The following is a 51745-nucleotide window of genomic DNA, read 5'->3' as shown; positions in this document are numbered from 1 at the left end:
ACACCGAAGCTGCGGATGTGCACTTAGTGCACGTGGTAGGGGAGCGTTCTGTAGGCTGATGAAGGTGCATTGAGAAGTGTGCTGGAGGTATCAGAAGTGCGAATGCTGACATGAGTAACGATAAAGAGGGTGAAAAACCCTCTCGCCGGAAGTCCCAGGTTTCCTGCACGACGTTAATCGGAGCAGGGTGAGTCGGCCCCTAAGGCGAGGCTGAAGAGCGTAGTCGATGGGAACCAGGTTAATATTCCTGGACTTTTTATAAGTGGTGAAGTGGGGACGAAGAAGGCTAGGTGAGCCGGGCGTTGGTTGTCCCGGTACTGGCATGTAGGCGGAGAGACTTGGCAAATCCGGTTTCTCGTTAACGCTGAGGTGCCGAGTGGTCCTGACCCTTCGGGGTGCAGGGAAGTCATTGATGCCAAGCTTCCAGGAAAAGCTGCTAGCCATAACTTATAGAGAACCGTACCGCAAACCGACACAGGTGGACAAGTAGAGAATACTAAGGCGCTTGAGAGAACTCGGGTGAAGGAACTAGGCAAAATGGTACCGTAACTTCGGGAGAAGGTACGCCCTTGCTGGTTAGTTTCCATGCGAAATGAAGCTGGTGAGGGCCGCAGAGACCAGGTGGCTGCGACTGTTTATTAAAAACACAGCACTCTGCCAATTCGAAAGAAGACGTATAGGGTGTGACGCCTGCCCGGTGCCGGAAGGTTAATTGATGGGGTTATCTTCGGAGAAGCTCTTGATCGAAGCCCCGGTAAACGGCGGCCGTAACTATAACGGTCCTAAGGTAGCGAAATTCCTTGTCGGGTAAGTTCCGACCTGCACGAATGGCGTAACGATGGCCACGCTGTCTCCACCCGAGACTCAGTGAAATTGAAATCGCTGTGAAGATGCAGTGTACCCGCGGCTAGACGGAAAGACCCCGTGAACCTTTACTACAGCTTTGCACTGGACTTTGATGATGACTGTGTAGGATAGGTGGGAGGCTATGAAGTGCGGACGCCAGTTCGCATGGAGCCGACCTTGAAATACCACCCTGTCATTATTGAGGTTCTAACTTGGACCAGTAATCCTGGTTGAGGACAGTGTATGGTGGGTAGTTTGACTGGGGCGGTCTCCTCCCAAAGAGTAACGGAGGAGCACAAAGGTACCCTCGGTACGGTCGGACATCGTACCAAGAGTGTAAAGGCAAAAGGGTGCTTGACTGCGAGAGTGACGGCTCGAGCAGGTACGAAAGTAGGTCTTAGTGATCCGGTGGTTCTGTATGGAAGGGCCATCGCTCAACGGATAAAAGGTACTCCGGGGATAACAGGCTGATACCGCCCAAGAGTTCATATCGACGGCGGTGTTTGGCACCTCGATGTCGGCTCATCACATCCTGGGGCTGAAGCAGGTCCCAAGGGTATGGCTGTTCGCCATTTAAAGTGGTACGCGAGCTGGGTTTAGAACGTCGTGAGACAGTTCGGTCCCTATCTGCCGTGGGCGTAGGAAAATTGAGAGGAGCTGCTCCTAGTACGAGAGGACCGGAGTGGACGAACCTCTGGTGTACCGGTTGTGACGCCAGTTGCATTGCCGGGTAGCTAAGTTCGGACGGGATAACCGCTGAAAGCATCTAAGCGGGAAGCCTCCCTCAAGATGAGTTTTCCCATGAAGCCCGTTGAAGACTACGACGTTGATAGGCGAGGTGTGGAAGCGCAGTAATGTGTGAAGCTAACTCGTACTAATTGGCTGATTGTCTTGACCATATAACCTGAATGGCTTTTATGTGGCAAGTCAAAGACAAGGCTTGGCAAGCTTGTGTTGCCCTAATATTTATCTTTACCAGCCTGATGAATGAATATCCCCTAACATGGGTATTTGCTCAGCAGGACAACGTTTTTCCTGGCGACCATAGCGGTTTGGAACCACCTGACTCCATCTCGAACTCAGAAGTGAAACAGACCAGCGCCGATGATAGTGTGAGGCTTCCTCATGTGAAAGTAGGTCATCGCCAGGGCTTTATTCCTAAAGCGGCTATTAAGCCGCTTTTTTTTTACCCATTTTTCTCGCCTGGCATGCTGATTTTGCACTCTCATTCGCATTCATTTCATCAAAAAGCCTCGTGGTTTTGTACTCCACGTTGAGGTGCTTACATTCACTAAGCCAACAACCAGCCCGGATTATTTTTACGATTCTTAGCCACTTAAAAAACCGATAGGACAAGGCTTTAACAATGGCATTAAAAATTCTTAGACATTGCTCATCTTCTAGCAAATGTTTTAAAGAAAAACCATTACTGATAAAAGGTAATTGGCAGCTAGATAAAAATAATTAAAATTAGTATTTTTCACATTCGTTTTGCACCATCAAAAATAAACGTAAACGAGTTAAATCAAAATTTTATGTTGTTATTACACTCGTATCTTTTTTTTAGATGCAGTAAAATTAATTACCATTACAGGATGTAGAGCAGTATGCTAATAAGTCAGATTCACGAATTTATCAGCGCCTTGCTAAACATAGAACGGCAACTAGGAGTGGTCGACAAAGAAATATTAGCTTCATTTCAAAAAAAATACCCCTTACCATCAACCATAACTCCCGAACATGACGGTTTAAACAGCACTTGCAGCAGAGCATTAAATGAAGATGAACTAAACTGGCTGCAGGAATGCTTTGCATTCCGGTGGAGAGCGATCGCTGATACTCCTCAAGACTATACATTTGACCCGCAAGGCCAAAATGTTTTGTGGATAAATTTGGCTAAAGCTTTGGCGCTATCTCTTAAAAAACATTATTTGGAGTTGTTAATCCCTCCACTTGCCAAAAACAAGTCAGAACCCGATGGTTTTTCTCGTTTAGATGAAGAGATTGATCCTCGTGATATTTATTTATCGAATGATGGCAGTTGGCGTCGAATAAAAAGCTTGTATGAAAAATTTCAGCAACCTTCTGCAATTTTCCAGACGTATGATCAGAAAAAAATTAATCCTCGTGCTCTAACTTTAAAAGAAATGTTTCGTATTCGTGCGAAGCGAGGTGAGGAATTAATAAAGCAAATTGAAGACGAAACTTACGCCAACTTCTGGGATTATCTAATTCGAAGAATAGCACCAACCTGGCAAAAAAAAGGAAAATGTCCGGATCATATTCTTCCCTCTTTATTAGAACTTATTGAAATATATTTCAACGTCATAAATCAGGAAAGCAATAAACCTGAGTTTAATAAAAAATTAGCAGCATTAATTTCTGAATTAGAGACTTGTTCTGTTGAGGACATTAACCATTTTTATGGAATTGAGATCTATGGTGATCAGCGGAACTATTATCTCGTTGATATTTTGTTAGATTGCCTAGCAGGAACAGAGGATTTGGAAGAAAAGCTGGCAAATATTGCCAGGTGGCTTTGCCGTTATGACCCAACTTTGGTAAGTAAATGTAAAAATCTGACCCGAGTTTATGAAAATCAAAGAGTAGGCAAATATTTTGATGCAGGGCACTTACGCGAACTGATTTTAAAATTGGATCAAACCACTGAGCTGGTCAAACCAGGGATTCAGCAGATTTTAAGACTTCTTGAACATGAGAAACAAATTACAGCTGAGGTTATTCTTAAGATAAAGGCAGTTTATGAACTGCGTTGGCGACAAATCATTGATACGCCAAGTGACTATCTGCGCAAGCAAGCCGAGAATAATCGAGGCTGGATCCGATTAGCTCAATATTTGGCGGGGGCTGGCTATATTGAGGAAAATTATTATCAATTACTCATTCCAACTATCAAGTTCCATATTGACCCGGTAACCAAGGAAAAAATTACAAATTATCCTTTATCGCATTTTATTCTATCGGAGGATGGAGAAGAGTTAATTTATATTCCTAACTGTATCGCTAACCATCAAGCAAATGGCACCTTTTACTGTTTTACAGCTAGTAGGCCAAGAATGTTAACGGCAAAAGAATTGGAGCGGTTAAAATACGTTGAGCATCAATTCTATGCTTATTATTTGCAGGTTTTGGCAGATGAAAAAATCGATTTGCCTGTTAGTCGGCGTACCATCATGGCAGTTAGGGATTTGGTAAATGCAACATTAAACCCCAAAGCTCTTCGACTGGGTTATTCCATCTCCGAAAGTCAGGAAAAAGCAGCTCTTCTTGCTTATGGGAAGTTCAGTGAATTTTTAAGCCAATTGCCTTCTGATGAATACGCACGCTTATATGCTCATTCTGTAATCTGGCGTCATGAAAAGATGACAGTTGGTGAGCTGTTGGAGGAAGTTCAATCTCCCTATGAGCAGTTGTCTGAAGCATTAGCTATGCAACCGAAATTGGCTGCTGAAACAGCAATAACCCCTAACAAAATTAAAAAACCCATCAAAGAGAGAGAGTGCGCCGCTTTAGTTGCACAAAAGTTAGCAAAATTGGTTATGGATTATGATCCAGACGTGGAATTTAATTTAACAATACGTTCAGAATCCATATCTGCTCTTGCAGAAATGCGTTTGTGTTCGGCAAAGCGGGTATTTCGAGATTGGGATCATATCGATGACAAGGAAGCCACAAGGCGTGTGTCGATCATTATGGTTTCTTTGATGACTCATAGCTTTAGCTATTTATGGTTTACCGGTGTGCAGCTTGAAATTGCCGGATACAGCAACACCACCACTGAAACTGGCAAGGAGCTGTTTAAAACAGTGGAACTGGCGCTAGAGCTTGGTGATTTTAGTAAAATAAGATTCATTTACACTTATCTAATAAGGAAAATAGTTCAACGGGCTATGAATCAAACGGACTTTAAAACCATATGCACCCGTTATGAAGACACTTTAAAATGGCTACAATCCATCGAGGAAGAAACGATGTTTAAGCCAGAGAATTGCACTTGTTTTGAACCTAAGCAAATATTTGTAACTCTTGTACCTTTTCTTAATCAAGTCAGAACGCGCAGCATCCTTGATAATTTTCTTCAAAAGCTAATACATTGTTTAAGTCAGCCGCAAAACGAATACATCAAGTGGATTCAGGTTAACATTGAATTTAATCGGCTACTCAATAAAGCCGCATTCTCTTTTAAACAAAGAGAAGAAGTATTAAGTCAGTTGCGACAAGGGCCACAGGTTAGCGAAAAAGACTTTTTACAGCAACTTAGCGTTTATTTAGTCCACAAATTGTCGATCATTAATTTGCAAATGGGACATAAATCGCAAGGCTTATTTGGGGTTGACCCGGGACAATACAATCAACAAATTAAAGAAGTTAAGAAGTCCCTGCAAGAGCATCTTCCAACTTCAGAGTCGATAGCCACGCAGGGTGAAAAAAATACCCTAAATGAAATTTTCAAAGGTTTAAAGCAAAGTATGCAGCATACGAAAAGCGGAGCTTCTCATGCCGTAATTGATTATCTGGATACATTAGAAAATTGGATTTTAGCAAAAGACGAGTCATGCGATGTGGCCGTACAACCTGTGGTGTCCTAGGGTTTGGTTGGAGCAAATTGTGAAATTAATTTAATGAAATTATTATAGCGCCTCTGAGAGATGGAATTATCCCTTAAAGCGGCTGTGATGGCGCATCCTGGATTGTCCTTGTGATCACAATTGCGAAATTTGCATTGACCTATGAGTTGGCGAAATTCGCGATAGCCTTGAGCTATTTCCTGAGACGCCATATGCCATAGACCTAACTCTCTAACGCCGGGCGAATCAATGAGTGCTCCGCCCGTGGGTATGTGATAAAAGCGAGAATTACTCGTGGTATGACATCCCAGCTCTGAACTCTCAGAGATGGTGCCTGTTTGGATTCCTTGTTCATGAGGAAGAACTGACGCAATCAGTGAAGATTTTCCTACGCCTGATTGCCCCACGAAAACACTGACCTCATGGTTTAAAGCATTTATCAATGGTTTTGAAGTCTCCGGAAAATTAGCACTGCTCATTAAAACGGGGTAACCCAGTGGAAAATAGCAATCAAGGAGCTCTTTTTTTAACGGATCGCAAGGAATATCAATTTTGTTCAGAACAATGGATGCTTTCAAATTTAGGTTTTCGGCCATAACAAGATAACTGTCCAGCAATAACCAGGATAATTCCGGCTTTGGTGCCACAACGATTAAAATTTGGCTAATGTTTGCTGCGGCAGGCTTGAATAAACCACGTTTATCATGACGGCCTAAAGTTGATTTGCGAGGGAAGCGGCTAACAACGACCCCTTGGCCAACAGCGGCAGCCTGCCAAATCACCTTATCGCCAGCGACTAAAGAATCGATGTTGGGGCGGACTGAGCAATGGATGCGGTTGCCGGCTTCATCTTCAATTTCGGCGTGTCGACCGAAACGACTAAGCACCAAGCCAATAAATGAAGACGAGTCGTCATCTATCGAGTGACGGTACTCTTCTTGAATTTTATTGATGCGCGCTGTCTGCTGTTTGTTAACCCGCCTTTTACTCATTATTAAAAAATAGTCTATAATCGCCAATTCAATAATTGGCCAAATGAATTTCTTTTGATAATTTTATCATATATCTTAGCTTTCTTAGCTTATTGCTTAGGTAAATCTCAGCCTTATATCAAAAAAGGAAGAATTAAGTATTATTTTTGTAGAATGCAAGCATGGGGTAGGCAAATCCAGCAATGAAAATTTATTTAGTAGGCGGAGCTGTACGCGATAAGTTATTGGGCTACCCCGTTCAGGAGCGCGACTGGGTAGTAGTTGGTGCAACAGCCGAAGAACTGCAAGCCTTAGGTTATCAACAAGTGGGCCGTGATTTTCCCGTTTTCCTTCATCCAAAAACTAAAGAGGAATATGCTCTTGCCAGGACAGAACGAAAGTCTGGTAGTGGGTATTACGGTTTTCAATGTGACTTTAGACCAAATGTAAGTTTGAAAGAAGACCTGTTGCGTCGGGATTTAACCATTAATGCGATGGCGATGGATGAAGAAGGAAAAATCATTGATCCCTATCAGGGGCAAAAAGATTTGAAGGAAAAAATTTTAAGGCATGTGTCTCCTGCTTTTATGGAAGATCCAGTGCGAGTACTTCGACTGGCTCGTTTTGCCGCACGCTATTATCACCTGGGTTTTAAAGTCGCTGATGAAACACGGGCTTTAATGTATGCGATGGTAAAACGTGGTGAATTGGCTCACCTCATCGCCGAGCGCGTGTGGCAGGAATGGTATCGTAGTTTGCAAGAGAGAAACCCAGAAATATTTATTACAACCTTAAGAAGTTGTGGCGCCCTTAAGATTGTTTTTCCAGAAATCGATGCACTGTTTGGAGTGCCCAATCCCGCAAAACATCACGCTGAAATCGACAGTGGTGTCCATAGTCTGATGGTACTTAAAGTTGCAGCTCGTTTATCTGAAGATCCAATAGTGCGTTTTGCGGCTCTAGTGCATGACTTAGGGAAGGCGGCAACTCCTGTGAGTGAATGGCCAAGCCAAATTCAACACGAAATGCGGGGAATACCCATCATTAAAGCCCTCTGTGAACGCTTGCGCATTCCCGCTGACTATCGCAAATTTGCGGAAATGGCTTCGCGTTTTCACTTGAATATTCACCGTTTATTTGAACTGAAAGCAAGTACTAAAATTAAAATACTCGAAAAAGCAGATGCTTTTAGACGCCCCAATTTATTCGAAAAATTGCTTGTGGTTTGTGAAGCTGATGCGAAAGGGCGAGGATTTAAGGAAAAGGACTACAAACAAGCAGAGGCTTGGCGCCGCTTATTAACGGAATGTCTCAAAATCTCGGTGCAAGAAATCATTGCTCAAGGTTATAAGGGTGAGGCCATTAAACAGGTCCTTCACCAGCAAAGGGTTTATTGTGCGGAACAATTTGGAAATAATGAATGAAACATAATGATAATTTAATTTGGATTGATCTTGAAATGACTGGTCTGGACCCGGAAAGAGATCATATCATTGAGATTGCAACCATAGTCACCGATGCCCATCTTAATGTGTTGGCTGAAGGTCCAGTCTTGGCCATTCACCAGGATGATGCCTTGTTGAACGCCATGGATGACTGGAACACGAGGCAACACAATCTGTCAGGCTTAGTCAAGAGGGTGCAGGAATCAACCATAGATGAGGCGGAAGCAGAACGCCAGACTATTAATTTCCTAAAACAATACGTTGATAAAGCCAAATCTCCAATGTGTGGCAATAGTATTTGTCAGGACCGACGATTCTTATACAAATATATGCCGGAATTAGCCGCATTTTTTCATTATCGTAATCTTGATGTCAGTACTTTGAAAGAGTTAGTAAAACGTTGGCGGCCCAAATTATGCAGTGGCCTTACAAAAGAATCCAAGCATTTGGCGCTGGATGACATCAAAGACTCCATTGCAGAACTGATATACTATCGAGAACATTTTATCAAATTAGCGGATTCATGATTATGATTGAACGAGAACTTTTGGTTTTACCCAACGGTGCGGATAAATTATTGTTGCATTCTTGCTGCGCCCCTTGCTCTGGCGAAGTGATGGAGGCTTTGTTGTTTTCAAACATTAATTTCTCCATTTTTTTTTACAACCCCAATATACATCCCGTGCAAGAATATGAGATTCGTAAGCAGGAGAATATTGCTTTTGCTAAAAAACACGATATTCCTTTTATTGATGCGGATTACGATAAAGATAACTGGTTTGCACGCGTAAAGGGCCTGGAGTGGGAGCCTGAGCGTGGAAAGCGCTGCACAGCCTGTTTTGACATGCGCTTTGAAAGAACAGCCCTGTACGCGCATGAGCATGGCTTTCCTGTGATTAGCAGTTCTCTTGGCATCTCACGCTGGAAAGATATGAATCAAATCAATGAGGCTGGTATACGGGCAGCAAGCCGTTATCCTGCTATCGAGTACTGGACTTATAATTGGCGAAAGAACGGTGGTTCCGAGAGGATGTATCAAATTGCCAAGAGGGAAAATTTTTATAAACAGGAATATTGTGGATGCGTGTATTCTTTAAGAGATACCAATCAATGGCGTAAACAAAATGAACGAGAGCGTATCAAAATTGGTATCAATTATTATGCCGAAGAAAATCCTTCCAATGATGTCAAGGATTCAGGTCTTTCGGAGGAAAGGTCATGATTTTTGGCCTTGGAGAGAACGAACATTCAGGGCATTCTCACGATCATTCCCATACCCATGCGCATGGACCAACGGAATTCAATCGAGCTTTTCTGATAGCTATTATCGCCAATGGTTTATTTGTCGTCTGTCAGGTTATTTTTGCCTATTTGGCTAATTCCACAAGCTTACTGGCAGATGCTATGCATAACTTCGGTGATGTTTTAAGCCTCATATTAGCCTGGATTGCCAATAACTTATTAAAGCGTATTCCAACCAGCCGCAAAACCTATGGGATGAAAAAAACATCGATCCTGGCGGCTATGACGAATGGCCTCCTACTGGTATTCACTTGCGGCATCATTGCCACTGAGGCGACTTACAAGCTATTTTCACCCACTGAAATACATGCTTTTTCAGTCATCATTGTGGCCAGCATCGGTATCGTTGTGAACGGATTGACCGCTGCATTATTTTTACGCGGCTCTGATGATTTAAACATTCGCGGCGCTTTTTTGCACTTGCTTTATGACGCGCTCATATCTTTTGGTGTAGTCATTTCAGCCGTTATTCTATATTTTACAAATTGGCTGTGGATTGACCCAATCGTTGGCCTTTTAATAGCGGTAATAATCGTAAAGGCCACTTGGTCGCTATTTGCAGACAGTTTTTATTTACTGATAGATGCTGTTCCGAGAAATATTTCCTGGAGTGCTGTGAGGGAGGAGTTTCTTGCATTTCCTGGGGTAAAGGAGGTTCATGATCTGCACATTTGGGCTTTAAGTACGAAAGAAAATGCCCTTTCTGTACATCTATTTATGCCAGATTCTCCTTTGGCAGATGAAGATAGGGTTTCAATGGTTAACAGGTTGCGGGAGAAGCACAAAATTCATCATGCAACCATCCAGGTCGAGCGTGATTTAAAATTCTGTGAGGATGCTTGCAAGCCTATTCTGCGTTAGTGAATAGGCTTGCACAACAGCATTAGAGCAAAGGAGTGTTATCACTTGCCAACTCGAATGCTTCAACTGCTGAAGTAGTCAATAGATAACTGTTGTTCAGCAAGGCACGATAAAATTCCCGTGTACTTTCTTTTTGCCCTCGTCTTGGCTGGTCCAAAGCCTCTTTCGCTTTAGTTTGAAGGCTTCGATACAATTGAAAGAGATCTTCAGCATTGGGGTCTTCTAGTTGTTCGAATCCCTCAACTAGATTAGCTATTTCTGCGACCCGATGAGGTACTTTTAAGGTCTTGCCCTCCAAAACCAGGTTTACACCACCCTTTAAAAATCCAATCCCGGCCACTTCCCAGTGATTATTCAGGATAAGCGATTTTATGGTTGTAATGGCATTTAAATGAGCAACCTCTTTTTGCTCTTGTAGTTCAGAGTAGATTTCTGCTATCAATTCCGTATCTGGCGTTGTATCTTGCAGTTTCTCATTAAAATATTGCTGAAGCATCTCAGGCTGTTTACTAAATTGCTGTAATTTTCCTGGAAGGAAAAATTGCTTTTGATATTGAGAGGGATTTGAGCTATCTATAGGCGCCAATGAGTCAATGACCAGCCGGCCAAAAACTTTAATAAAAATATTACTGGCTAAATGATTGATATAGCTTAAATCAGCTCGACTCTTGGCAAATCGTTGTGCTATATCCTGGATAATGGCAAGTATATTTTTGAACGCTTCTGAAAACTCATAGTTTTGAGGTAAAACTTCTGAGTTGTGTTCAAGTATATAAGCGAAAGTTTCTGTTTTTTCTTTGGATTCATTTCTACGGAGCAATTCGCATAGAACATCTGCCAAAAAATCAGAAGAGCCTTTGCGAATGAATTCACTGCCATTTTTGCGAAAACACAGATCAGCCAATTTAATTATAATTCTCTGGTAATTGTCGCTTGCCAAAATTTCAATGGCCAGTTCCTGTCTTGTTTCCTTGTCAAGTTTACCCAATTCTTCGTAGAACTGTTCATCAAGGAAGTTTTCTAATAAAAATGCAGTCTTATCTTTACACTCCTTGAATTGATTAATAGTTGTCATGAGCGTTCCATAAAATTCAAAGTGCTCATAGTTTAAACTAAAATGCTTAAATTAATCTTAGTGAATTTTTCCTGATCTTCGTTTTATAATTTCGATTGTTGATTCAGCATAAGCCATAAACCTTGCCTGTAAGCTTCACATGCGCCACTTTGATCGCCTAATTTATCAAGCAATCTGCCGAGTTCAGCATAAGCTTCGGAACTGGGTTTTAAGCTAATGCTCTTTTCAAAGTAACCTTTGGCCTTACCCCAAAGATTATCGTTCATACTTAAACGGCCCAGGCAAAGGTAAAGCTCAGATGACTCTGGCTGTTTTTTTACAAGAGATTCTGCAAATGCAAGAGGTTTGTCATTTATTTTTAATCGCCCGTAAATTGCAATCAATTGATTGTTGAATTCCTTCTTCAAAGCTTGCCGCAGGATTGGTTCGGCTTTATCGTCCTTGTTTTGCTGCAGTAGAAATCCACAATAAATGACCATGAGCTCTGGGTCATAAGTTAGTTCTTTAGGCAAATTGTCAACCAATTTCAACATGGCCTGAGTATTGTTCGAACGTTTAAGCTCGAGTAAAGCTTCCTTGTAGGCTTCATGACGAAGTTTTTCAAAACCAGCGGCGGAAAGAACATGATATTTCTTTAATTCTGGTAGTAAGGCAATCAGCTGCGGCCAATCCTTTACTTCCCGGTAAAGATGCATCAATAATTTTAAAACATAGGGATGGTGCGGGGCTAAATCCTGCAAATGCCTCAACGTAGCCAGAGCCTGCTCCCATTGCTTATTGGCCAGTTGCAATTGGGCCTGAGTTAATTCGACCGCTATTTTAGCATCTGGCATGGATTGCTGAGCTTCACGCAGGTAGTCATCACGCAATTTGCTGTCTCCCATTTCCTGGGCAGCTCGTGCTGCCGTGAGGTAATTTAAGAGCGGAGAATCGGAATCGGGTAAGGCTTTAATCAAATTATTTTTAGCCTGCGCCCAATAGCCCTCACTGAATTCAATCAAACCCCTTTGTGTTTTAGCTTGAGCTTTTTGCGCTCGACGTCTGGCCTGCCACCTGCGAAAGGCCGATGGACTTTTGCTAATGCCTGCCAAAATAAGCAATAAGCAGTGTAATAGAAAAAAAACGAGAGCTAAGATGAGAATGGCAAACCATAAAGTGGTTTCCAAAGTCCAGTGATTTAAAGCCAGGAGAACATAGCCTGGATCATGGTTGAGTTGCACGCCAAGCCATACAGAGCCAAGCAGGACAAGAACAATGAGTAGTATTCGTATCATTGTAATGGTTCTCCTTCCTTGGTCTGAGGATTTGCAAAGGATGAGGCTTTATCTTCTATATATTGGTTTAGCAAGGGCAGTGCTTTATCCAGTTTGGCTTTAGAAACAAACAATTGCTTTTGTTTTAAATGCTGCAGTTGCTGCAGCAACGCTTGGGTAGCTGCTGCTTGCTCGTCAAAACCTCGCTTGATGTTTTTTATCGCTTGCTCGAGAGCAAATTGATAGATTTCATTATTATTCTGCAACACGGCCCATTGTGCTTCTTCCAAATACAAGCGAATGCTTTCCTGAAGCAGCGAAAGTTGGATAGGAGATAGCAAAGGCTGGATGTTCTCGTCATGCCGTCTGATCACAATCAATTGTTCGAGGGAGTTTAGGCTTTCTCGCAATTGTTCTCGCCAAGCCGATGAAGAGTTCTTTGTTTGATTAGCCTTCATTGGCTGATTTAAAGGTTGTTTTAAAGGCAAATTTGCTAAACTGTCCTCGGCAGCATCTAATTGGCTCAATAAACCAGTAACATCTACTCTAGGCAAAGCTTTTAATTGAGCAACTTCTTGTGCAATGGCTTGCCTTATGGTGAAAAGCGGTTGATCATTCAAATTACTTAATAAAGTATCAGCCCCCTGCAACATGGCAATGCTTACCTGATGGTCACCACTCCAGTGGCTGTTTATTTGTGCCAATTCCAAGTAGTATCGTGCCTTTAGCAATAGCCAGTCTTCTTTTTGGTTGGACGCTTGCCTGAGAGCTGTTTGAGCATTGTCCTGCACCATTTTCAAGCGATTTTCCAGTTGGCTAAAGCTTTGTTTTAATTCCTGCAACTGGTTAAGAGTGTCGCTGCTACCCTGTTGCTGACGCTTTAAATTATCCAGTTCGGTGTTCACATGAGCTAGTTCTTGCTGGGTACTTGTTTTTTGCTCATGAATAAGTTTCAGGGCATAAAATGCAAACCCCAAGGCAAGCAGTAGCAAGGCTATAGCAATGACGGAAAAGGGACTTATTGTGTAGCTTGGCGGAGTTGTTTTGCCCTTTCTTTGCGGAGGAACCGAATTGCTGTTAAAAGTGGTATCTGGCTCGGCTGGCGAAGTTTTTTTCTTTAATTTTGCTTCATTGCTGTTTGCCATGAATTAATCCTTGGTTAAATTGATGCAATGTTTCCAAAATGGCTTCTGGTTTACTGATTATAATTCTCTGCATACCTAATGAAGAGGCTGCCTTTGCCAATCGTTGGCTAAGTACGATACAAGGAGTATTGCATAACCAGCTGTGTGCCGATGGGCCAAACATTTGAAAAATGTTGTACATGGCCTGTTCACTGGTAAACAGTATAATATCGACTGCCTTATCTTGCCATAAAGTTTGCAGATATTGGCTGTCATATCCGGGCATAACCCGTTTGTACACATCCAGGCTAATTAACTCGGCCCTGCGGTTAACGAGTGTTTCTGCGATGAGCGTGCGCCCACCTTCTCCCTTGACCAACAAAATTTTTTTCTCTTTCACTTGTTGCAACAGTTCTATGGCCAATAGGGATTCGCTGTTGCACTCCTTAGGGATATTAGAGGACCTAAGGTTATAATGCAAAAGGGCATTGGCCGTGGCATGGCCGACTGCGACAATCGCAATGGACGAAGGCCATGGAATGTTCTGCGAGCGGAGGGATTTAAAAAAATAATGGACTGCGTTAGAACTTACGAAAATAGCGATTTCCAGGGAATTAAGATCGGGTGTTTGGAACGAGAGCTCCTGAATTGCCAACGCAGGGCAATCAAGGGCAACACCACCTTCCGCCTCAATTGCTTTTTTTAAATCTTTAGCTTGTGCTTTGGGTCTGGTATTAAGAATGCGTAAATTGTTTAATGTCTTAGTCATTGTAATTCAGAAGCAATGTGCCCGCACCCTTAGCCAAAAGCGCATGCGTGCAGTCGTCAGCCATCTGCATGGCTTGTGAATAGGAACCTTGTCGTTGATCTGCAATGACTGTTTTACCGTCGGCGCTTAAAACGCGGGCGCGAAGAAGTAAGTGATCATTATTTTGAGGTTGACAATACACAGCAAGAGGGACGTTGCAATTTCCCCCCAATAGCGCATTGACATGGCGTTCAGCGTGCACGCAAAGCGCAGACAAGGGATCATTAAGAGGGGCCAGTAAGTCCTTGAGCGTTTCATCTTCGTTTCGACACTCAATACCCAGTGCTCCTTGGCCGCAGGCAGGCAGCATAATTTCTTCATCGATGATTTCAGTAATCAGCGACCCCTGTCCTAAGCGCTCAAGACCTGCTACAGCCAGAATAATGGCGTCGTATTCTCCTGTTCGAAGTTTTTCTAGTCGGGTATTCACATTGCCCCTTAAAGGCTTAACATTTAGATCTGGACGCAGGGCTAATAATTGCGATTGTCTTCTTAAACTCGTGGTTCCTATCACTGAACCTTTTGGCAAATCCTCAAGAGCTTGCTTTGTTCTGCTGATCAAAGCATCCAGGGGTTTGTGCCGGTGGCTAATGACGGACAAGCCTAAACCATCTGGAAAGGTGGTTGGTACATCTTTCATTGAATGAACAGCAATGTCAGCTCGTTTATCGAGCAGTGCTTCTTCAAGTTCTTTAACAAATAATCCCTTGCCGCCGGCTGCTTGTAACTTGTCCTTCAGAAATTTATCACCGGAAGTGACCATAGGGACTAATTCAACTCTTAGCTCTGGATGCAGTTGTTTTAGTTGATCTGCAATAAAATGAGCTTGCCAGAGCGCTAAGGGACTCTGTCTTGTGGCTATTTTTATGAGTTCCATAAATCGAGTTGTTTTATTTGAATAATGTTTGCCAAATCATAACATTAATTGGGATGAGAGGTTAGCTCTGATGCATTATCTTTATCTCGTTCGAATAGGTAGTTTTACCCATAGCGGCTTATGTGCGAAAAGCAATAAAATACATCAATGAGCAAATTTTTACCTATTAGATTAATATGCCGGCATTAAAAATTTCACCGCACCTAAAAGACTCCATCAATTTTATTGTGTTTCGTGCAGAAGTTGAAGATATTCAGCACAATCTTCAACTGCAATTAGCTAACAAAAGAGACGACAAGCTGTACGCAGTAAGATATTTCGACTTTCGAATTCGAGAAATTCAAGGAGCAATAACGCATCTCGACTTGCTAGTGGCCAAAAGGCAAAGGCAAGCTGAAGAGCGAAGAAAGAGCAAAGACCCCTTGGTGCAATTCCAAAATTCACTGGATGCCTTGGCAGAAGCGCAGGGACGGCAGTTAAATAAGCTTGCTCGTCAGCTCTCTGCACAAGGAGAGCCCATTTATCGCAGTGGGGACGAAATCTTTGCTGAGCAAGTTCATGATGAAAAGACAAAATTAAAGGGTATGCTTTTACGCTATCAAGTAGCTCGCCAAGGAGTCGAACTTTCACCTGAGGAGCAAAGGGTTCTGTATACAACGATTGATGAGCTGTACCGTGAGCAGGTCAATAATCGCAGCTGGTATCAACATGGTCTTTTTGTAGTTTTAATCAGTATCCTGTTATTGCCTCTTGCCCCGCTCTTTAGGTATCTCTGGAAAGCTGAACGAGAAAAAGAAATGATTCAACCAAGCATAAAATCTATTTTAAAACCAGAGGAACGTGAACAAATCAAGCTCAAGCGGCGGATGTTTAAGGAAACTGCAAACCAATATGGAGTGCATTTTCATGAAAAAGAAACCAAAACCAGTTTGGCCTCTGATTCAATCCCCCGTTATGCAACAAAGCAGCAAAATGCCCGTTATCAATTTTTCTCTACGATTCAGTTTGCCTCCGAGCCCACTATTGATTGGGTAAAGCAAAGCAAAAATGAAGACAGGGAATACCGTTTATTAGTGGGTTTGAAATAACATTGTCCCAAAACCTTTAAGACCAGTGCATGGCAATGGCTGCTGTGTCTATTTGCTGGTATTTACGGTTTTGCTTATGCAAGATATTGCATGTTTTTGGGTATAGCAGTGTTTTAGTGAAAGCCAAATCCGGATTTTAATCGTTGCAATGAATACTTGGCCTTTTCAATATCCTCATCTTGTAAGGCCAATTCTAATTCTTCAATGTTAATCTTTACTGCGGCAATATTGACCCTCATTAAACCTCTTAAGAGGAAACCTATCGCGACAAAAACAAGCATTGTAAAATAAGGATGGTTAAACACCAATTGTTCAAATGATCCCATACGGTCCTCATGCCAATTTTTAGTAGTCAACAAATTATTGTTGAGCATTTAAGCGTCAGTTCTCTAACAGTATAGAATATTGCTGCTCTTTCTGCCCTAGGTGCTGCCAAGTTGCTCTTTTTTAAACAAGTTTAATAAAAGATAATATTTCTCTCTTGATTTTGGAGAATAAGATGAAATATAAAACAACTGCGGAAATAAGAAATGAAGCATTAATTCTAACGGATGGAAAACTCGAAGAACTTGGCGATTTCATTTTCAGTTACCAAGCCTTATTGTTGCTCATTGAACTGCATAATTACAAAAGAACTTTGACTTTCATGTCAGGCATTAGGCCACTTTCTGGATTGTCGCTACCAGATTGTTTTCAGCCCGGAGGTGACCCCTAAAATAATTCCTTCTCTTGAGAAGGCCTATCCAAATTTAATGATTAAAGAGGTTGTGGTACTTGAGGCTCGTATAGCCTCCTTTAAACCATTTTAAGCCGTAGTTTTGAACCTGGAAATTCAGGGGAATACTTTAAATTGAGAGCCCCAATGCCAGTAATTTTTTTTATGGGATTGAGGGGCGATTCAACAAGGATGTTTCCAATGAACAATTTAAAAAAAATTGCAAATTACTTAAATAATTCCATGCAGCGCAGTCTGTCCCATGCTGCCCATCAATTGGTGGCGGTCGGGGCCATTGCATTCTTGGGCTTCCCCTTATTTTATTGGATTTGGACAGAATGCTTCCCACAGCCATACGAAACTCTGTCTTTGCGCTTAATTGGCAGCCTATTGGGTTTAGGTTTGATGTTGACCCCGTATTGGCCACTTTCAGCGAAACGTTATTTGCCTGGTTATTGGTTTTTAACCATTTTGTACACGCTCTCCTTTTTCTTTGCTTTCTCTTTTTTGATGAATCAGGCAAGTGTTATTTCGGCTATGTCTTTGTTGTGCAGCGTATTTTTATTGGTCTTACTGGTGGACTTGCCAAGCCTTATTGTTTTACTTCTGTTGGGATGGGGGTTGGCACTTATAAGTTACTACATGATTGCCCCACACTATTATTTTGGCGAAGAACATTTGGAATTGGCTTTGGTGTTACTGTTTGTGATTGTCGCCGGTTCAACTGTGAATTACAAAACGGCGATGCTCCAACAACAGCGTTTGGCTGGAATGGCTGCGGCTGCTGGTATGATTGCACACGAACTACGTACGCCATTATTGGGCATTAAAAGCGGGGCTCGGGCAATGGCCCTTTATTCGCCACAATTGTTTCGGGCCTATGATTTAGCAAAGGAACATGGATTATTAAAATCGGCTATACGAGATAATCGTTTACAACAACTTAAAGAAATCAGTGACCGCATTATTTCCGAAATTGATTACGCCAATACCATCATTGACATGTTATTGATAAAAGCCGCGCGGGAAAATTCATTGCAAAATTGTATTCTGGAAACTTGCTCCATAGCGGAATGTTTGGAAGAGGCAATGGCACGATATCCTTTCAAGTCCCAACAGGAACGATCTTTGGTGGAATGGGAAGGAGACTTTAACTTTATCGGCTCAAAGCTGCTGATGCAGCATGTTCTGTTTAATCTGTTAAAAAATGCATTATACGTGATTGCTACTGCTCAAAAAGGCCAGATTAAAATCTGGACCAAAGGGGGGGATAAATTTAATAGCCTTTACTTTAGGGATTCGGCAAAAGGGATGTCTTATCAGCAATTATCTAAGTTGTTCAACCATTTTTACAGTACGACTTTTATGGGAACGGGAATCGGCTTGTCTTTCTGCAAATTGGTTATGAACCGTTTCGGAGGCGATATTCGTTGTGAAGCAGAGGAAGGTCTTTACACTCAATTTACCCTGATGTTTCCGGTGACTAGCACCATTTAAGAAGACAGTCTGGTCTTTATAAATTAATTTTGGAAAAAAAATGAGTCATGTTATTTTATTAGCAGTTTTGTACATTTAACTTAATGGATTCACTCAGACACGGTCTGGTGTCTGTTTTGATTTAGGAGTGCTCAGGAGGAGCTATGAACCATTTTTCCATACCCACTTGTTATTTTCCGAGTACGGCTTTGTTTGTGGATGATAGCCGGGATTTTCTACTTAATTTCGTGTTGCAATTGGATGAAGGATTATCATTTAGAGTATTCGATGTTCCCTTTGAAGCGCTAGACTATATCCATCAAAAACGTTGTGAATTGGATATGCTCAGCCAGCGCTGTCTCAGTGAATACACTGAGACAAAAAATTGCCCTTTAACCAATCACACTGTAAATTTGGATTTAGCGGCCATTCATGCGGAAATTTATAATCCTCGACGATTTTCTGAAATCTCGGTTGTTGTTGTGGACTATGCAATGCCCAGTATGGATGGCATTGAGTTTTGTCGGCGTATAGGCAACAAAAATATAAAAAAAATCCTTCTGACTGGCCAGGCTGATGAAAAATTAGCGATTGAAGCCTTTAATGAGGGACTTATTCATCGTTATATTCAAAAAAGTGATCCGAATGTGGCTGAATTGATCACAAAAAGCATCTCAGATCTTCAGTTGCAGTATTTTCAATCCATGTCGGAAATGATCGTTCGTATGTTATCGGTCAGTTCACCCAGTTGCCTTCATGATAGGAAATTTGCTGAATTTTTTTGGAAATTGCGCCAAGAAAAAGGAATTGTCGAGTATTACTTGGCTGATAATTCAGGCAGCTTTTTATTATTGGATGAAGATGCCAATGCCCATTTTCTTATTGTCAAAAATGAGGCGGATATGCGCTTGCATTATGATTTGGCTTTAGATAATGGGGCTAGTGAAGAAGTACTGGATCAATTAGCGAGCGGTGAAAAAATTCCCTGCGTATGGCAAGCTCATAGTCAATCGAAAGACTGGGGAGATTGGTCAAGCCATTTAATTCCTGCAAAACGCCTGATTTCTGCGGAAACTTATTTTTATGCCTATGCCAAGGGTCCAGTTTTATTTGATATTCACACAAATAAAATTCTTTCCTACCATCATCACTTGGAAGAATTGGATGCACAAGAGTTGCTTTTGGAAGCTTAAGCGATCTAGCAATTTTGGCCAAGCTTCTTCTTGGCCATACAGAAATTTAGCAGCCAGACAAGTGAAAGTTGATGGGTTCTCACTTGGAGAGGACGCGACTGAGCTCCTGGCAAGATCATAGTTTGGTAAGTTAAGTGTAAGAGGTAAATAAAGGAAGTGAAAGATCGCTTCTTCTAATTTGCAACAGGCAATCCACTACGTAAGAAAGTTGCTCATATTCGTGTTGGCTGTTTATGGATAAGCGAATCAAGCTATTATTTTTGGGAGTCGCTGGTGAGCAAAATACAGCCCCATGAATGTCTTTCTTTTCCAACTCATTTCGAAGCCATATGGTATTAGCCTCGCTACCGGCAATGAGAGGAATAATTTGGGATTGGCTTCCTCGCAGATTAAAGCCTTCTGCCAATAATGCTTCACGTAAAAAGCGGGCATTACTATGCAACTTTTGCCGTCGCCATTCTTCCGTGGCAATGATGGCTAAAGCACTGCGAAATCCTGCTAAATCATGGGGGAGTAATGTCGAACTAAATATGCTCGGCAAGGCGGTATAACGAATTAATTCAATTAAATAATCCTGACCAAGAATTAATCCTCCTCGTCCGGAGATTGCTTTCGCAAGACTGGCAGTGATGATATCGACCTCTTGCGTTAAACCCAATTCTGCTACCAGGCCACTACCGTTTGAACCATGAGTTCCCAAAGAATGGGACTCATCAACTATCAGCAAGCAATTGTATTCCTTGGCTAGTCTTACAAATTCTCTCAAAGGGGAAATGGTTCCAGTGGTGCTGTAAACCGAATCTACGGCAATAATTCCAGAGCCATAGCGTTCTAACCGTTTCCTCAATGAGCTTACTGAATTATGCTGAAAGGGGATGGGTTTTGCGCGTGCTGCTTTTACCCCTTCCCAAAAGGACATATGGGCATAAAAATCCAGATATACCGGCAACTCACGCGGCGCTAATGCCTGTATTAAACCTATATTGGCGCACCATCCAGATTGAGCTAGCAAACATGCGGGGAAGCCAGTGAAATCTGCAAACTGCTGTTCACAATCGGCTAAAAGACTGTCATCGGTTAAAAAAACAGGGGACTGCATTTGCCCATTTCCATGTTTTTGCATGACTTCTATTTGAGCTTGAATCAAGTTAGGATGTCTGCTGATGTGCAAATAATCATTGCTGGTAAATAGCAAAGCCTTATTGGAGGGCTTTTTTCCTTTTAAAATATGATGTCCTTGCCAAGATTCTTGGACCCTGACCTCAAAATAGTTCTGGAGGGCAGAATGAATGAATGAAGGGACGCTGCATTTTGCGGCTGAATTGGTTTTTGCTTCGCAAGAGTTTAGGGGATGATTTTTGTAACTCAACATCTACTTCCTTGAGTATGGATGCTTATCCAATGAATTAGCTGGCTCATTAAGGTTATAACAAGGGTAAGGGATAACGTCAATTTTGTTCTCTTTGTTTGAGGATTTAACTTTAGTTAAAGCATTAAAGCAAAGAACAGCTGGAAATAGCTTTGTCTTGTCGGTATGATTTTTTAAGTTAGGATATCAAGGGTGCTTCGTCATGTATTTTTCCTTTTTTTTGATGTTACTGTTGAGCACGTCAACTCTTTATGCGAGTGAAGATTTTGATCGGCAGCAAATTGAGCAAAGGATAAAACCAGTTGGGCAGGTTAATATTGAAGGGGGGCAGAAGAGTTCCGCTAAACAGCAAACCGCCCCTGCAGAACAGAAAAAAACCGCAGCCAACGAACCACCAGGCAAAGCCACTTATGAAAAATATTGCAGTACATGTCATCGGGATGGCATAGCTGGTGCACCTAAATTGCAATCGGCTGACTGGAAGCCACGCCTTGATGCTAAGAAAATGGATGGGCTTATCGCTTCGGCAACAAAAGGGTTGAATGCTATGCCACCTAAGGGTACCTGTGCTGAATGCAGTGAGGAAGATCTTAAACAAGCTATTGAATATATGCTGCCTAAATCATGATTAAATTGAAATACAAATACTGGCAAATTTTGCTGAGCATAGTGACCTTTTTTGTTTTGTCATCTTCTTTTTATTTCCAGTATGTCAAGGGATTGCAACCTTGTCCTTTGTGCTTGATGCAACGATTTTGTGTTATTTTGCTAATGCTCGTCACCCTAAGTGCACTGGGCATTCATTCACTAAAATTATCAAAAATTTTAACTTCGCTGCAAATAGTATTGGCTTTGAGTGGGTTATTTTTCGCATCAAGACAACTCTGGTTGCAATCTTTGCCTAGTCAGGAGGTCCCAGCTTGCATGCCGCAACTGGATATACTCATTCGTTATTTTCCCTGGAATGATGTACTTCATGCGCTTTTTTGGGGAGCTGGTGATTGTGCAGAAATCAGTTGGAAATGGTTAGGCTTGTCCATGGCGGGGTGGTCGAGTCTTTATTTCTTATTTATGCTGTTAACTGGGATTATGTTGATTGTTCAGTTAAATAAAGGAAAATTTCATCCAGATTGCGCTTTATTTGTATAAAATTCCCCCTCTCTCCAATGTAGGGGTTGATCTATCTGGAATCAAATGCCTATGATCCCCTTCCTCTTTGAATTAGCTATCGTATGAATAAGCCATTTAGTTGTGAAGTTTTGAAAAGCCACGCAGCAAGCAAAGCCCGTGTGACCCAAGTAACTACCCCTCATGGAGCATTTATAACACCCACTTTTATGCCGGTTGGGACCCGTGCTGGTGTGAATAATATGACTCCAAAAGAATTAAAAGAAGCAGGCAGCCAAATTATTCTTGGGGGGAATACCTACCATATGCTTTGCGCGCCCGGAATGGAGGTTATCAAAGAGGCGGGAGGAATGCATGAGTTTATGGCTTGGCATGGCCCCATGTTAACGGACAGCGGTGGTTTTCAGGTATTTAGTCTTTCCAAGAATAAAGAAATTTGCAGCATTGATGAAGAGGGAGCACATTTTCGCTTACCTGGAAGCGAGCGCCTGATTCATATGACACCAGAAATGTCTTTAGAAACACAAAAAATAATCGGTGCTGATATCATCATGGCTTTTGATCAATGCACTCCAGATGATTGCAGCCGTGATGAAGTGCAAAAAATTATGGCTAGAACTCACCGTTGGTTAAAACAATCGGTTGCCTACCATCAGCAACATCCAACTTCTCTCTATGGATTGCCTCAAGCCTTATTCGGTATTATCCAGGGTGGCATTTATGAAGACTTGCGCAAGGAAAGCGCTCATTTCATTGCTTCGATGAATACCGACGGATTGGCAATTGGCGGAGAAACCATTGGCTTTGATATGAAAAAAACGGTTGAAGTCATCAGCTGGGTTCGACCTTTTCTTCCAGAAAATAAGGTTCGTTATAGCATGGGGGTGGGTATGTCCCCACAGGATTTGTTGGATGTAGTCGCTGAAGGGATTGATATTTTTGATTGCGTAGCTCCAACGCGAAATGCTCGTCACGGCGCGCTCTATTGCGGGGAAGTGGTGCGCGATGGAAAGTGGCTAAAATTTGAAAGTCCTTTTGAAAATGAGCGCATTCAAATTAAAAAAGCTTGTTTTGCCCATGACTTAGAACCAATTATGGCCAGCTGTCTATGTTATACTTGCCAACATTATTCAAGAGCTTTTTTGCACCATTTGTCAAAACAAAAAGCCAATTTATTTACCGCATTGGCCAGCATCCACAATATCCATGTAATGCATGATGTTTGTGCTAAAATGCGCGACTTGATTCTAGCCGAATAAATAGGAGACTTTAATGATTGTAATTCGTACTTCAAAGGGCGATATCCATGTGCAGCTTGATGAAGAAAATACGCCATTGACTGCCGAAAACTTTCTCAATTATGTTCGCGAAGGTTTTTACGACAATACTATTTTTCATCGCGTCATAGACGGATTTATGATTCAAGGGGGCGGGTTAACAGCAGACATGAGACAAAAATCCACTCAATCTCCCGTTAAAAACGAAGCAAAATCTGCCAAACCTAATAAACGTGGCACCATTGCTATGGCTCGCACCATGGATCCTCATTCGGCTACTTCTCAATTTTTTATTAACGTTGCAGACAATGCTTTCCTCAACTTCACCGGTGAACATGCGCAAGGTTATGGGTACTGCGTATTTGGTGAGGTAGTGGACGGTATGGATGTTGTGGATGCGATTGTTAAAGTTAAAACCGGACAACGCATGGGGCATGCCGATGTGCCAGTGGAGGATATTGTCATTCACGAAATTCGCGAAGAGTAAGCACCAAAAAAGGCAGCCAAGGCTGCCTTTACCTAGACCGACTTACGTCGACTTTTCCTTAAACTCTTTGAGTAATCGAATTTTGGTATTTCAATGTGGAAAGAAATAGCCCAAAGACGGGTGGCGAAAATAGCAATTAAGGTGATAATGATGTTTAAATTATGGGGCACGTGAAAATGACTGAGAGTGATAAACAGTAAGGCTCCAGCTAAAGCAATTATCGCGTATAACTCTTTTCGAAGTACCAAGGGAATATCATTACACAGAATATCCCTCAACATTCCCCCACAAATTCCTGTGGCCATCCCACTGATGATGGCAATTCCTGGTGAAAAGCCGTTTTCTAAAATTTTTTGGGTTCCAAGGATAACAAAAGCGGATAAGCCTAGGGCATCAAAAATGAGAAAAACTTTCATGATGCGCACAAATGAATGGGCCAGGAAAATAGTGATGAATGCAAAAGCCGAGGTATAAATCAGATACTCTGGATGAGCCACCCAGGTTAATGGATAAGTGTTAAATAGCACATCCCGAACAGTGCCCCCACCAAGTGCGGCAACACAAGCAATCAACATCACCCCAAAGAAATCCATTTTTTTTCGTCCCGCGGCAATGGCGCCTGTGATTGCTTCGACACAGATCCCCATGATAAAAAGATAATGTAACAGCATGATTGTGCACGGTGCGGAAAAAATGCAATGATAGCATTCTTTACAAGCTGGCGAAATATAAACAGTACGCTAGGCTTATAGGTAATAAGCTTCAATGGGGGAAGTTAGATGAATGATGAGCACAAAGAATTAACTTTTATCGAATCAGTTGATGAAGAATTACATGATAACATTTTGCGCCTTGATCAAAAATTAAAAGGTTTGCAAGCCGAAATAACAGCTAAAATCGACTCTCTTGCCTATGAAAAAGACCAATCAGCGCAACAAAGAAAAGAACAACTTTTAGCGCTTTCTGATGAGGTGAGTAAGGCCATTAACGGTATTAAAAGACTGGTCAATTTAGTCGTTTCCGAAGACTTTACACCTGAGGAATTTAATGAAATGAATGAAGAAAGCCTTGATGCTTTGCGCGAAGTGTTTAAAGACAGTGTTGATCAAATCTCAAAAATTAAAGAAAAATTTTAACCTCTATGTGGGAGCTGGATTAATCCTGTTAGCCACCAGGAATCTTAATGTCTTTCGCCAAATTGCTCTTTGATAAGAGCCGAGCACCCTTTATTTTTCTTCTGCTGATTTTCTTAGCACTCACTGGGTTTACGGCTGAAACGACAACTGAGCAAAAAATTGACCACCTTATCCAGACCTATATGAAGCAACATGCAATTCCTGGATTGGCTCTCGCAGTGATTATGAATGGCAAGCCCTTTATTTTAAAAGGCTATGGGTATGGGAATGTGCAAACGCATAAACCTGTGACTACCCAAACTTTGTTTGCATTGGGATCCATATCGAAAGTACTCACAGCTTTTGCTGTTATGAAGTTGGTACAAGAAGATAAAGTTCACCTCGATGACTCCATATTAACGTATATCCCTGACGCTCCCCCATCTTGGCAAGAGGTGAATATAAGCCAGCTGCTGTCTCATAGCAGCGGCATACCTCAATACCACGGTCCTCATTTACCATGGCAACAGCTCTGGGAAACCATGGCGGCCAAAGCGATGCAGTTTAGCCCTGGTACATCCGTGCGATATAATAATTTTGCATACATTGTGCTGGGTCGGGTAATTGAGAAAGTAAGCCAACAAAGTCTTGAGAATTATCTTCAATACAGCATGTTTAAACCTCTTAACATGATGCAAACTGGTTTCCCTGTATTATTATTTCCATCAGGTTTGGCATCAGGTTACCGCTCACGCGAAGGCAGCATTCTCCCCAATGCGAATCAAACTCCCTGGTTGCAAATGTGGGGCTCTGGGGGAATCGTCTCAAACATTATTGACATGGCTAAATGGGACATGGCAATCACCGCCGAGGAGCTATTAAGTCCTTCAAGTTATCGACGAATGTGGATGCCCGTTTTCCTTAAAAATGGCCAACCTGCTGGTCATAAAGATTGGGCTTGGTCTTTGGGAGGTTGGCAAGTTTCATACCGCCATGGAAAACTGGTGGCATTTAAAAATGGAGCCATACGTGGTTATAGCAGTTGGATGGTACGTCATATTGACGACCACCTCAGTATTATTCTGTTAACCAACAGCAATAAAGTGCCCTTGCAAAGAATTGCAGAGCAGATTTATCAATTGATGAATCTGCAACATTGAAGTTGAATAAGCAGAAAAAATAATCCACTCCTAGTTTAATTTTAAGTAGTCAACGGTTATTCTTAGGTCTTTGGAATTAAGCAGGTGGATTTTTGATTCAGTTACTGCATCATTTGGGTAAGGCAAGATGAATTTAAGCGCTTGGTATTACCCGTCTCTGGTGGCGTTATTTCTCTATGGGGCCTGGGGGTATTGGGGCACAAGAGCCTCCACGTTCATTAACCCCCTGTCAATTACTTTCTATTCCAGCCTGGGAGTTTTAATTTCTGGCGTGATTGCTTTGGTTCTCCTTGATTTCAAATTGGAATTTTCAGCGCGCGGCGGCTTTTACGGTTTTCTAAACGGTTTGGCCAATGGTATTGCCTGTATTTTTTTTATCGTGGCTTTGCGAAGAGGTCCAGCAATGCCAGTGGTTCTAATAACGTCCATGTACCCGCTAATTACTCTTCTTTTTTCAGTAATTTTTTTAAAGCAGGGTTTAACCTTAAAGCAAAGCTTAGGAATGTTATTCGCCATTCTTTCATTAATTTTTTTTGCAAGTGAAAGTTGAGATTTGTCCAAGGTATGGATTATTTAGGATAATTGGACTGATGTTCTTGCTGCTTTTGACTTGAATGATAGGTGTACAATTCTGTTTTTTATCTTTCAAAAGGATTCGTTCTCATGCTCAATCGCCAGCCAGCGATTCACTTGATTAACTTATCCCCAAAATGTGTGGATAACTCTGTGTGCATGTCGTTTAAATCCTCAAACCCTAACAGTAAAAGTATGATCTAGGCTCGTGTTGCAGTTAAGAACGGTAAAATGACATTGGGATATTGGCTCTGGGATGTTCCTCTTGCCACAGTTGCAATGTTTCGTTACTGGGTTTATTAAGAAATAAATTCCAAGATACTATCGTCAGGGCTAGTTGCTCCTCATTCTTGTTCTTGGCGAGTTTTTTCAAGAGACATGTGCTTGCAAGAGTTTTTAACTGTTCATAAATCAATTTATTTCGGACAAATTCAATTTCAGAACTATAAGGGATTTCATTGTTCTTGATTTTTAGATATTCCTTATACAGAGAAGAATGAGAAATTTTTTGTTCACTCTCAAATAAATTCATGATGTCAGGAACAGCAGCCGCTAATGCATCAACTACGGTGCCGGTTCTCCCGTCCGCCGTTATGAAAAAGGTGGCCGCTTCAGCTTCGACGTAGTGCACTTGTTTAGGGGAAATGGGTTGAAGAGAGCAATCTGGGCTTTTATTTAAGTAACGAATGGCTTCATTCACAACGGCATAGACCAACTCCAAATCCGTGTCCGGAAATGAGTGCATTGGGTTTCCAGCCACATAAATCCTAAGCTTGCTGCTGTTTGCAAGGGATTTTAAATACTTAAGAAGCACCACAAGGAAAGCATTGTTTCTTTGCAACTCCTCTTCGATATTTAAAACAATATGTTCACTGACCGAATGGTACAATTCAAGTTTCGAGTTCTTGCCATCCTGATGCAAAAAGCCTATGGCCACGCAAGCGGTGATGTCGCTAGTCCACAAATAGGGAGAATCATAGGATGGGTTTGAGGATTTCCGGTGGTCTCTATAGGAAACATAATTCTCTTGATCACTAAAAAGATCATAAATTTTTTGCTTTGTTAAGTCATTCCCTTTCTTTTTAAAAAAAAACATTGTTGCAGAATTCTAAGTAAAATATAATTTGCGGTTTAATTGCTGCCAAGATGGAATTATTTTAGCAAAAAGTTTAATACTTATCCATTTGCCTGCGCAAAAGCATTTGAGGCGATTGCTCAAAAATTAAATTGTGTTATAATGCGCCACGTCGATTTAAAAATATACAAATTACTGGCTAAATTTGACTTTTAGCGATTAAATATTTTTTTAAAAAAACACAATTTAAATGGTTTTATTTTTTTGTATTTTAAGGCAAACTACTGTGAGCCTTAATAGTGTTGCTTTAGATGATTAAGTCCAAACTAACTGGAAGGGTCTTTGCATGAAAAAATTAGCAATAATAATAGGTTTTCTTTTTCCTTTGATGTCCTTTGCTAGCAATGTTGATAGTGATCGTACACTGGCTACTGTACAAGAATTATGCGCCAAGGAAAGAGATCCTGTAAAACGCCAAAATTATTGCCACATTTTGGATAGACAAAGCCAATCACAAACCACATTAGCTGATTTCCCCAAGAACACCGTTATTGTATAACACTTCATCTTCACCATTTACCCTGGCTTAAAAGCCAGGGGTTGTTCCATTGTAAATGTTCTAACCGTCTTTAGGGCATGAAATCAATTGCAACTCATCTTCAATTTGAGCTACACCATGAACTTCTTTGACGACTCGCAGGATGGATTCCTTCTGTTTGATAGAATTAACAGAACCTGATAAAAGGACTCGCCCATTCTCACTGTGAATGATTAAAGGCCAAGAGCAAATGTCTTTCCCAAAAATATCTTCCCGTATCAATGCCCCTTTCACTTTAGCTGTGAGGTAGCAGTCGGTTAAGGATTGCTCCTGGCCTTGAACTTGTAGTTCCTCGGCATTAACGTCTTTAATACCTTTTGTGGATTCAACCAAAATAATGACTTTTTCATAATCGCTATGGGAATCCAGTTGGCCTGACAAATAAACAACGCCCTCGACAATTCTCATTTTTACTTTACTCATGAACTCCCCTAACACGATACAAACACTGATGTGAACCCTGCTTATCATGTATTTTTGTCCATGAATTCTCCATTTCATGTTTCGTTTTGCTGATGCAGGCAGATTTGGGGTGTATGGTTTGACTATGATCAGCAAAGGCTACTAACACCAGACTGGCGCAGCCAATCATGATAGCTATTTTAAAGGGTAAGAATTTATCCATTATTCCTCCTTGAAATAGGGAATGCCTTCTCCATGGCCCGGTTTTTAAGCATAGACAAGCAACTATGGTTTTTCAAATCCCATAAAATCAGGAGGCAACTGATTTTATGGTGCGGGAAACTCTAGAAAATGGGGGTAGGGTTTAGCAGGTATTGTTTCTAAGATAAGCATCGAAACGCAAAGGAATGGTTTCAAGTCCAAGCGGTGAAGAGATTCTTAGCCAAGTGAATCGCTCTGAATCTTTAAGGAAGTGGTGTAACCATAGCAGTTCACCTCGCAATACATTCTGGCTTGAATTGTCCAGCTCTTCAAGCCTTTCTTTCAAATAGACAGAATGCAAATAAACGTTGCTTTGTATCTGCGGCTTTTATATAATCATCGGCTCTTCTTGCTAAAGAGCGAATATTAGGCACGTAGCTCAGTGGTAGAGCACCACCTTGACATGGTGGTGGTCGGTGGTTCGATCCCACTCGTGCCTACCAAATTAACCCTGCCAGACAGGGTTTTTTTTTTGCCATAGCCAGAAAATTTCTTGCAAAAATCAAATTTCTAAAGGCTAACACTGGCTATCGTTGGCCAATGCAACTATGATTGTTGATTTATCTGCCTGAGGGACGGAGATAATAGAATGCCCAATATTAAATTGCCTGACGGAACTGTTAAACATTTTGAACAACCGGTGTCGATTCACGAAGTCGCGCAAAGCATTAGCCCTGGTTTAGCAAAAGCTGCATTGGCAGGAAAGGTTGATGGCAAATTGGTCGATACCAGTTTTTTAATCGACCGTGATTGTGATGTCGTCATCGTTACCGAGAAACAAGAAAAAGAAAGTCTGGAAATAATTCGCCATTCGGCTGCACATCTTTTGGCACAAGCGGTCAAATTATTATTTCCGAGCGCGCAGGTCACTATTGGTCCGGTTATTGAGGACGGTTTTTACTATGATTTCGCTTTCCAAAGACCCTTTACGCCTGAAGATTTGGAGCGTATTGAAGCCAAAATGTATGAGCTCGCCAAAGCAGATTATCCGGTTAGCCGGCGAGTGATGCCACGCGATGAGGCGGTGGCCTATTTTCGCAGTCTTGGCGAAGAGTACAAGGCAAAAATCATTGCGGATATCCCTCAAGACGAAGTGCTTTCTTTATATAAGCAGGGTGATTTTGAAGATCTTTGTCGTGGTCCCCATGTGCCTTCAACCGGCCATTTAAAGGCTTTTAAACTAACTAAAGTGGCTGGAGCTTATTGGCGGGGTGATGCCAATAATGAAATGCTACAGCGCATTTATGGTACAGCATGGCTCGATAAAAAATCCTTGGCTGCCTATTTGCATCGAATTGAGGAAGCCGAAAAGCGCGATCACCGTAAACTGGGAAAGGCACTTGATTTATTTCATTTTCAGGAAATTGCACCTGGAATGGTTTTTTGGCATTCCAAAGGGTGGACCGTCTATCAAATTTTAGAACAATACATGCGTTCAAGGCTTGCCGATTTTGGTTATCAGGAAATCAAAACCCCCCAATTGGTTGATAAAGTTCTTTGGGAAAAATCCGGCCACTGGGCTAATTTCCGCGATGAAATGTTTTTAACCGAAACGGAAAATCGTGAATACGCAGTTAAGCCGATGAATTGCCCCTGCCATATCCAGATCTATAATCAGGGTTTACGCAGCTATCGTGATTTGCCCATGCGTTTGGCTGAATTTGGTAATTGTCATCGCTGTGAGCCATCGGGTTCATTGCACGGTTTGATGCGAGTGCGGAACATGGTGCAGGATGATGCTCATATTTTCTGTACTGAAGAACAAATTCAAACCGAAGTTGCGATGATGTTGGAATTGGTGCAATCTGTTTATGCGGACTTTGGGTTTAATGAAATTAAATATCGCTTGGCCCTACGTCCAGAAAAAAGGGTAGGCAGCGACGCAGTTTGGGACAAAGCGGAAGACGCTTTAAAACAGGCTATGCTTGGCAGAGGGATCGAATGGGTCGACGCACCGGGTGAAGGCGCCTTCTATGGTCCAAAAATAGAATGCTCTTTATCTGACTGCCTGGGTAGAATTTGGCAGTGCGGTACCATCCAGGTGGATTTTTCAATGCCTGAAAGACTGGATGCCCAATACGTGGCTGAAGATGGCAGTCGAAAAGTTCCTGTCATGCTCCACCGTGCCATTTTGGGTTCCTTTGAACGTTTTATGGGAATTTTGATAGAGCATTATGCGGGTCGTTTTCCACTTTGGTTGGCTCCCGTTCAAGTAGCTGTGCTAACAATTAGCGAAAAACAACATCCTTTCGCTGAAAAAGTCAGCCAAATTTTAAAAAAGCAAGGCATTCGCGCAAATTTTGACTTGAGAAATGAGAAAATTGGTTTTAAAATCCGCGAGCACACTTTGCAAAAAGTTCCCTATTTATTAGTTATAGGGGACAATGAAGTTGAAACAAACTCAGTTTCAGTCCGAACACGAGAAGGTAAGGACTTGGGTGTGATGAATATTGATACAATTTGTGATATATTGCGTCAAGAGATTGTCGCAAAAGGCGAAGTTAACCATTTGGAGGATTGAACTATTACCGTATCAAGTAAGCGTGATAGTGATCGCGCGAGAGTTAATGAACAGATAACTGTACCTGAGGTACGCTTAATTGACGTCGATGGCAACCAGGTGGGAATAGTATCAACACGAGAAGCCTTGCGAACAGCAGAAGAAGGCGGCTTTGACTTGGTGGAAATTTCACCAACTGCCAGACCTCCTGTCTGTCGTATTATGGATTATGGTAAATATCTCTTTGAATTGAGTAAAAAACAAGCTGAAGCAAAGAAAAAGCAAAAGCAAATTCAAGTCAAAGAACTGAAATTCCGTCCAACGACGGAAGATGGGGATTATCAGGTCAAGCTACGCAACCTGATCCGTTTCCTCAAACATGGTGATAAAGTCAAAGTCACGCTGCGCTTTCGTGGCCGTGAAATGGCGCATCAGGAAATTGGTATGAAAATCATGGAGCGCTTACTGCAAGATACTGCAGAACATGCAGTAGTAGAGCAACAAGCGAAACGCGAAGGTCGCCAATTATTGATGGTTTTAGCACCAAAAAAGAAAAGTAGTTGAAAATTGGCTTGAGTTTAACAGCTGAGAGTACGTCAGAGTCTTTGTAAATGCTGGACTATCACTGCGTGAATCAGCGCTCATTAGAACGTGAGCAGTTTCTCAAGACCAATCGGATAGCTGCGTTATTATTAGTAGCAGAACAAATGCGGAGTATATGTTATGCCAAAATTAAAGTCACATCGTGGAGCACACAAGCGCTTCCGTAAGACAGCGAGTGGTGCTATCAAGCGTCGTGGTGCTTATAGAAACCATATCCTCACCAAGAAGACAACTAAGCAAAAACGCCAACTGCGTGTTGAGGCAAGCACATTAAAGCCTTGTGATGCACGTTTGGCCAAGCGAATGTTGCACGGTAGTTAAGGGGAGGATAAAAAATGCCAAGAGTAAAACGTGGTGTGACGGCAAAAGCACGTCATAAGAAAATTTTAGATCAAGCTAAAGGTTATTACGGTGCCCGTAGTCGGACTTACCGTGTTGCCAAACAAGCCGTTATCAAAGCTGGCCAATACGCTTATCGCGATCGTCGACAAAAGAAACGTCAATTTCGCGCTTTGTGGATTACACGTATTAATGCACAAGCCCGTGAGTGTGGTTTGTCATACAGTCGTTTAATTGCAGGTTTGAAGAAAGCTGCTATTGAACTGGACCGCAAGGTTTTAGCGGATATGGCTGTATATGATAAAGCCGCTTTTGCAGCCATTGCTGAAAAAGCGAAAGCAGCACTTGCATAGTAGTGATCGTCGTGATAACTAAAACTTATTAGCAGCAATTGTAAGTAATACTGGCAATTCGCTGTGAAAAGCTCTCACAAGGAGGCAATTTAGCCTCCTTTTTTACATGTAGGTTTGGATCATGCAGGACATTAACCGGTTACAGCAACAAGCATCAGAGGCTATCGCCAAGGCAAACGATCTCGCCACTCTCGAAGCCATTCGCGTGGATTATCTGGGTAAAAAAGGCCAATTAACGGAAATTTTGAAAAGCTTAGCGCATTTATCTGCCGAAGAAAGACCCAAGGTTGGACAGTTTGTTAATCAGGCTAAACGTGAAATCAGCTCTTTAATTGAAGAAAAAGTCCTTAAAATTAAAGAAATACAGCTTGAAGAAAAATTGCACGCTGAACGAATTGATGTCACCCTACCTGGACGGCGCAATAAGCCCGGTTCATTACATCCGGTAAGCCAGGTCAAGCAATGCATCAATGATTATTTTAGCCGCTTGGGTTTTGATATTGTAACTGGTCCTGAAATAGAAACCGAATTCTATAATTTTGAGGCTTTGAATATTCCAGATCATCATCCAGCAAGAGCCATGCACGACACATTTTATTTTGGTGATGGCCGCTTGTTGCGTACGCATACCTCTCCAGTTCAAATTCGAACCATGGAAAAAAGAACTCCGCCTTTGCGCTTGATTGCTCCAGGCCGTGTGTATCGCTGTGATTCAGACGTTACGCATACTCCCATGTTTCATCAGGTAGAAGGCTTATTGATTGATAAACAAGCAACACTGGCAGGCCTTAAAGGCTTATTACAAGACTTTTTCGCTTACTTCTTTGGTCGACAATTGGCTCTTCGTTTTAGGGCCTCGTATTTTCCTTTTACCGAACCTTCCGCGGAAGTGGACATTGAGTGCACCCAATGCTTTGGAAAAGGTTGCCGTTCTTGCAAATTTACCGGCTGGTTGGAGGTATTGGGCTGCGGAATGGTACATCCCAATGTCCTAAAAGCAGTAGGGATTTCACCCGAAGAATACCAGGGATGGGCTTTTGGAATGGGGATTGACCGCCTAGCCATGCTTTATTTCGGTATCGAAGATTTGCGCATGATGTTTGAAAATGATTTAACATTTTTAAAACAATTTTAGTGTATTGTTGGCGTAAGCTTGAGTGGATTAAACCAATAATAAGATTGTAACTGAGTCACATTGGTGATTGTCATTAGACGGGTATTGCGATGAAAGTTAGCGAATTGTGGTTACGTGAATGGGTAAATCCTGCCTTGGAAGGAGAGCAGTTGGCTTCTTTACTGACTATGGCTGGTTTAGAAGTGGATTCAGTCAGTTCTGTGGCAGGTTCGTTTAATGCCGTTGTAGTGGCCGAGGTTCTAAATACGATGCCTCATCCACAGGCGGATAAACTAACTCTTTGCGAAGTGAATGACGGCACAGGCAAAACTCTCAAGGTCGTTTGTGGTGCAAGCAATGTCCGCTCTGGTTTAAAAGTGGCTCTGGCTCGAGTTGGCGCCCATTTACCAGGTGGCCTAACCATTAAAGAATCAACTCTTCGAGGAGAACTCTCACAGGGGATGTTGTGCTCGATGACCGAATTGGGTCTCGCTGAGCAGTCCGATGGCATCATGGAATTGGCTCCCGACGCCCCTGTTGGTGAAGATTTAAGATCGTATCTGGCTCTCGATGATTTGGTTTTTGATATTGATCTAACCCCTAATCGCGCAGACTGCCTTAGTGTTTTGGGTGTGGCTCGCGAAGTGGGTGCATTGACCAATACGGTGTGCAAGTCTTTCTCTGAAAAGAAAATAAAGCCCAGTATTGATGAAAAAATGCAGGTTAAGTTGCAAGAGCCTGAAGCTTGTCCGCAATATGCTGGTCGTGTCCTTCGCGGGATTAATGTAAAAGCTTCAACACCAGTCTGGATGAGTGAAAAATTAAGACGAAGCGGTCTTCGTGCAATCCATCCTGTCGTCGACGTTACTAATTACGTTATGCTCGAATTAGGACAGCCTATGCATGCCTTTGATCTTACAAAGCTTCAAGGCGATATTCAGGTACGATTTGCCCAAAAGGACGAACGGTTGGAGTTGCTAGACGGACAGATGGTCCAGTTGCAAGACAATGTGCTGGTTATTGCTGATGAGCAGAAAGCTCTGGCAATGGCTGGAATCATGGGTGGAAAAGAGACGGCAGTCGAAGCTCAAACCACTGACATTTTTCTCGAAAGTGCCTTTTTTAATCCCCTAAATATCGCAGGTGTTGCTCGCAAATATGGATTGTTTACTGACTCATCTCAGCGGTTTGAAAGGGGCGTAGATCCAGAACTGCAGGTATTGGCTTTAGAGCGTGCCACAGAACTGTTACTTGAGATTGTAGGCGGGGAAGCAGGCCCTGTTCATCTGGTGAATGAGCCCTCTGCCCTACCTAAAAGAGCTAAGGTGCTGTTTCATCCTGCGCGAGTTGAAAAGATTACCGGTCTTGCCATCAGTCATGAAGAGATGGTTAATCTTCTTTCGGCTTTAGGAATGACAGTTACCCAAAAGGATGGGTTGTGGGAAGTAGACATTCCTTCACATCGTTTTGACGTTAGTCTCGAAGTGGATTTGATTGAGGAAATTGCTCGCCTGCATGGTTATGACAAACTCTCCGGAAGCAAAATGTTGACCGAAGTGCAAGCGGGTACCATAGACCCCATTGAAGGATTAAGCACAAGAATATCTCAGTTCTTTCGTTCCCGCGGTTATCATGAAACCATCAGCTATAGCTTTGTGGATCCAGAGCTACAGGCAGCTCTTTATCCAGAAAGTCAGACGATGCAATTGCTCAATCCCATTTCATCTGAATTATCTCAGATGCGAGTCAGCATGTGGCCGGGTTTAATTGCATCCATGATTCATAATATTCACCGACAACAAACGGCCATCAAATTCTTTGAGTCCGGGGTGACCTTTGAACTGGACAAAGACAAGCAATTAACCGAGCACTTTTGCCTTGCAGGTTTACTGACTGGAGCCCATGGCGTTATAAATTGGAGCGAGAGCAGTGCTAAATTTGATTTCTTTGATGCTAAAGGAGATCTTCAGGCACTCTTTGCCATTTTACAACTTAAGGATGTTCACTTTATTGCTGCTCAGCATCCTGCCTTGCACCCCGGAAAATCGGCTTGCATAGAGAAAGAGGGTGTGATGATTGGTTTTTGTGGTGTTTTGCATCCGAAAATTGCTGATGCTCTTGACTTGCAAGATGAAGTGATTCTCTTTGAGCTTCGGTTGGCTTCCTTACTGGCTAGTCAGCCACCTAAATATCAGGCGATTTCCAAATATCCACAAATCAGGCGCGATTTGTCCTTCCTGGTGGCTAATGACGTCAGCGCAGGGGAGATTGAAGCAGCAGTTCGAGAAGTGGTTAACAGTGAACAATTAAAATCCTTTGACGTTTTTGATGTATATAAAGGTGATAACGTTCCTCAGGATAAGAAGAGCCTGGCTATTGCTCTGACCTTGCAAGATGAAAATAGAACCATGGTGGATAGTGAGATTAATGCCATAATCAGTGCTATACTCAAAAAGCTTAATGAAAAATTTGCCATTATATTGAGGGACTAATCGTGAATGCGCTAAGTAAAGCAATGATTGCAGAAACTTTATGCAGTGAATTAGGATTGGGCAAACCTGATGCTCGGGAGATGGTTGAGCAGTTTTTCGAAACCTTAAAGTCAGCCCTGGAAAACGGTGAGAATGTGAAGTTGTCTGGTTTTGGAAACTTTACGTTAAGGGACAAGCCTGAGCGCCCCGGAAGGAATCCTAAAACAGGACAGGCCATACCGGTGGTTGCCAGACGCGTGGTGACTTTTAAACCGGGCCTTAAGTTAAAAACAAAAATAGAAGCACGAGGGAAGTAGTTTTTGGCTCATTATACAAAACATGTGTTCTTGTGCACTAACCAGAAAATAGCTGGCAAAACTTGTTGTGCCAATGCTGGTGGTGAACCTTTTTTTGACTACTTAAAGGGTAAACTGCTGGAACTTGGCATGCATGGACCAGGTAAAATTCGAGTGAGCAAGTCTGGCTGCCTAGGTCGTTGCAGTGAAGGGCCTTGCATCGTGATTTATCCTGAAGGAGTATGGTATACTTACGCTACGATGGCTGATATTGATGAAATCATAGCTCGCCATCTAATAGCAGGGGATCATGTTGAACGTTTACTAATCCCTAATTAGTTGTAACCGTTCAATACCTGACTTTTTGTGGTTTCTGATTTTGGTTTTCCTAATCTTATTATTGGCCTTAATTCAGATTTAAATCGCATAAATTTAAAAAAGACTGTAAGAAATTAGGCTATAGTCTTGTAGGTTATCCCGGTTTTGGTTAAAATCGCCCGTCCATATTGAAAGATTACCAATGAAGGCGGTACGGAGTTAATTAATGAAAACATTTAGCGCCAAGACACACGAGGTCAAACGTGACTGGTATGTGATCGATGCTAGCGACAAAGTTTTAGGTCGTCTTGCTACTGAAATTGCTCGTCGTTTACGTGGCAAGCACAAGGCTGAGTATACCCCACATGTTGATACAGGTGACTACATTATTGTAACGAATGCGGAAAAGGTAACTGTTACCGGCCGCAAATTTAAAGAGAAGATGTATTATCACCATTCTGGGTTTCCTGGTGGTATCAAGTCTACTTCTTTTGACAAGCTACAGAAGAAAAATCCTGTTCGCATCATCGAACTTGCAGTAAAAGGCATGCTCCCTAAAAATCCATTAGGTAGAGAAATGTATCGTAAGCTAAAGGTTTATGCAGGCAATGAGCATCCACATGTTGCCCAGCAACCTAAGCCACTTGAGATTGAGGAATAAGCATTATGGCTGAAAGACAGCAATATTATGGCACTGGCCGTAGAAAAAGCTCAACTGCTAGAGTTTTTTTACGCCCTGGGAAAGGCGAAATCAAGATTAATAATCGTTCGCTGGAAGAGTACTTTGGTCGTGAAACATCCTGCATGATTGTGCGTCAGCCTCTCGAAACAGTTGATGTTTTAAACAAGTTTGATATTTATGCAACCGTCGTGGGCGGCGGTATTTCTGGACAAGCAGGTGCTGTTCGTCTTGGTATAGCCAGAGCATTGGTGGCTTATGATGAAAACGATCTGGCTGAAGACGCTGAGCCATCCCCCACTTCTTTCCGTAGAAAATTACGTGCTCGCGGCTTACTGACTCGCGATTCAAGACGCGTTGAAAGGAAAAAGGTCGGTTTGCACAAAGCACGCCGTGCTACTCAGTACTCCAAACGTTAATCGTCTTGTATTTCAAAACCCCGCAATGCGGGGTTTTTTGTTTTAACCCCCTTCAGCGATGGTCAAAGAAAATCGGTATAATCAAGTCAGCAGATGGCTTAGTGGGCTATTGATGCCTCCAGGGACAGCAGTGTTGTGGGAACTTATATTTTTAAAGCTTGGCCGCATCAAGCTCAAGCAATGTTTACAATCCCGCAAATTTTCAAGATTTAAAAATTTCTGTCCCTTTATTCAGCACTCCATTTTCAAATGGTTAATTCTTTGTTATAACTGGAATAATTTTTTTTGCTGACTGAGTTAGGCAAATTCATAGAGGCATCCACTGACTTTGAGGCATGTTCTGCAATCAAATGAGCAAATCAGGATAAATTACCGTGACGGACTACAATGAGCCCACTCCGAATGAAAACCCAACCGAAGATGAAATCGATGAGCAACGCCGAAAATTTTTATTGACAACTACTGGGATAATGGGGGGCGTTGGTGTGGCATGTGCCCTCACCCCCTTTGTTTCTTCCTGGTGGCCAAGCGCGCAAGCACAAGCCGCAGGGGCTCCAGTGCAGGTTGATTTAAGTAAAATGGAGCCAGGGCAGCAAGTCACTGTTCCTTGGCGGGGAAAACCAGTTTGGATTATTCGCCGCACTAAAGAAATGCTGCAAACACTGAATAAGGACGAGAGTGATTTGAGGGATCCTCAATCCCTTGTCGAGCAACAGCCTTCCTATGCTAAGAACCAATTTCGTTCGATCAATCCTGAGTATTTAGTGCTAATCGGAGTTTGTACTCATTTGGGCTGTTCGCCAAAATACATGCCCAATCCTAATGAGCTGGGGCCAAATTGGCCAGGTGGATTTTACTGTCCCTGCCATGGTTCACGCTTTGACTTGGCTGGCCGAGTGTTTAAGGGGGTGCCGGCGCCGATTAATTTAGCAGTTCCGCCCTATCATTTTGTGAGTGAGCATGTGATTGTTATTGGAGAGGATAAACAAGAAGGATAGTGCGAGATGAATGGACTAATGAACTGGCTTGATTCGCGTTTCCCATTGATAACCACATGGCGAGCGCATGTCAGCGAATATTATGCACCCAAAAATTTAAACTTTTACTATTTTTTTGGCTCTCTTGCCCTGATTGTTCTTTTGAATCAATTGCTGACAGGGCTCTGGTTAACCATGTTTTATACAGCCACTGCAGAGCAGGCATTTAACTCCGTCGAATACATAATGCGAGATGTCAACTATGGCTGGCTGTTGCGTTATATGCACTCCACAGGAGCTTCTGCCTTTTTCATTGTGGTCTACATCCATATGTTTAGAGCATTGCTTTATGGTTCTTATCAAAGGCCAAGAGAACTTCTTTGGATCATTGGTATGTTGCTGTTCATTTTGTTGATGGCAGAAGCCTTTTTTGGTTATTTATTGCCTTGGGGACAAATGTCTTACTGGGGGGCGCAAGTCATAACCTCATTGTTTGGAGCAATCCCTTATTTTGGAGAGAGCCTGGCAACCTGGCTGCGGGGGGATTTCAATGTGGCCAATGCCACTTTACAGCGTTTTTTTGCCTTGCACGTGATTGGAGTTCCACTTCTATTCATATTCTTAGTCTTCTTACATATTATTGCATTGCATAAAGTCGGTTCCAATAACCCCCTTGGTATCGACATAAAAAAACATTTGGATGAGAATGGCAAACCTGTCGATGGAATTCCATTTCATCCTTACTACACGGTAAAAGATTTTGTCGGAGTGATTGTTTTTCTGATTGTGTTTTTTGCTGTTGTGTTCTTTGCCCCAGAAATGGGGGGGTATTTTTTGGAACATCCAAATTTTGCCCCAGCAAATCCTATGGTGACCCCAGAACACATTGCCCCAGTGTGGTATTTGACACCCTTTTACGCCATGTTGCGAGCCATACCTGATAAATTGTTCGGGGTAATCATTATGGCTGCCTCAATTTTAATTCTCTTCTTCGTTCCCTGGCTAGATAAAAGTCCTGTTCGTGCAATGCGGTTTAAAGGGATTTATTCGAAATATGCTTTGCTGATTTTTGTAATCAGTTTCATTTTTCTGGGCTATTTAGGGACAGTCATCATGACCCCGGCCAAGCAGTATTTGGCACGTTTTTTCACTGCTGTATATTTTGCATACTTTATTTTTATGCCTTTTTACACGCGATATGAGCAAACACAAACGGTTCCCGAGAGGATAACGGTATGAACAGAGGGATTGCTGCCTGCCTGTTGGGTTTATTATTAATTTCTCCGTGTTTTGCAAGTGATGTAGTGATGCAATCGGGAAATATTGATGTCCAGGATCAAGCTAAACTGCAACGTGGTGCAAAAATATTTATGAATTATTGTTCAGGATGCCATTCTTTGCGCTACATGCGCTACAACCGTATGGCTGAAGATCTTGGTCTGACTACATTCTCCGGTGAAATAGATGAGGATTTATTATTTAATAACCTTATTTTTACCAGTGCGAAAATAACCGAGCCAATTCAGATAGCGATGCCTGAGACATCGGCAAGGCAATGGTTTGGGAATCTCCCCCCCGATTTATCTCTTAAAGTTCGTGAACGCGGAGCAGACTGGATTTATACATTTTTGAAGAGTTTCTATGTGGATAAAACAAGGCCTTTTGGTAGCAATAATTTATTACTTCCAGATTTAGCTATGCCCAACGTTTTAGAGCCTCTTCGAGGAGAAGTAATCGCTGTCCGTCAGGGGACTGATGTTAAATCACCCATTTCACACCTCGTGTTACTTAAAAGGGGTGAGATGAGTCAACCTGAATTCGATAGCATGCTTGACGATTTGATAAGCTTTTTAAGCTATGTCGCAGAGCCAGCGAAATTAGTACGTTATCGAATAGGAGTTTTAGTGCTGGCATTTTTATTCATTTTCTTGGTGATAGCCTATCAATTGAAGAAGGCTTACTGGAAAAAAATACATTAGAGGTGACTGGATGTTTCAATTTATTGGTTATTTTTGCCAATAACTCCAAGGCTTATTGTATTAAATTTGAAAATATTTTCTTTCTATCTTCATAGAGAGCAATTTGTGATAAAATGGCGCCCTTTGGCATGCCTAAAAGGTGTGATTAACTGCTGACGAGGAGTTGCTAATGGCTATTGTGGCAAAGCGCACGATTATGTCTTTATATTCTGACAGTGATGACATTTACAGTCATCAAGTTCGTATAGTCCTGGCTGAGAAAGGAGTGAATGTTGAAATCCTTCCTGCAAAACAAGGTGAAGCTCCAAATGATTTATTGGTTGTCAATCCTTATGGGACAGTTCCCACGCTTCTGGATAGAGAACTGGTTCTCTACGAAGCACGCATCATCATGGAATACTTGGATGAGCGCTTTCCCCATCCTCCTCTCTTGCCGGTCTACCCAGTTGCCAGAGCTGAAACGCGTAAGATGATGCATCGTATAGAGCAAGATTGGTATTGTTTGTTAGAAAATATTAAGTTAGGCAGTAATGTCGAACAATCCAGACAGTATTTAACCGAAAGCTTACTTAATCTCGAACCGGTATTTGCGGACAAACCTTATTTTTTAAGCGATGAATTTTCCTTACTGGATTGTGCCCTTGCTCCGTTATTATGGCGTCTCCCCCAATTGGGAATAGAAATTCCAGCAAAATTCAAAGGCTTGCACGCTTATATGCAACGTGTCTTTAAAAGAGAAGCGTTTCAAACCAGTTTAAGCGATGCTGAGAGGCAATTGAGAGCAGCCTAATGATGATGACCTCAAATAAGCCATATTTAATTCGTGCTGTCTACGATTGGATTGTTGATAACGATAAGACACCCTACATTCTGGTGAACGCTAATTACCCAGGTGTCCAGGTTCCGCTTGAGTACGTCAATGATGGTAGGATAGTATTAAATATTTCACCAAGAGCATGTCGCGGTCTTCATCTTGAGAATGATCGAATCGTGTTTACTGCCCGCTTTTCAGGTGAAAGCATACAAATTTTTGTTGTGCCCGCGGCGGTTCAGGCCATTTATGCTAAGGAAAACGGACAAGGCATGGAGTTCGGAGAGGATCCTTTCCAACCTCCACCGCCTCCTTCGACAAAAGCCGGACTTGAAGCAAAAGGCCGCAAACCAGCCCTTACTCTGGTGAAAAAAGAAAAATAAAGTCAGCCTGTAATGCAGGAAAGATTACCATTATAAAATGGCAATCGCGACATTCATTACAATAGACGATGCTTTCTAGCAAATCGTTGCTTTAATTGGTTTGCTAGGAAGCATAGAGAAATTCATTAAGAGAATTTTTGGATTTCTCAATTCAGATCAGAAAGACTTACATGGATCATCATCGATGATTCATGCAAATAGCATGTTGATGTTGTTCCTGGCACATAGTGGAGCATAAGAAAAATAATGACTGCGGCCAAAACCCCTCTTTACCAGGTAAAACAGATTCGTTCATGTGAACGAATGGCTGTATCCAAAATGCATCTAAGCGAAACTGAGCTTATGGAGCGTGCTGGAAAAAGTGCATTTTCTTGCATGAGCCAATTGTTTCCTAAGGCACGACGCCTGGTGATATTTTGCGGAGGAGGAAATAATGCTGGTGATGGTTATGTACTCGCGCGCCTAGCGCTTGAAAAAGGCTATTCTGTTATTGTTAATCAGTATCGAACAGTTGAAGAATTACCTCCCGCAGCACAACATGCAGCAGTACAAGCTCTTTCCGCAGGACTGTATTGCCAGGCTCTTGATGAACCCATAGATTCTGACGTTGATTTAATCGTTGATGCCTTGCTTGGTATAGGTTTGCAAGGAGAGGTTAGGGGGCCAATAGCAGTCGCCATTAACCAGATCAACGATTGTGACATTCCGGTCCTGGCCTTGGATATCCCTTCAGGCCTAAACGCCGATAGCGGAAATGTCATGTCCCTGTGTGTTAAGGCAACGGCAACCATTACTTTTATTGGCAACAAATTAGGCCTGTTTACCGCAGATGGGCCTGATTATTGCGGCAAGGTAATATGCAATTCACTTAAATTAGAACCCTGCCTATCCCATATTACTCCAGCAGCTTATTTAATGGACAAGCATTTGCCACAACCTATCCTTCCCCCGCGGCTGAAAAACTCACACAAAGGAAATTATGGTCATGTACTAGTTATTGGCGGTGGGCTTGGGATGCCTGGCTCAGTGTATCTTGCAGCCAAAGCTGCTTTACGCGCAGGAGCCGGGCTGGTTACTATTGCTACAAGACCTGAGCATGCTGGGCATGTACTGCCTGATTTAGCTGAGGCGATGATTTATGGTATTGAGGAAATTGAACAACTTTCATCATTAATAGCACGAGCCAGCGTTTGCATTATAGGCCCTGGCTTGGGAGAAGATGAATGGGCCAAAGCCATGTTTGCTAAAGCAATTGGCTCCCAGTTAGCCATGATAATTGATGCTTCAGCATTACGTTTGTTGGCAAAAAATCATCAACATGATGATAACTGGATTTTAACTCCGCACCCCGGAGAGGCGGCTTGTTTACTAAATTGTTCAACAAATGACGTGCAAAGTGATCGTTATCAAGCTGCTCTTGCTGTGCAAAAATTATATGGTGGCAATGTCATTTTAAAAGGCCAAGGAACATTGATTTGCACCGATGAAGCGGAGGTATATCTGTGCAGCGCTGGAAATCCAGGTATGGCGAGTGCTGGCATGGGTGATACTTTAAATGGAGTGATTGCCGGCCTATTTGCTCAAGGTTTGTCATTGGCTGATGCAGCCAAATACGGCGTCTGGGTTCATGCCATGGCTGGGGATGCGGCTGCAAGTGCTTTTGGTGAACGGGGGCTTTTGGCCAGTGATTTAATGCCCTATGTGAGAGAATTTGTAAATTAAACCGAGTTTGGCTAAGACAGGCAATTAATGCACTAGCGAACCTAATAAACAAAAGGGTGTATTTTGTAATGCAGAAAACTGAATTGATTCTCCCTGATGAATCGCGCAGCGAGTTATTAGCAACTCAGCTTTCAGCCTGTTTGGAAGCGCCGCTAACCCTGACTTTTAGTGGGCAAATAGGTGCGGGTAAGACAACGTTGATCCGAGCCATGTTAAGAGCCCTGGGCATTACCTCAGCCATCAAAAGTCCGACCTTCTCTCTCGTGGAAAGCTATCAATGTCCCAAATTTCACGTCCATCATTTTGATCTTTATCGTATTCACGATGAAGCGGAGCTGGAGTATATTGGTTTTAGAGATTATTTTCACAAAGATTCAGTTTCTTGTATTGAGTGGCCTGAACATGCGAAAGCCCTCCTGCAAAATACGGATCTGAATTTTTGTTTTTCAATAAAGGGGAGCGGGCGCTTGCTGGTCATTACGGCAGCAAGTACCGCAGGTGAAAGAATATTATCTTGCCTAACAGGTAAGTAAAAATGAATTTACGTGCACTCGTCGGATTTTGTTTTTTCATGTTGGCCTGCTTTCCTGCGTTTGCGGCTAAATTGCTATCTATTGAAATCAGACAGCAGAATGGAGCCCCCTCAGTATTATTTACCCTGGATAAGGCTATTCCTCATCGAGTCTTTACTCTTACCAACCCAAACCGTGTGGTGATTGATTTTGAGAATACCGATCTGGCTCTCAATTTAAATCATGTTAATCTTGGCAGAGAGTTAATTAAATACATTCGAAGCGGCCATCCTAATCCTCATACTTTACGGTTGGTTTTCGAAGTGAACCAGATGGTCCTAACCCAGACTAAGCTTTTGCAACAAACAGCCGCCAAACATAGCTTTTCTCTCGCTTTGCAAACGAAAGACAGGATGCAAAAACCTGCTTCAGGCAAAGCTTCTTTTCCAATTACCGGCAAGCAAACTGTTGTTAAGTCCAGGCAAGCAGCACCGGTTTTGGTGCACCATGCACCGCCTTCGCGAGGGCTTAGGGACGTCATAGTAGTGCTGGATCCCGGTCATGGAGGCAAGGACCCTGGTGCTAGTGGCCCAAGGAGAACTGCTGAGAAAAACGTCACCTTGGCTATTGCACAAAAATTAAAGCAAATCATTGATCGCCAGCCGGGAATGAAGGCTGTATTAACACGAAATGGTGATTACTACATTGAATTACGGGATCGGTTGAAGATAGCCAGAAAATACAACGCCGACGTTTTTATTTCAATCCATGCAGATGCCTTTATCAATCAGCATTCAAGCGGGGCATCGGTCTTTGCGCTATCTCAATCCGGGGCCACCAGCGAGGCCGCACGTTGGCTTGCGGAAAAGGAAAACTATTCGGAACTGGGAGGGGTTAACTTATCGGAATTGGATGATCAAAGCGGTTTGGTTCGAACCGTATTAATTGATCTCTCGCAAACTGCAACTATCGGAGCAAGTTTGCACATGGGCGAAAGGGTTTTAAGAAATTTAGACCATATCACCAACCTGCATAATCGAAAGGTCGAGCAAGCACGTTTTATGGTATTAAAATCGCCAGATATTCCATCCATTCTGATTGAAACAGGATTCATATCCAACCCCCGTGAGGAAAGCAATTTGACTAATTCTGCTTACCAAACCCGCTTGACACAAGCCATTTTTGAAGGGTTGAAGCATTATTTTTGGGATTATCCACCGCATGGGACCCGAATAGAAGCAATGGCTGGGGCTGGCAGCAATAACATACACTTGGTGCAGCGAGGTGAATCCTTGCCCCTTATTGCTGCTAAGTATCATGTTTCGGTTGCCTCTTTAAAAACAGTTAATCATTTGTCAGGCAGCCAAATTAAGGCCGGGCAAAAACTTGTTATTCCCGATATGGCATGAGAATTCAGCAATTACCCATGGCAGTAGCCAATCAAATAGCAGCCGGTGAAGTGATTGAACGGCCTGCTTCAATCGTCAAGGAATTACTGGAAAATTCTTTCGATGCAAAAGCAAGCTCCATCCATATTGAGATCAGCTATGGGGGCTTAAATCAGGTTAAAATCAGTGATGATGGACTTGGGATTGTGGCGGATGACTTGCCTTTGGCGATTGCCCCACATGCTACCAGTAAAATCTGTGAGCTTGGGGATTTATTTTCCATTGCAAGCATGGGCTTTCGAGGTGAAGCGCTTGCAAGCATTGCTTCTATTTCTCGTTTAAGTATTAGTTCAAAGCCTGTCTGTCAGATGGATGCTATGAAGCTTGTAAGCACTGAGGAAGGCATTCGAATTCATCCTTGTGCTCGTAAGCAGGGCACGACCATTGATGTGCGTGATTTGTTTTACAATGCTCCAGTGAGAAAAAAATTCTTAAAAAGCGAACAGCTGGAATTTCAAATTATAGAAGCTGTCGTCAAACGTTTTGCATTAGCGGCTCCTGAAATAAGCATCCAACTACATCATAATGATAAAAAAATTTTTCAGTTGCCCGCTGCCAATGATGAAAAGAGTCGCCTGGCCCGAATTCAAAAAATTTTTGGTAAAGCATTCATGGAAAAAGCACATTATATTGAGGCAGAGCATTTGGGAATGCGGCTTTGGGGTTGGATTTCGAGCTCTGATTATCAGCGTAGCCAAAATGATAAGCAGTGGATTTATGTTAATAAAAGAATGGTCAAAGACAAACTACTGAATCATGCCATAAAGCAAGCTTATGAAGACTCACTCCACCCAGGGCGTCATCCTGCATGTTTGCTTTATTTGGAAATTAGACCGGAAGAAGTGGATGTAAATGTTCATCCGACCAAGCATGAGGTTCGTTTTCAGCAGCCTAGAATGGTTCATGATTTCATTAGCTCACAAATACAGGGAACTTTGATTTCGCATAAACAATGTTTTTATGACTCTGCAAAAGAACCTCCAAAAAAAGCCTTAGAGCTCCGTGAGTCTACATGGCCGCTCCCAGGCTTAGCGAGCAAGACCAGCAATCATTCGGCGGATTGGTATTTTCTGAAACCTGATTTTGCTATTATTCGAATATCTCACGAGCCGTATTTGGTTGAGCTTTCCTCTTTATACCGTCACTGGTTAAACTCCACTTTGCTGGCGCATGAACTTCCTCTTGCACATCGACCCTTATTGGTTCCTATTACGCTAAAAATTGAAGCTTTCAAGGAGGAAGATGTATTGCAAGCGCAGCATCTTCTGAAGCGTTATGGCATTGAGATTACTTGGGTGGCTGAACAAACATTGCTCATCCGAACCATACCCATTATCATGCCTTACATTGATATTAAGCAATGCTTGATTGCTATAGTTAAAGAACGATTATTTAGCAATTCGGCATTCATGGAGGCAATAATTAAATACCAAGCATTCGTGCCCGACCAGATCAGCGCAGAAGACAAAGTAATGCTCATCACGCATATGCAGTGTTTAGAATCTTTGCATTCGCAGCCCTGGTGTAGGCATTTGTCGCTAAAAACCTGCCAGGATCTGCTACATGACTAACACAGTTTTTTGTTTGATGGGACCAACGGCTTCCGGGAAGACTGCACTGGCCACCGAGCTAATCAAACATTTCCCTTTAGAAATCATCAGTGTTGATTCTGCTATGATTTATAAAGAAATGAGCATTGGTACAGCAAAACCCAGCCCGCAAGAACTTAAGGAAACTCCTCATCATTTAATTGACATCATCGAGCCTTCAGAGAGCTATTCCGCCGCAGAGTTTTGCGAGGACGCCATTGAACTCATAGAGGCTATTTTTGAAAGGAAAAAATATCCTCTTTTGGTGGGTGGAACAATGATGTACTTCAATGCATTGCAGCAAGGTTTATCCACGTTACCACAGGCAGATGAATTAATCCGCGCAGAATTGTTAAGGCAAGCCGAACGACATGGATGGTCTTATTTGCATGAGCAACTAAACCAAGTGGATCCAGAATCCGCAAACCGTATCCATCCCAATGATACTCAACGAATTCAAAGGGCACTTGAGGTTTATCAAATAACAGGAAAACCCTTATCTTATTTTTGGAATGAACAAAAAGGGGCAGGCAAATATCATTTCATCAATTTAATTTTATTCCCACAACGAAGAGAATGGCTGCATGAACGAATTGCTTTGCGGTTTGAGCAGATGTTAGCCAAAGATTTTGTGGGAGAAGTAGCGCAATTGCTGCAGAAATGGCAATTGCCACCTACCTCCCCCTCAATGAAAAGCGTTGGCTATCGTCAAGTGATTAATTATCTCGCAGGCGATTATAATTATGACACTCTGCGTCAGAAAGGTGTTGCTGCTACTCGTCAACTCGCAAAACGGCAATTAACTTGGCTTCGAACTTGGCCTCAGGGTATTTATTTTGATTGTGAAGATTTTACTGACACGAAAGAGAAGATCGTGGCGCTTATGCAGAAAATATTGGATAATAGCACCCCAATTCCTAATTGAGCCTGAGGAATAGCAATGTCTGAAACGAAAAAAGAACCAGCCTGTACTAAAAAAAACTATGTAGTCCATCATAGTGACTTACCTTTAAGTTGTCCAACTGATGACATGGCATTATGGAATGCTCATCCTAAAGTTTACTTACCTATAGAAAAGACCGGCGTTGAAGTGTGCCCTTATTGCAGCGCAAGATTTGTTTTAAAAGATGATTAAATCCATCTGCATTGTTCGCCTCTCGGCATTAGGCGATGTATTAATGCTCGTGCCCCTCATTAGAACGTTACAGGCTAATTTGGCGGGTGTTTCAATTACATGGGTAATTTCTCGTCCAGCCTACGACATGGTTGAGGGAATGCCTGGTGTTGATTTCATTGTTATTGATAAGCCAAATAGCATTAAGGATTATTGGCGCTTTAAAAAGCAATTAAATGGACGTTCTTTTGATGTGCTTATAGCGGCCCAAGCCAGTTTGAGAGCTAATCTGCTCTATCCCTTCATCAAAGCTGAACGAAAGTTAGGCTTCGATACCGAGCGTGCCAAAGATGGCCACAGATGGTTCGTTAAAGAAACGATAAGCCCCGGAGAAGAACATAATCTCGAAAGTTTTTTAAAATTCGCGCAGTTATTGGGTTTGGAAAAAATAAAAATCAATTGGAATCTACCTATTACAGAAGCCGACAAGGAGTGGGCGAGTGCTCATTTACCCGCAGAAGGGCCCATTCTTTTGGTCAATCCGGCTGCCAGCAAACCAGAAAGAAGTTGGCCGGTGGAGCGTTATGTTGAAGTCATTAAAGAGGCTAAAAAGCGTTGGCGGGCTCAGGTGGTATTAACAGGGGGGCCGGGTGCTTTCGATAGGAAGTTGGCAGATGCCATCCTAAAGCAGGTTTCTTGTTTGGACTTAGTTGGCAAAACCAAGCCTAAACAGCTATTAGCGGTTATTGATAATGCTCAAGCCTTGCTATGCCCTGACACGGGTCCTTCTCACATGGCCACAGCGGTGGGGACCCCCGTGGTTGCTTTGCACGCCGTCACCAATCCTGAAATATCTGGTCCCTATACATTTAGGCACTTAGTGGTGAATCGCTATCCACAAGCAGTAAGAAATATTCTTAAAATTCGTGAAGAGGAAGCTTGGGGCCAAAAAGTTCATGGAAAGGAAGCAATGCAACTCATTCAAGTAGAGGATGTATTGGCTAAACTTTCTGTGGTTTTAAACGAGACCGGTTCTGCTTAATAACTGTTGCATCTGCTTGAGTTTCACAGGAAGGAATTTTCACTTTATTAACAATCAGACATTTGCCTTTCATCCAGCAATGGGTTATTTTTTAATCATAGATAGTATTCTTGTCCGGCTAACAGAATTCCTCAAGGAAGCCAGACTGCAGATGCGGTGTGCAAGCTTAAATTTCATTAAGAAGCCTAAAGCATCTCAAGAGGCATCCACTTTGTAATACGAACTGAGACAGGAATGCTATCTTTTTTTTGTATAATTTCTCTTGCAACATTCATCTCTTGATCTTCAACGCAAACTAATCCAAAAATGACAGAGCAAACCTAAAACGATACTGTAATGCTCAACCACTTTTATCAGTGAAATACAGCAGGGATTGAACGTTAGTAATAGGAGTTTGATGTGATAGAAAAGAGCGAGAAATATGCAGTTTACTTTCAAAATTGGCGTTTGAACAAAAGTGAAAAAGAGGAGGCCATTCTCAAAACAGTGTTCGAGATTGCCAATTACATGGCAAGCAATCCCAATTTAAAACAAATGGCTGAAGATTTGCAAGACTCGCACTCCGAGTTATATAAAAAACTTGATCAATATGGCAAGCGCAATTATGGAATTGTAGCCTATGTCAAGCTAAGCGTTGACATGTATTTGGAAAATCTACAAGAAGAACAGCTAAATGAGCGAGAGCTATTAAACAATGTTTCTAGGGATTTAGAGAGCCTATTTATAAACGCTACCTCCGAGACTCAGAAAAAATTAAATAATTTATTATTCAATTCCAATCTTTGGCTTTCTCAGTGTACAAATAATCGTAATAATCCTGCTGAAGTGCAAACCCTTTGTTTCACGATTTATTTGTTTTTAAAACTGTTCAATCTTACTCTAAAGGGGTTGGATAGCTTTAAGCGCAGCTTAGCTGGCAGCCTTGTCAATTTACCCCCTTTGGAAGCTTCCTTACAAGCATTACTGGAACACACGGAAAATCAGTTAAAGAAATTGGAGAAGAATTCTTCATCTCCCGAGCCAAGCACTGTTTTTCAGTACTTAATTGGTTGCTGCAGACGAGTCCTTAGTGCTCCAGAACATCACGGAAATACAATTAGTGAAAAAATAGAAAAATTGCATTCTGCTTTGACGCAAATGGCTTTCGTTATTTTAAAAATCAAACAAAATCAGCTTCTTTCGGTGCAACTTAGGGTTGCCAAGGTACTTTTGGAAGCTTTTCGCTGGAATGAGCAACAAATCACAGGCAGACTTTATTTTTTGGAATTTGTCGATGCGCACAGAGACATGTTCAGTTGTTTTTTACAAGGTTTGGATGGCGAAACGAAAGCCGCTTTGATGCAAAACATAGATATATTAAAAAATCCTGACAAATACCAACAACTCTCTTCTTCCGTAAGGTATTTGGCCAGTTATGTATTTGCATTACCAACGACCGCTTTCCGTCTGACAACGCCAAAGGATTGGCAAGATAAAATGAGTAGCATTTCTCCAGCCACATGGGATAGTCAATGCAAAGCACATTTTAGGGAAATTGCTGAAAAAAACATCCAAACAACGAACGAACAAATGAGTTCAAGCTTAGAAGAGGTTAAGTACCTAACCCAAGCCTTGTTTCCGGGACAAGTCGAAGTTGAGGCTATGCTTATGCAGTTATCCACTGAAGAATGCGATAATTTGGCTGCATCTCTAAACGAAATGAGAAAGGGCCTGGAGCATTTTAAACAATTAAGTCAGATTGCTGTGCAAAAGCAGGCGCAATTGAAAGAAATGATGGCTCTTAAGATTGGGATTGAAGAGTTTCTCGCTGTTCACAATCAATTTTGGGTTGTCATTTGTAAATTGCTTTCCTTGTTGTTCGCTTGTTTTATGACAGAATCTGTAAAACTCGTGGATGAGGCAAAAGCATTGCGAAAACAATTGGAGCAATTTATGAGTCAAACCGAACATTCATGCAAACAAGCGCTTACAGGATTTAATTCGCAGTTACCGCAGACATTATATGATG

General features: G+C 42.2%; 52 protein-coding genes, 1 tRNA gene, 2 rRNA genes and 1 other RNA gene (2 of these 56 running past the window's edge). 44 read left to right on the top strand and 12 right to left on the bottom strand.

What is annotated here, in order from left to right:
- The 3 genes from EL203_RS11780 to EL203_RS11770 all read left to right on the top strand — a co-directional run.
- Positions 1-1745 (top strand): 23S ribosomal RNA (locus tag EL203_RS11780) (it extends 1153 nt beyond the left edge of the window).
- Positions 1746-1880: 135 nt separating this feature from the next.
- A 5S ribosomal RNA gene (gene rrf, locus EL203_RS11775) occupies positions 1881-1996 on the top strand.
- 457 nt (positions 1997-2453) lie between these two features.
- Positions 2454-5456 carry a hypothetical protein gene (locus EL203_RS11770; protein ID WP_058471320.1) on the top strand — a complete coding sequence of 1001 codons (3003 nt, stop codon included), beginning with the start codon at positions 2454-2456 and terminating at the stop codon, positions 5454-5456.
- On the opposite strand, the gene rsgA is transcribed toward EL203_RS11770, so the two are convergent.
- A complete protein-coding gene (gene rsgA, locus EL203_RS11765; protein WP_058471319.1) occupies positions 5453-6427 on the bottom strand; it encodes a small ribosomal subunit biogenesis GTPase RsgA in 975 nt (324 codons plus the stop codon). The two genes, EL203_RS11770 and rsgA, sit on opposite strands and share 4 nt — an antisense overlap.
- A 182-nt stretch (positions 6428-6609) precedes the next feature.
- Between rsgA and EL203_RS11760 the strand changes: the two genes are divergently transcribed.
- Genes EL203_RS11760 through EL203_RS11745 form a run of 4 tightly spaced genes read left to right on the top strand, consistent with a single transcriptional unit; the run spans position 6610 to position 10014 of the window.
- Positions 6610-7830 carry a multifunctional CCA addition/repair protein gene (locus EL203_RS11760; RefSeq protein WP_058471318.1) on the top strand — a complete coding sequence of 407 codons (1221 nt, stop codon included), beginning with the start codon at positions 6610-6612 and terminating at the stop codon, positions 7828-7830.
- A complete protein-coding gene (gene orn, locus EL203_RS11755; protein WP_058471317.1) occupies positions 7827-8378 on the top strand; it encodes an oligoribonuclease in 552 nt (183 codons plus the stop codon). The genes EL203_RS11760 and orn overlap by 4 nt, the downstream gene beginning before the upstream one ends.
- A gap of 2 nt (positions 8379-8380) precedes the next feature.
- Positions 8381-9073, top strand: coding sequence for an epoxyqueuosine reductase QueH (locus EL203_RS11750; protein ID WP_058472223.1), 693 nt, complete (start codon positions 8381-8383; stop codon positions 9071-9073).
- Positions 9070-10014 carry a cation diffusion facilitator family transporter gene (locus EL203_RS11745; protein ID WP_058471316.1) on the top strand — a complete coding sequence of 315 codons (945 nt, stop codon included), beginning with the start codon at positions 9070-9072 and terminating at the stop codon, positions 10012-10014. The genes EL203_RS11750 and EL203_RS11745 overlap by 4 nt, the downstream gene beginning before the upstream one ends.
- 22 nt (positions 10015-10036) lie before the next feature.
- Here EL203_RS11745 and EL203_RS11740 read toward each other — a convergent pair whose 3' ends face one another.
- From EL203_RS11740 to hemC, 5 genes are all read right to left on the bottom strand, one after another.
- The gene (locus EL203_RS11740) at positions 10037-11089 is read right to left on the bottom strand and encodes a hypothetical protein (RefSeq protein ID WP_058471315.1); all 1053 of its coding nucleotides are present in this window, start codon (positions 11087-11089) and stop codon (positions 10037-10039) included.
- A gap of 83 nt (positions 11090-11172) precedes the next feature.
- Positions 11173-12363, bottom strand: a complete 1191-nt coding sequence (locus EL203_RS11735) for a heme biosynthesis HemY N-terminal domain-containing protein (protein ID WP_058471314.1) — start codon at positions 12361-12363, stop codon at positions 11173-11175.
- Positions 12360-13487: a uroporphyrinogen-III C-methyltransferase gene (locus tag EL203_RS11730; protein WP_058471313.1), complete on the bottom strand. Its 1128-nt coding sequence runs from the start codon at positions 13485-13487 to the stop codon at positions 12360-12362. The genes EL203_RS11735 and EL203_RS11730 overlap by 4 nt, the downstream gene beginning before the upstream one ends.
- Entirely contained in the window at positions 13471-14235 is a 765-nt protein-coding gene (locus EL203_RS11725; RefSeq protein WP_058471312.1) for a uroporphyrinogen-III synthase, read from the bottom strand. The genes EL203_RS11730 and EL203_RS11725 overlap by 17 nt, the downstream gene beginning before the upstream one ends.
- Positions 14228-15151, bottom strand: a complete 924-nt coding sequence (gene hemC / locus EL203_RS11720) for a hydroxymethylbilane synthase (protein WP_058471311.1) — start codon at positions 15149-15151, stop codon at positions 14228-14230. Before hemC ends, EL203_RS11725 begins: the two co-directional genes overlap by 8 nt.
- Positions 15152-15327: 176 nt before the next feature.
- Here hemC and EL203_RS11715 point away from each other — a divergent pair, with 176 nt between their 5' ends.
- Entirely contained in the window at positions 15328-16239 is a 912-nt protein-coding gene (locus EL203_RS11715; RefSeq protein WP_058471310.1) for a hypothetical protein, read from the top strand.
- Between the two features lie 113 nt (positions 16240-16352).
- On the opposite strand, the gene EL203_RS11710 is transcribed toward EL203_RS11715, so the two are convergent.
- Positions 16353-16565: a hypothetical protein gene (locus EL203_RS11710; RefSeq protein WP_058471309.1), complete on the bottom strand. Its 213-nt coding sequence runs from the start codon at positions 16563-16565 to the stop codon at positions 16353-16355.
- Positions 16566-16738: 173 nt separating this feature from the next.
- On the opposite strand from EL203_RS11710, the gene EL203_RS11705 reads away from it, so the two are divergent.
- From EL203_RS11705 to EL203_RS11695, 3 genes are all read left to right on the top strand, one after another.
- Positions 16739-16954 (top strand): hypothetical protein, encoded by a 216-nt coding sequence (locus tag EL203_RS11705; protein ID WP_058471308.1) that lies wholly within the window; start codon positions 16739-16741, stop codon positions 16952-16954.
- Between the two features lie 201 nt (positions 16955-17155).
- Positions 17156-18451, top strand: a complete 1296-nt coding sequence (locus EL203_RS11700; RefSeq protein WP_058471307.1) for a sensor histidine kinase — start codon at positions 17156-17158, stop codon at positions 18449-18451.
- Positions 18452-18594: 143 nt separating this feature from the next.
- On the top strand, positions 18595-19623 hold the full coding sequence (locus EL203_RS11695) for a response regulator (RefSeq protein ID WP_058471306.1): 1029 nt from the start codon (positions 18595-18597) through the stop codon (positions 19621-19623).
- Between the two features lie 130 nt (positions 19624-19753).
- Here the strand turns inward: EL203_RS11695 and cqsA are convergent, their stop codons facing one another.
- The gene (gene cqsA, locus EL203_RS11690) at positions 19754-20995 is read right to left on the bottom strand and encodes an alpha-hydroxyketone-type quorum-sensing autoinducer synthase (protein ID WP_058471305.1); all 1242 of its coding nucleotides are present in this window, start codon (positions 20993-20995) and stop codon (positions 19754-19756) included.
- A 199-nt stretch (positions 20996-21194) separates the two neighbouring features.
- Between cqsA and EL203_RS11685 the strand changes: the two genes are divergently transcribed.
- The 4 genes from EL203_RS11685 to EL203_RS11670 all read left to right on the top strand — a co-directional run bounded on the left by EL203_RS11685 (position 21195) and on the right by EL203_RS11670 (position 23884).
- Complete coding sequence (locus tag EL203_RS11685; RefSeq protein ID WP_058471304.1) at positions 21195-21620, top strand: c-type cytochrome; 426 nt, start codon at positions 21195-21197, stop codon at positions 21618-21620.
- Complete coding sequence (locus tag EL203_RS11680) at positions 21617-22141, top strand: disulfide bond formation protein B (protein ID WP_058471303.1); 525 nt, start codon at positions 21617-21619, stop codon at positions 22139-22141. Before EL203_RS11685 ends, EL203_RS11680 begins: the two co-directional genes overlap by 4 nt.
- An 83-nt stretch (positions 22142-22224) precedes the next feature.
- On the top strand, positions 22225-23379 hold the full coding sequence (gene tgt / locus EL203_RS11675; protein WP_058471302.1) for a tRNA guanosine(34) transglycosylase Tgt: 1155 nt from the start codon (positions 22225-22227) through the stop codon (positions 23377-23379).
- A 13-nt stretch (positions 23380-23392) separates the two neighbouring features.
- Positions 23393-23884: a peptidylprolyl isomerase gene (locus EL203_RS11670; RefSeq protein ID WP_058471301.1), complete on the top strand. Its 492-nt coding sequence runs from the start codon at positions 23393-23395 to the stop codon at positions 23882-23884.
- Positions 23885-23916: 32 nt separating this feature from the next.
- Here the strand turns inward: EL203_RS11670 and EL203_RS11665 are convergent, their stop codons facing one another.
- Complete coding sequence (locus EL203_RS11665) at positions 23917-24555, bottom strand: trimeric intracellular cation channel family protein (RefSeq protein ID WP_058471300.1); 639 nt, start codon at positions 24553-24555, stop codon at positions 23917-23919.
- 108 nt (positions 24556-24663) lie between these two features.
- Between EL203_RS11665 and EL203_RS11660 the strand changes: the two genes are divergently transcribed.
- The 3 genes from EL203_RS11660 (at position 24664) to EL203_RS11650 (ending at position 26709) form a co-directional block, all read left to right on the top strand.
- A complete protein-coding gene (locus EL203_RS11660; protein ID WP_058471299.1) occupies positions 24664-25020 on the top strand; it encodes a hypothetical protein in 357 nt (118 codons plus the stop codon).
- A 47-nt stretch (positions 25021-25067) separates the two neighbouring features.
- Complete coding sequence (locus EL203_RS11655; protein ID WP_058471298.1) at positions 25068-26159, top strand: serine hydrolase domain-containing protein; 1092 nt, start codon at positions 25068-25070, stop codon at positions 26157-26159.
- A gap of 127 nt (positions 26160-26286) precedes the next feature.
- Positions 26287-26709, top strand: coding sequence for an EamA family transporter (locus EL203_RS11650; protein ID WP_058471297.1), 423 nt, complete (start codon positions 26287-26289; stop codon positions 26707-26709).
- 240 nt (positions 26710-26949) lie between these two features.
- On the opposite strand, the gene EL203_RS11645 is transcribed toward EL203_RS11650, so the two are convergent.
- Positions 26950-27828 carry a hypothetical protein gene (locus tag EL203_RS11645; RefSeq protein ID WP_058471296.1) on the bottom strand — a complete coding sequence of 293 codons (879 nt, stop codon included), beginning with the start codon at positions 27826-27828 and terminating at the stop codon, positions 26950-26952.
- Between the two features lie 325 nt (positions 27829-28153).
- Between EL203_RS11645 and EL203_RS11640 the strand changes: the two genes are divergently transcribed.
- Positions 28154-28366 (top strand): hypothetical protein, encoded by a 213-nt coding sequence (locus EL203_RS11640; RefSeq protein WP_058471295.1) that lies wholly within the window; start codon positions 28154-28156, stop codon positions 28364-28366.
- A 60-nt stretch (positions 28367-28426) separates the two neighbouring features.
- Here the strand turns inward: EL203_RS11640 and EL203_RS11635 are convergent, their stop codons facing one another.
- Together EL203_RS11635 and EL203_RS14450 are read right to left on the bottom strand one after the other, a co-directional pair.
- The gene (locus tag EL203_RS11635; RefSeq protein ID WP_058471294.1) at positions 28427-28828 is read right to left on the bottom strand and encodes a BON domain-containing protein; all 402 of its coding nucleotides are present in this window, start codon (positions 28826-28828) and stop codon (positions 28427-28429) included.
- Positions 28821-29030 carry a hypothetical protein gene (locus EL203_RS14450; protein WP_058471293.1) on the bottom strand — a complete coding sequence of 70 codons (210 nt, stop codon included), beginning with the start codon at positions 29028-29030 and terminating at the stop codon, positions 28821-28823. Before EL203_RS14450 ends, EL203_RS11635 begins: the two co-directional genes overlap by 8 nt.
- Before the next feature lie 406 nt (positions 29031-29436).
- On the opposite strand from EL203_RS14450, the gene EL203_RS11630 reads away from it, so the two are divergent.
- The 25 genes from EL203_RS11630 to EL203_RS11510 form a co-directional block, all read left to right on the top strand.
- Positions 29437-29511 (top strand) — tRNA-Val (locus EL203_RS11630).
- Between the two features lie 146 nt (positions 29512-29657).
- Positions 29658-31589, top strand: coding sequence for a threonine--tRNA ligase (gene thrS / locus EL203_RS11625; RefSeq protein WP_058471292.1), 1932 nt, complete (start codon positions 29658-29660; stop codon positions 31587-31589).
- 3 nt (positions 31590-31592) lie between these two features.
- Positions 31593-32132: a translation initiation factor IF-3 gene (gene infC, locus EL203_RS11620; protein WP_058471291.1), complete on the top strand. Its 540-nt coding sequence runs from the start codon at positions 31593-31595 to the stop codon at positions 32130-32132.
- A 159-nt stretch (positions 32133-32291) separates the two neighbouring features.
- On the top strand, positions 32292-32492 hold the full coding sequence (gene rpmI, locus EL203_RS11615) for a 50S ribosomal protein L35 (RefSeq protein WP_082647169.1): 201 nt from the start codon (positions 32292-32294) through the stop codon (positions 32490-32492).
- 14 nt (positions 32493-32506) lie between these two features.
- On the top strand, positions 32507-32863 hold the full coding sequence (gene rplT, locus EL203_RS11610; protein WP_058471290.1) for a 50S ribosomal protein L20: 357 nt from the start codon (positions 32507-32509) through the stop codon (positions 32861-32863).
- A gap of 121 nt (positions 32864-32984) precedes the next feature.
- Entirely contained in the window at positions 32985-33998 is a 1014-nt protein-coding gene (gene pheS / locus EL203_RS11605; RefSeq protein ID WP_058471289.1) for a phenylalanine--tRNA ligase subunit alpha, read from the top strand.
- 89 nt (positions 33999-34087) lie between these two features.
- A complete protein-coding gene (pheT, locus tag EL203_RS11600) occupies positions 34088-36469 on the top strand; it encodes a phenylalanine--tRNA ligase subunit beta (protein WP_058471288.1) in 2382 nt (793 codons plus the stop codon).
- Positions 36470-36471: 2 nt separating this feature from the next.
- Positions 36472-36765, top strand: a complete 294-nt coding sequence (locus EL203_RS11595; protein ID WP_058471287.1) for an integration host factor subunit alpha — start codon at positions 36472-36474, stop codon at positions 36763-36765.
- 3 nt (positions 36766-36768) lie between these two features.
- Positions 36769-37083: a (2Fe-2S) ferredoxin domain-containing protein gene (locus EL203_RS11590; protein WP_058471286.1), complete on the top strand. Its 315-nt coding sequence runs from the start codon at positions 36769-36771 to the stop codon at positions 37081-37083.
- A 205-nt stretch (positions 37084-37288) separates the two neighbouring features.
- Complete coding sequence (gene rplM, locus EL203_RS11585) at positions 37289-37723, top strand: 50S ribosomal protein L13 (RefSeq protein WP_058471285.1); 435 nt, start codon at positions 37289-37291, stop codon at positions 37721-37723.
- A 5-nt stretch (positions 37724-37728) separates the two neighbouring features.
- Positions 37729-38160: a 30S ribosomal protein S9 gene (gene rpsI / locus EL203_RS11580; protein ID WP_058471284.1), complete on the top strand. Its 432-nt coding sequence runs from the start codon at positions 37729-37731 to the stop codon at positions 38158-38160.
- Between the two features lie 470 nt (positions 38161-38630).
- Positions 38631-39158, top strand: a complete 528-nt coding sequence (petA, locus tag EL203_RS11575) for a ubiquinol-cytochrome c reductase iron-sulfur subunit (protein WP_232004097.1) — start codon at positions 38631-38633, stop codon at positions 39156-39158.
- Between the two features lie 6 nt (positions 39159-39164).
- Positions 39165-40376: a cytochrome b gene (locus tag EL203_RS11570; protein ID WP_058471281.1), complete on the top strand. Its 1212-nt coding sequence runs from the start codon at positions 39165-39167 to the stop codon at positions 40374-40376.
- 68 nt (positions 40377-40444) lie between these two features.
- Positions 40445-41116: a cytochrome c1 gene (locus tag EL203_RS11565; RefSeq protein WP_232004095.1), complete on the top strand. Its 672-nt coding sequence runs from the start codon at positions 40445-40447 to the stop codon at positions 41114-41116.
- 169 nt (positions 41117-41285) lie between these two features.
- Positions 41286-41906, top strand: a complete 621-nt coding sequence (gene sspA, locus EL203_RS11560) for a stringent starvation protein SspA (RefSeq protein WP_058471279.1) — start codon at positions 41286-41288, stop codon at positions 41904-41906.
- Positions 41906-42310: a ClpXP protease specificity-enhancing factor gene (locus EL203_RS11555; protein WP_058471278.1), complete on the top strand. Its 405-nt coding sequence runs from the start codon at positions 41906-41908 to the stop codon at positions 42308-42310. The genes sspA and EL203_RS11555 overlap by 1 nt, the downstream gene beginning before the upstream one ends.
- 246 nt (positions 42311-42556) lie before the next feature.
- The gene (locus tag EL203_RS11550) at positions 42557-44032 is read left to right on the top strand and encodes a bifunctional ADP-dependent NAD(P)H-hydrate dehydratase/NAD(P)H-hydrate epimerase (protein WP_058471277.1); all 1476 of its coding nucleotides are present in this window, start codon (positions 42557-42559) and stop codon (positions 44030-44032) included.
- 68 nt (positions 44033-44100) lie between these two features.
- Positions 44101-44565 carry a tRNA (adenosine(37)-N6)-threonylcarbamoyltransferase complex ATPase subunit type 1 TsaE gene (tsaE, locus tag EL203_RS11545; RefSeq protein ID WP_058471276.1) on the top strand — a complete coding sequence of 155 codons (465 nt, stop codon included), beginning with the start codon at positions 44101-44103 and terminating at the stop codon, positions 44563-44565.
- A 2-nt stretch (positions 44566-44567) separates the two neighbouring features.
- On the top strand, positions 44568-45953 hold the full coding sequence (locus EL203_RS11540; RefSeq protein WP_058471275.1) for an N-acetylmuramoyl-L-alanine amidase: 1386 nt from the start codon (positions 44568-44570) through the stop codon (positions 45951-45953).
- A complete protein-coding gene (gene mutL, locus EL203_RS11535) occupies positions 45950-47563 on the top strand; it encodes a DNA mismatch repair endonuclease MutL (protein ID WP_058471274.1) in 1614 nt (537 codons plus the stop codon). Before EL203_RS11540 ends, mutL begins: the two co-directional genes overlap by 4 nt.
- Entirely contained in the window at positions 47556-48506 is a 951-nt protein-coding gene (gene miaA, locus EL203_RS11530; RefSeq protein ID WP_058471273.1) for a tRNA (adenosine(37)-N6)-dimethylallyltransferase MiaA, read from the top strand. Before mutL ends, miaA begins: the two co-directional genes overlap by 8 nt.
- A gap of 15 nt (positions 48507-48521) precedes the next feature.
- A complete protein-coding gene (locus tag EL203_RS11525) occupies positions 48522-48716 on the top strand; it encodes a zinc-finger domain-containing protein (protein ID WP_058471272.1) in 195 nt (64 codons plus the stop codon).
- Positions 48709-49737: a glycosyltransferase family 9 protein gene (locus EL203_RS11520; RefSeq protein ID WP_058471271.1), complete on the top strand. Its 1029-nt coding sequence runs from the start codon at positions 48709-48711 to the stop codon at positions 49735-49737. Before EL203_RS11525 ends, EL203_RS11520 begins: the two co-directional genes overlap by 8 nt.
- An 85-nt stretch (positions 49738-49822) precedes the next feature.
- A non-coding RNA gene (ssrS, locus tag EL203_RS11515) (6S RNA) lies at positions 49823-49996 on the top strand.
- Positions 49997-50136: 140 nt separating this feature from the next.
- Positions 50137-51745: the 5' portion of a hypothetical protein gene (locus EL203_RS11510; RefSeq protein WP_058471270.1), read on the top strand. The gene runs 176 nt beyond the window's last position; the window shows 1609 of its 1785 coding nt (coding positions 1-1609); the start codon lies at positions 50137-50139; its stop codon lies off the right edge, out of view.

Source organism: Legionella jordanis (assembly GCF_900637635.1).
In the GTDB taxonomy this organism is placed as follows: Bacteria; Pseudomonadota; Gammaproteobacteria; order Legionellales; family Legionellaceae; genus Tatlockia; species Tatlockia jordanis.
This window is presented reverse-complemented; position numbering and strand designations above follow the sequence as displayed.

What these genes read in the sequence shown, in the direction of transcription:
- thrS (WP_058471292.1), top strand. Translation starts at nt 29,658, where the DNA reads ATGCCCAATATTAAATTGCCTGACGGAACTGTTAAACATTTTGAACAA.
- pheT (WP_058471288.1), top strand. Translation starts at nt 34,088, where the DNA reads ATGAAAGTTAGCGAATTGTGGTTACGTGAATGGGTAAATCCTGCCTTG.
- miaA (WP_058471273.1), top strand. Translation starts at nt 47,556, where the DNA reads ATGACTAACACAGTTTTTTGTTTGATGGGACCAACGGCTTCCGGGAAG.
- EL203_RS11570 (WP_058471281.1), top strand. Translation starts at nt 39,165, where the DNA reads ATGAATGGACTAATGAACTGGCTTGATTCGCGTTTCCCATTGATAACC.
- EL203_RS11760 (WP_058471318.1), top strand. Translation starts at nt 6,610, where the DNA reads ATGAAAATTTATTTAGTAGGCGGAGCTGTACGCGATAAGTTATTGGGC.
- EL203_RS11695 (WP_058471306.1), top strand. Translation starts at nt 18,595, where the DNA reads ATGAACCATTTTTCCATACCCACTTGTTATTTTCCGAGTACGGCTTTG.
- EL203_RS11520 (WP_058471271.1), top strand. Translation starts at nt 48,709, where the DNA reads ATGATTAAATCCATCTGCATTGTTCGCCTCTCGGCATTAGGCGATGTA.
- rsgA (WP_058471319.1), bottom strand. Translation starts at nt 6,427, where the DNA reads ATGAGTAAAAGGCGGGTTAACAAACAGCAGACAGCGCGCATCAATAAA.
- rplT (WP_058471290.1), top strand. Translation starts at nt 32,507, where the DNA reads ATGCCAAGAGTAAAACGTGGTGTGACGGCAAAAGCACGTCATAAGAAA.
- EL203_RS11770 (WP_058471320.1), top strand. Translation starts at nt 2,454, where the DNA reads ATGCTAATAAGTCAGATTCACGAATTTATCAGCGCCTTGCTAAACATA.
- EL203_RS11665 (WP_058471300.1), bottom strand. Translation starts at nt 24,555, where the DNA reads ATGCTGTTACATTATCTTTTTATCATGGGGATCTGTGTCGAAGCAATC.
- EL203_RS11680 (WP_058471303.1), top strand. Translation starts at nt 21,617, where the DNA reads ATGATTAAATTGAAATACAAATACTGGCAAATTTTGCTGAGCATAGTG.
- rpmI (WP_082647169.1), top strand. Translation starts at nt 32,292, where the DNA reads ATGCCAAAATTAAAGTCACATCGTGGAGCACACAAGCGCTTCCGTAAG.
- EL203_RS11565 (WP_232004095.1), top strand. Translation starts at nt 40,445, where the DNA reads ATGCAATCGGGAAATATTGATGTCCAGGATCAAGCTAAACTGCAACGT.
- rpsI (WP_058471284.1), top strand. Translation starts at nt 37,729, where the DNA reads ATGGCTGAAAGACAGCAATATTATGGCACTGGCCGTAGAAAAAGCTCA.
- EL203_RS11670 (WP_058471301.1), top strand. Translation starts at nt 23,393, where the DNA reads ATGATTGTAATTCGTACTTCAAAGGGCGATATCCATGTGCAGCTTGAT.
- EL203_RS11635 (WP_058471294.1), bottom strand. Translation starts at nt 28,828, where the DNA reads ATGAGTAAAGTAAAAATGAGAATTGTCGAGGGCGTTGTTTATTTGTCA.
- EL203_RS11740 (WP_058471315.1), bottom strand. Translation starts at nt 11,089, where the DNA reads ATGACAACTATTAATCAATTCAAGGAGTGTAAAGATAAGACTGCATTT.
- EL203_RS11540 (WP_058471275.1), top strand. Translation starts at nt 44,568, where the DNA reads ATGAATTTACGTGCACTCGTCGGATTTTGTTTTTTCATGTTGGCCTGC.
- EL203_RS11685 (WP_058471304.1), top strand. Translation starts at nt 21,195, where the DNA reads ATGTATTTTTCCTTTTTTTTGATGTTACTGTTGAGCACGTCAACTCTT.
- EL203_RS11730 (WP_058471313.1), bottom strand. Translation starts at nt 13,487, where the DNA reads ATGGCAAACAGCAATGAAGCAAAATTAAAGAAAAAAACTTCGCCAGCC.
- EL203_RS11645 (WP_058471296.1), bottom strand. Translation starts at nt 27,828, where the DNA reads ATGTTTTTTTTTAAAAAGAAAGGGAATGACTTAACAAAGCAAAAAATT.
- EL203_RS11735 (WP_058471314.1), bottom strand. Translation starts at nt 12,363, where the DNA reads ATGATACGAATACTACTCATTGTTCTTGTCCTGCTTGGCTCTGTATGG.
- EL203_RS14450 (WP_058471293.1), bottom strand. Translation starts at nt 29,030, where the DNA reads ATGGATAAATTCTTACCCTTTAAAATAGCTATCATGATTGGCTGCGCC.
- EL203_RS11745 (WP_058471316.1), top strand. Translation starts at nt 9,070, where the DNA reads ATGATTTTTGGCCTTGGAGAGAACGAACATTCAGGGCATTCTCACGAT.
- EL203_RS11640 (WP_058471295.1), top strand. Translation starts at nt 28,154, where the DNA reads ATGAAAAAATTAGCAATAATAATAGGTTTTCTTTTTCCTTTGATGTCC.
- tgt (WP_058471302.1), top strand. Translation starts at nt 22,225, where the DNA reads ATGAATAAGCCATTTAGTTGTGAAGTTTTGAAAAGCCACGCAGCAAGC.
- EL203_RS11650 (WP_058471297.1), top strand. Translation starts at nt 26,287, where the DNA reads ATGAATTTAAGCGCTTGGTATTACCCGTCTCTGGTGGCGTTATTTCTC.
- EL203_RS11550 (WP_058471277.1), top strand. Translation starts at nt 42,557, where the DNA reads ATGACTGCGGCCAAAACCCCTCTTTACCAGGTAAAACAGATTCGTTCA.
- EL203_RS11525 (WP_058471272.1), top strand. Translation starts at nt 48,522, where the DNA reads ATGTCTGAAACGAAAAAAGAACCAGCCTGTACTAAAAAAAACTATGTA.
- hemC (WP_058471311.1), bottom strand. Translation starts at nt 15,151, where the DNA reads ATGGAACTCATAAAAATAGCCACAAGACAGAGTCCCTTAGCGCTCTGG.
- cqsA (WP_058471305.1), bottom strand. Translation starts at nt 20,995, where the DNA reads ATGTTGAGTTACAAAAATCATCCCCTAAACTCTTGCGAAGCAAAAACC.
- tsaE (WP_058471276.1), top strand. Translation starts at nt 44,101, where the DNA reads ATGCAGAAAACTGAATTGATTCTCCCTGATGAATCGCGCAGCGAGTTA.
- EL203_RS11725 (WP_058471312.1), bottom strand. Translation starts at nt 14,235, where the DNA reads ATGACTAAGACATTAAACAATTTACGCATTCTTAATACCAGACCCAAA.
- rplM (WP_058471285.1), top strand. Translation starts at nt 37,289, where the DNA reads ATGAAAACATTTAGCGCCAAGACACACGAGGTCAAACGTGACTGGTAT.
- EL203_RS11710 (WP_058471309.1), bottom strand. Translation starts at nt 16,565, where the DNA reads ATGGGATCATTTGAACAATTGGTGTTTAACCATCCTTATTTTACAATG.
- pheS (WP_058471289.1), top strand. Translation starts at nt 32,985, where the DNA reads ATGCAGGACATTAACCGGTTACAGCAACAAGCATCAGAGGCTATCGCC.
- petA (WP_232004097.1), top strand. Translation starts at nt 38,631, where the DNA reads ATGGGGGGCGTTGGTGTGGCATGTGCCCTCACCCCCTTTGTTTCTTCC.
- EL203_RS11700 (WP_058471307.1), top strand. Translation starts at nt 17,156, where the DNA reads ATGAACAATTTAAAAAAAATTGCAAATTACTTAAATAATTCCATGCAG.
- EL203_RS11660 (WP_058471299.1), top strand. Translation starts at nt 24,664, where the DNA reads ATGAATGATGAGCACAAAGAATTAACTTTTATCGAATCAGTTGATGAA.
- EL203_RS11750 (WP_058472223.1), top strand. Translation starts at nt 8,381, where the DNA reads ATGATTGAACGAGAACTTTTGGTTTTACCCAACGGTGCGGATAAATTA.
- mutL (WP_058471274.1), top strand. Translation starts at nt 45,950, where the DNA reads ATGAGAATTCAGCAATTACCCATGGCAGTAGCCAATCAAATAGCAGCC.
- sspA (WP_058471279.1), top strand. Translation starts at nt 41,286, where the DNA reads ATGGCTATTGTGGCAAAGCGCACGATTATGTCTTTATATTCTGACAGT.
- EL203_RS11705 (WP_058471308.1), top strand. Translation starts at nt 16,739, where the DNA reads ATGAAATATAAAACAACTGCGGAAATAAGAAATGAAGCATTAATTCTA.
- EL203_RS11555 (WP_058471278.1), top strand. Translation starts at nt 41,906, where the DNA reads ATGATGATGACCTCAAATAAGCCATATTTAATTCGTGCTGTCTACGAT.
- EL203_RS11655 (WP_058471298.1), top strand. Translation starts at nt 25,068, where the DNA reads ATGTCTTTCGCCAAATTGCTCTTTGATAAGAGCCGAGCACCCTTTATT.
- orn (WP_058471317.1), top strand. Translation starts at nt 7,827, where the DNA reads ATGAAACATAATGATAATTTAATTTGGATTGATCTTGAAATGACTGGT.
- EL203_RS11715 (WP_058471310.1), top strand. Translation starts at nt 15,328, where the DNA reads ATGCCGGCATTAAAAATTTCACCGCACCTAAAAGACTCCATCAATTTT.